This window comes from Plebeiibacterium sediminum (genome assembly GCF_026013605.1).
GTDB classification, from domain to species: Bacteria; Bacteroidota; Bacteroidia; order Bacteroidales; family Marinilabiliaceae; genus Saccharicrinis; species Saccharicrinis sediminus.
On the sequence record NZ_JAPDPJ010000037.1, the window covers coordinates 1 to 57671 of the forward strand.

At 32.6% G+C, this 57671-nt stretch carries 40 protein-coding genes (1 of these 40 running past the window's edge); 33 read left to right on the top strand and 7 right to left on the bottom strand.

The genetic code is table 11. From position 1 onward, the window contains the following. Positions 1–328 precede the first annotated feature (328 nt). The 3 genes from OM075_RS15080 (at position 329) to OM075_RS15090 (ending at position 5225) form a co-directional block, all read left to right on the top strand. Positions 329–1201, top strand: a complete 873-nt coding sequence (locus tag OM075_RS15080; RefSeq protein WP_301191363.1) for a hypothetical protein — start codon at positions 329–331, stop codon at positions 1199–1201. A 358-nt stretch (positions 1202–1559) separates the two neighbouring features. Then, the gene (locus tag OM075_RS15085) at positions 1560–2681 is read left to right on the top strand and encodes a Fic family protein (protein WP_301191364.1); all 1122 of its coding nucleotides are present in this window, start codon (positions 1560–1562) and stop codon (positions 2679–2681) included. Positions 2682–3224: 543 nt separating this feature from the next. Next, on the top strand, positions 3225–5225 hold the full coding sequence (locus OM075_RS15090; RefSeq protein WP_301191365.1) for a T9SS type A sorting domain-containing protein: 2001 nt from the start codon (positions 3225–3227) through the stop codon (positions 5223–5225). A 185-nt stretch (positions 5226–5410) separates the two neighbouring features. Here OM075_RS15090 and OM075_RS15095 read toward each other — a convergent pair whose 3' ends face one another. Next, complete coding sequence (locus OM075_RS15095; RefSeq protein ID WP_301191366.1) at positions 5411–7267, bottom strand: [Fe-Fe] hydrogenase large subunit C-terminal domain-containing protein; 1857 nt, start codon at positions 7265–7267, stop codon at positions 5411–5413. A 209-nt stretch (positions 7268–7476) separates the two neighbouring features. Between OM075_RS15095 and OM075_RS15100 the strand changes: the two genes are divergently transcribed. From OM075_RS15100 to tamL, 13 genes are all read left to right on the top strand, one after another. Then, complete coding sequence (locus OM075_RS15100; protein WP_301191367.1) at positions 7477–8193, top strand: LytR/AlgR family response regulator transcription factor; 717 nt, start codon at positions 7477–7479, stop codon at positions 8191–8193. Continuing rightward, positions 8190–10295 carry a histidine kinase gene (locus OM075_RS15105; protein ID WP_301191368.1) on the top strand — a complete coding sequence of 702 codons (2106 nt, stop codon included), beginning with the start codon at positions 8190–8192 and terminating at the stop codon, positions 10293–10295. The genes OM075_RS15100 and OM075_RS15105 overlap by 4 nt, the downstream gene beginning before the upstream one ends. A 233-nt stretch (positions 10296–10528) precedes the next feature. Then, complete coding sequence (locus tag OM075_RS15110; protein ID WP_301191369.1) at positions 10529–10735, top strand: hypothetical protein; 207 nt, start codon at positions 10529–10531, stop codon at positions 10733–10735. A gap of 274 nt (positions 10736–11009) precedes the next feature. Then, on the top strand, positions 11010–11852 hold the full coding sequence (locus OM075_RS15115; protein ID WP_301191370.1) for a helix-turn-helix domain-containing protein: 843 nt from the start codon (positions 11010–11012) through the stop codon (positions 11850–11852). 307 nt (positions 11853–12159) lie between these two features. After that, positions 12160–13311 (top strand): iron-containing alcohol dehydrogenase, encoded by a 1152-nt coding sequence (locus OM075_RS15120; RefSeq protein ID WP_301191371.1) that lies wholly within the window; start codon positions 12160–12162, stop codon positions 13309–13311. A 372-nt stretch (positions 13312–13683) separates the two neighbouring features. Further along, positions 13684–14535 (top strand): aldo/keto reductase, encoded by an 852-nt coding sequence (locus tag OM075_RS15125; RefSeq protein WP_301191372.1) that lies wholly within the window; start codon positions 13684–13686, stop codon positions 14533–14535. 522 nt (positions 14536–15057) lie between these two features. Then, positions 15058–17100 (top strand): PAS domain-containing sensor histidine kinase, encoded by a 2043-nt coding sequence (locus OM075_RS15130; RefSeq protein WP_301191373.1) that lies wholly within the window; start codon positions 15058–15060, stop codon positions 17098–17100. Between the two features lie 6 nt (positions 17101–17106). Continuing rightward, positions 17107–17739 carry a response regulator gene (locus OM075_RS15135; protein WP_301191374.1) on the top strand — a complete coding sequence of 211 codons (633 nt, stop codon included), beginning with the start codon at positions 17107–17109 and terminating at the stop codon, positions 17737–17739. 291 nt (positions 17740–18030) lie between these two features. Continuing rightward, positions 18031–18447, top strand: a complete 417-nt coding sequence (locus tag OM075_RS15140; protein ID WP_301191375.1) for a response regulator — start codon at positions 18031–18033, stop codon at positions 18445–18447. A gap of 24 nt (positions 18448–18471) precedes the next feature. Then, complete coding sequence (locus tag OM075_RS15145) at positions 18472–19560, top strand: hypothetical protein (protein WP_301191376.1); 1089 nt, start codon at positions 18472–18474, stop codon at positions 19558–19560. A 51-nt stretch (positions 19561–19611) separates the two neighbouring features. After that, positions 19612–20037 carry a type 2 periplasmic-binding domain-containing protein gene (locus OM075_RS15150; RefSeq protein WP_301191377.1) on the top strand — a complete coding sequence of 142 codons (426 nt, stop codon included), beginning with the start codon at positions 19612–19614 and terminating at the stop codon, positions 20035–20037. Positions 20038–20549: 512 nt separating this feature from the next. Next, positions 20550–24884, top strand: a complete 4335-nt coding sequence (locus OM075_RS15155) for a translocation/assembly module TamB (protein WP_301191378.1) — start codon at positions 20550–20552, stop codon at positions 24882–24884. Then, positions 24868–27177 (top strand): translocation and assembly module lipoprotein TamL, encoded by a 2310-nt coding sequence (gene tamL, locus OM075_RS15160; protein ID WP_301191379.1) that lies wholly within the window; start codon positions 24868–24870, stop codon positions 27175–27177. Before OM075_RS15155 ends, tamL begins: the two co-directional genes overlap by 17 nt. A gap of 7 nt (positions 27178–27184) precedes the next feature. Here the strand turns inward: tamL and OM075_RS15165 are convergent, their stop codons facing one another. Next, complete coding sequence (locus OM075_RS15165) at positions 27185–27580, bottom strand: hypothetical protein (protein ID WP_301191380.1); 396 nt, start codon at positions 27578–27580, stop codon at positions 27185–27187. Positions 27581–27914: 334 nt separating this feature from the next. Here OM075_RS15165 and OM075_RS15170 point away from each other — a divergent pair, with 334 nt between their 5' ends. The 5 genes from OM075_RS15170 to OM075_RS15190 all read left to right on the top strand — a co-directional run bounded on the left by OM075_RS15170 (position 27915) and on the right by OM075_RS15190 (position 35645). Next, positions 27915–28943 (top strand): hypothetical protein, encoded by a 1029-nt coding sequence (locus OM075_RS15170; protein WP_301191381.1) that lies wholly within the window; start codon positions 27915–27917, stop codon positions 28941–28943. A gap of 28 nt (positions 28944–28971) precedes the next feature. Next, a complete protein-coding gene (locus OM075_RS15175) occupies positions 28972–31278 on the top strand; it encodes a tetratricopeptide repeat protein (protein ID WP_301191382.1) in 2307 nt (768 codons plus the stop codon). A gap of 41 nt (positions 31279–31319) precedes the next feature. Then, a complete protein-coding gene (locus tag OM075_RS15180; RefSeq protein WP_301191383.1) occupies positions 31320–32069 on the top strand; it encodes a hypothetical protein in 750 nt (249 codons plus the stop codon). A gap of 636 nt (positions 32070–32705) precedes the next feature. Continuing rightward, complete coding sequence (locus OM075_RS26405) at positions 32706–33395, top strand: methyl-accepting chemotaxis protein (protein ID WP_435873478.1); 690 nt, start codon at positions 32706–32708, stop codon at positions 33393–33395. A gap of 273 nt (positions 33396–33668) precedes the next feature. Continuing rightward, positions 33669–35645, top strand: coding sequence for an alpha-L-arabinofuranosidase family protein (locus tag OM075_RS15190; protein ID WP_301191385.1), 1977 nt, complete (start codon positions 33669–33671; stop codon positions 35643–35645). 80 nt (positions 35646–35725) lie between these two features. On the opposite strand, the gene OM075_RS15195 is transcribed toward OM075_RS15190, so the two are convergent. The 3 genes from OM075_RS15195 to OM075_RS15205 all read right to left on the bottom strand — a co-directional run bounded on the left by OM075_RS15195 (position 35726) and on the right by OM075_RS15205 (position 39068). After that, positions 35726–37159 carry a sensor histidine kinase gene (locus tag OM075_RS15195; RefSeq protein ID WP_301191386.1) on the bottom strand — a complete coding sequence of 478 codons (1434 nt, stop codon included), beginning with the start codon at positions 37157–37159 and terminating at the stop codon, positions 35726–35728. Next, the gene (locus OM075_RS15200) at positions 37149–37979 is read right to left on the bottom strand and encodes an alpha/beta fold hydrolase (protein WP_301191387.1); all 831 of its coding nucleotides are present in this window, start codon (positions 37977–37979) and stop codon (positions 37149–37151) included. The genes OM075_RS15195 and OM075_RS15200 overlap by 11 nt, the downstream gene beginning before the upstream one ends. Before the next feature lie 117 nt (positions 37980–38096). Beyond that, positions 38097–39068, bottom strand: a complete 972-nt coding sequence (locus tag OM075_RS15205) for a M23 family metallopeptidase (RefSeq protein ID WP_301191388.1) — start codon at positions 39066–39068, stop codon at positions 38097–38099. Positions 39069–39202: 134 nt separating this feature from the next. On the opposite strand from OM075_RS15205, the gene alaS reads away from it, so the two are divergent. Both alaS and OM075_RS15215 read left to right on the top strand, forming a co-directional pair. Then, on the top strand, positions 39203–41833 hold the full coding sequence (alaS, locus tag OM075_RS15210; protein ID WP_301191389.1) for an alanine--tRNA ligase: 2631 nt from the start codon (positions 39203–39205) through the stop codon (positions 41831–41833). Positions 41834–42182: 349 nt separating this feature from the next. Then, entirely contained in the window at positions 42183–42830 is a 648-nt protein-coding gene (locus OM075_RS15215) for a redox-sensing transcriptional repressor Rex (RefSeq protein ID WP_301191390.1), read from the top strand. On the opposite strand, the gene OM075_RS15220 is transcribed toward OM075_RS15215, so the two are convergent. Then, positions 42820–44079, bottom strand: coding sequence for a sensor histidine kinase (locus OM075_RS15220; protein ID WP_301191391.1), 1260 nt, complete (start codon positions 44077–44079; stop codon positions 42820–42822). The two genes, OM075_RS15215 and OM075_RS15220, sit on opposite strands and share 11 nt — an antisense overlap. Positions 44080–44170: 91 nt before the next feature. Beyond that, on the bottom strand, positions 44171–45544 hold the full coding sequence (locus tag OM075_RS15225; RefSeq protein WP_301191392.1) for a sigma-54-dependent transcriptional regulator: 1374 nt from the start codon (positions 45542–45544) through the stop codon (positions 44171–44173). A gap of 407 nt (positions 45545–45951) precedes the next feature. Here OM075_RS15225 and OM075_RS15230 point away from each other — a divergent pair, with 407 nt between their 5' ends. The 10 genes from OM075_RS15230 to OM075_RS15275 all read left to right on the top strand — a co-directional run. Further along, positions 45952–46629 (top strand): ABC transporter ATP-binding protein, encoded by a 678-nt coding sequence (locus OM075_RS15230; protein WP_301191393.1) that lies wholly within the window; start codon positions 45952–45954, stop codon positions 46627–46629. 4 nt (positions 46630–46633) lie between these two features. Continuing rightward, positions 46634–49084, top strand: coding sequence for an ABC transporter permease (locus OM075_RS15235; RefSeq protein WP_301191394.1), 2451 nt, complete (start codon positions 46634–46636; stop codon positions 49082–49084). 216 nt (positions 49085–49300) lie between these two features. After that, entirely contained in the window at positions 49301–52288 is a 2988-nt protein-coding gene (gene secDF / locus OM075_RS15240; protein ID WP_301191395.1) for a protein translocase subunit SecDF, read from the top strand. Positions 52289–52385: 97 nt separating this feature from the next. Beyond that, positions 52386–52733 carry a twin-arginine translocase TatA/TatE family subunit gene (gene tatA, locus OM075_RS15245; protein ID WP_301191396.1) on the top strand — a complete coding sequence of 116 codons (348 nt, stop codon included), beginning with the start codon at positions 52386–52388 and terminating at the stop codon, positions 52731–52733. A gap of 32 nt (positions 52734–52765) precedes the next feature. After that, positions 52766–53701 (top strand): calcium/sodium antiporter, encoded by a 936-nt coding sequence (locus OM075_RS15250; protein ID WP_301191397.1) that lies wholly within the window; start codon positions 52766–52768, stop codon positions 53699–53701. A gap of 7 nt (positions 53702–53708) precedes the next feature. Continuing rightward, entirely contained in the window at positions 53709–54359 is a 651-nt protein-coding gene (locus OM075_RS15255; protein WP_301191398.1) for an ABC transporter ATP-binding protein, read from the top strand. A gap of 11 nt (positions 54360–54370) precedes the next feature. Further along, positions 54371–55132, top strand: coding sequence for a TIGR02757 family protein (locus OM075_RS15260; RefSeq protein WP_301191399.1), 762 nt, complete (start codon positions 54371–54373; stop codon positions 55130–55132). 2 nt (positions 55133–55134) lie between these two features. Next, positions 55135–55851, top strand: a complete 717-nt coding sequence (locus tag OM075_RS15265) for a tRNA1(Val) (adenine(37)-N6)-methyltransferase (RefSeq protein ID WP_301191400.1) — start codon at positions 55135–55137, stop codon at positions 55849–55851. 32 nt (positions 55852–55883) lie between these two features. Beyond that, positions 55884–57242 carry an MATE family efflux transporter gene (locus tag OM075_RS15270; protein WP_301191401.1) on the top strand — a complete coding sequence of 453 codons (1359 nt, stop codon included), beginning with the start codon at positions 55884–55886 and terminating at the stop codon, positions 57240–57242. 98 nt (positions 57243–57340) lie between these two features. Next, on the top strand, positions 57341–57671 hold the start of the coding sequence (locus OM075_RS15275; RefSeq protein WP_301191402.1) for a 2-phosphosulfolactate phosphatase. 395 nt of this gene lie beyond the right edge of the window; only the first 331 of its 726 coding nucleotides appear in the window; its start codon is at positions 57341–57343; the stop codon falls past the right edge of the window.

The following is a 57671-nucleotide window of genomic DNA, read 5'->3' on the forward strand; positions in this document are numbered from 1 at the left end:
GATTCTCTACTCATTACAATTGTATTTAAAAATTAATAATGGTAGAAGATGTAATTATCTTACGAATTTTGTTAGTTTTAGCCTAAGCTCCCGCTCTTGCGGGTTTAGTTCAACACGCTAGTATAAAGCATATGGCATTCGTGATTTTCAAGAAAAATTGTTTGGTAATCGACCACCGCCAAATCTTTGATTTGGCTTTAGAAATGAAAAGATAAAAACAAATAAAAGATTTGGCTCAGCGGAGTTTTGGAGGTTTAGTTCGTTAAATTGCCATACGCTTCATCTAGCCAACGTTATAGGGCATTTGCGTTCACGACACAGATAGGCAATGAAATACAGATTTAGAAAAATAATTATTCCATACTTGATTATATCAATACTTTATTTCCTGATATTTTCAGTGATTTATTGGTTATTTGTGGTTAAACATCACCTGATTGATAATGACAATATAATTTTCGGCAGTGTTGTTCCTGCATTGACTTCAGGTTTGATTACTTATTTTGTCCTAAGGAAAAGATTAAAACTTCTACAAGTATCTGACAAATACTTACAATTTGTCTTGCTGATTGGGTGGCTTTTGATGACTGCTCCAGTGATATCTTATCAATATTATGTTTATTTCGAAAGTGGAAAATTAACGGAACTTGAAAACACATATGATATATTTGATACAGAACCATCTATGTTTTATTCAATAAAAAATTCAACACAACTTATGGATAAATCATTTATGTATGTTACAAAAGAACATCATGTGAAAGAGCCTGTGATTTGTGTAAATTCATATTTTATTTGCCCTTTAATAAACCCAGGTGATAGTTCTGATTTAAGAAATGTTTGGATTGGATTTAATATTGGAGAAAGATTTAGTGATAGAGTATTTGATGACAAACAAAAACAAGATAGATTAATAAGAAACTTTGCTGATTCGACAATTACTGTCTATAAAAATCATAATTTCAAGACCAATTATCTTAAAAGACTTTCAAGTACTGCAGAGATAGATGGATTCATTAATGCACTTGATAATGCTGGACTTTCGATTGATAAAGAAAAATTAGTCATTTTAAAAGAGCAAAACGGTGATTACGAAACAAGAACTGGCAAGAGTCTTTGGCTGACAAAGTTTTTTCTTTTAATATCTAATATAACATGGATTTTATTTACGATTTTTCCGAGAATGAAAAACGCCCTATAACACTTAGCCTCTAATGTAGGGTTGCTTGCATACCCAATGTAATTATCTTACGAATTTTGTTAGTTTTAACCTAAGCTCCCGCTTTGCAGGTTTAGTTCAACACGCGCTAATGCGTAATATGCCTGCCGCAGGCGCAACACAGGTACACTGCGCAAAGCCGAGTCGTTAGGCTTTATTGATGTAGAGCTGTCAAAAAAAAATATAAAATCTGAACATATGGTTGGTTTGTGTTCATTATGTATGTTTACTGTCTGTGTTTGTTCAAATTTCTTAAAAATATGAACATTGAAATGATTGCTTATCAATAATTGGACATATATTTGCATTGTGTCCAAAATTAAATAAAAATTGAACAGTTGTGGAAGCGTTAAAATTTGACAGACTAAATCCCTACAATAATTTACCATTATTACCGCCTAATAAGGATATTGAAAATAATCCAGTTATTTTAAAACGTTTAGTTTCCGCATCAAGAGCATTGGCGACAGTTAATGGAAATCTAAATAGATTACCAAATCCATTAATGTTAATTAATACTTTGGCTTTACAGGAAGCAAAAACTTCTTCAGAAATAGAAAATATCTTCACAACAGAAGATGAACTTTATAAAGCTATATCTAATACCAATAAGGAAGTTAATATTAATCCTGCAACAAAAGAAGTGTTGAAATATAGGGAAGCTCTTTGGGCCGGTTACAAAGAGCTCCAAATAAAGCAAAAGATAGATACTGAATTAATTAAACAGATTTTTAACCAGATAAAAGAAACAACATCTGGGTATCGTCCTCCTCAAGCTCAGGTTGTAATAAAAAGAGGAGAAAGCGAGTTTCGCTCAGGAGAAATAGTTTATACGCCACCAAGAGCAGAAGGATTGATTGAATCATTAATGGATAATCTAGTAGATTACTTAAATAATGATGATTTATATCCAGTAGACCCATTATTAAAAATGTGTGTAGCTCATTATCAGTTTGAAGCTATTCATCCATTTCAGGATGGGAATGGTCGAACAGGAAGAATCTTGAACCTTTTATATTTAATTAGTAAAGGATTGCTTAGTCAACCTGTTTTATATATGTCAAAATTCATAATTCTAAATAAGGAAGACTATTATTTCAAATTAGGAGCCATTACTCAACGCAGCTCCTGGGAATCATGGATTGAATTTATGTTAGAAGCAACAGAAAAGACTTCGATATTGACAAATACTCGAATTAATGAAATTTTATCACAAATGGATTCAACATTGGAGTATGCAAAAGGAAAAATAAAATGGTATAATAAAGAAGTGAATGAAGCAATATTTAGTCAGCCATATATAAAACCCAGTGTAATTGGAGAGATTATAGGAAAATCATCCAGGACAACATTGACTAAATATGTAAATGAACTAGTGAGCAATAATATTCTGAGACCTAAAAAAGATGGAGTTGAGGTATTTTACGTAAATGATGATTTAATAAGAATACTAGAAGGATAGAAAAAAACACTTAGCTTCTAATGTAGGGTTGCTTGCATACCCTACAGATTGGTGGGTTTGTTGAACTAAACAATATTCCAGTAAATAATCTGTAAAGTGTTAATAATGTGCGTTTTTTTTTAGATATGGCAATTGAAAATGAATTTAGACATATGAAACGAGCCATGAGAAATTTTTTCTCACACATGAAAATGATTGTTTTTTCGGCGAGTTCCATGTGGCAATTAAAAGAAAAAATAAACACATGAAACGAGCCATGATAAAAATTTCTCACACACGAGGATGAATAAATTGGCGACCTCCATGTGACTAAAAGAAACAAATATTACACAAATGAAAAAACTGAAAATCAACCAAATATGCTACAAGTATAAAATATTCCTCTTTTCTGCAAAAAAGTAATCCTTTTGTGTCTAATATTTAAAGTATTGTATCCATTATTATAAATTGATTTATAGAGGCGACTCTATTTTTATAAATGTAAAATCTAAAGAAAACATGAGATTCTAAATTTCAGTTTTTTAAACCTTAAAATTTACATTTATGAAAAAACATCTTACGCTTTTAGTGCTTGCACTATTTTGCCTCAATGTTTATTGGGTAAAAGCCCAATTACCATTAGTTTATGATTCAGAAAACTCCGGTGCTGATATTGTTAGAGATGCTACTACTTTACCATCTTTAGCTGATTGTCCGGTAGTTCAACCTTTACCGGATCCATTTGCATGGAGTGCTGATCCATTAGGGGTAAGTCCGGTTCGTTCTACAGATCCTAGCGATTGGGAAAAACATCGTCAGGAGTTATTAGACATGTTTCAATATTATGAAATAGGAAACAGACCAACTGTTGATATGTCTCAGATTGATGCAAGTTTTTCGGGCAATGTTCTGACTGTTAAAGTAACTGTAGGAGCAAATACACTCACTTTAACTTCTACGATTACTATACCAACAGGAGCAACAGGGCCTTATCCTATTTTAATAGGAATGAACAGCCAAACAGGTAGTCTTCCTGCATCAAATTTCTCGAGTCGTGGTATTGCAACGATGAACTTTGCACACGATCAGGTTGTAACTTATGCCGGATGGGGAGGTTCATATACAAATAATGATCCGTTTTTTAAGTTATATCCAGAGCAAAATATTGATAACACTGGTGAATATGCTGCCTGGTCATGGGGAATAAGCCGTTTAATTGATGGTTTGTATAAATTAAATGGTGTGGTTGGTAGTAATACGATTGATTTAGATCATATTGCAGTAACAGGTTGTTCATACGCAGGAAAGATGGCGCTGTTTGCCGGGGCATTTGATGAACGTATTGCTTTAACCATTGCTCAGGAATCAGGAGGTGGAGGAGCAACGTCCTGGCGTTATTCAGCAACGCAATCAGACGTGGAAGGGTTAGGAAATACGAATTATGATTGGTTTAAAAATAGCATGCGTGACTTTGCCGGACAAAATATATCAAAAATACCTACCGACCATCATTTATTGACAGGATTAGTAGCTCCACGAGCCCTTATGGTGACAGGAAATGCAGATTTTGGTTGGCTGTCAAATAAATCATGTTACGTAAACAGTAAGGCCACCAAATTAATATATGACGAATTGGGAATAAGTGATCGTTTTGCTTATGTTATTGATGGAGGACATGGACATTGTTCTTTTCCTACATCACAAAACACTCAACTTAACTATATGCTTGATAAGTTTATGAAAGGAAATGATCAATTATCAGAGACTTATGAAGTATTTCCTTCAACATACTCTTCAATAAATTATGAAAGATGGATGAATTGGTGGGGTACGGGTGATTCTACGTTTCCAGAAGATCCCAATGCAGTAGGTATTTGGATGGAAGCTGAGTGTGCCACCGTGGGTTCATTATGGAATATAAGAAGTGAGGAAGGTGCATCCAGTGGTCAATATGTTGAATATGATATAGATAATTACGATCCTCCATTGTACGGTGAACCTCAATTGCTCGATTTTGACTTTAATATTGAAGAAGCTAATACCTACAGAATTTTTGGAAGAGTGCACTGTCCTACTTATAACGATGATTCATTCTATAAAACAATTGATAATGGGAACTTTTCTTATGTAAATGGACTGGCAAATAGTGATTGGGGTTGGACATTATTTGAAATGGCTGATTTAACAGTTGGTGCTCATACTTTTACAATTGCCCCACGTGAAAATGGTGCAAAATTGGATAAAATACTAATTACAACAGGAATATATGCACCTGAAGATATTGGTGTAATAGGAAGTAACTGTGTTCCAACGGCAATTGGTGATATTGAAAAGCTTGATGGTGTAATAATTTCGCCCAATCCGGTACGAGATTTTTTAACAGTTTCACTTGAAGACCCTGCAGATAAGGTTACAATATATGATATGAATGGACAAATGATTTATAATTTGACTTCAATGGAATCTGAAGTTTTTGTTGATACATCAAGTTGGTGTTCTGGTATTTATTTTTTAGCTGTCAATGGACAAAAGAATAAAGTAGTTAAAAAGATTGTAAAGAGATAATAACTAAATTTGGTGTGAATTTTAGAATTTGGATTATTAATTGTGTGCTTCCTGCATTTATATGCAGGAAGTTTTTTTGCCTCAATTTTTAAAGATTACGCTATCTAATATTGAGTGTTGAAACATAGATCTCTAGCTAAAATCAATATAACAAAGTAGCAGACGTTGTTACGGAAAAATATTTTTTAGACTAGAATTTCTTTTTCATCAACATCTTTAAAAGAATTTTTTTTCAATGTTTGTGATTCATTGTTTGCAAAATCCATTGTTTTTTTATTCAATTCCTGAATGGCATCATTCATTTCATCTATTGCACCAGAAACTTTCAAATAGAGTTTTGAAGCCTGAGTAAATTTAGTAGTTGATTGATTTAGCTTTTTCTCTGTGTAGGTAAAATACTGCTTTATTTCGTTAGTGTTATCTTTTATTTTTACAGTTTCTTTTGTGGTGTTTTCTGCAAGTTTTAATACTTCATTGGCAACAACATTAAAACCTAATCCGGCTTTTCCTGCTCGTGTTGCTTCTATGGATGCATTTATAGCCAGCATATTTGTTCTGTCAGAAACTTTGTGTATGGTATTGGCAATTTTCTCAAACTTTTCAATGAGCTTTGTTTGTTGGGCTATGGTTGTTTCTAATTCACTAAACTCAGTTCGTAGATCTTTGAATATATCCAGCATCTGATTTATGGAAGAGAATTTTTTATGTAATTCAATAATAGTATTGCTTACTGATCTGGATAGATTGATAATAACAGAGCTCTTGTAATAATGGCAATTTTCTTTGCTGTTTAAACCGTTGAAAATAGCAGTGGCCATATCGTCACAATTTCCATAACCACAGGCAGAACAATTGTATATATCCTCATCCGAAAATTTATTCATCGTATTAAAAACTTCCCATTTTTCTTTTTCAACAGGGATAATAATATGATTGTTTGAGCTTTTGTTTTTATAAGTTCTGGCATATAAGCCTTCTTTCCAATAATCATCAATTGTCTTTTTTAGTGTTTTTTGTCCTTTGGCAGAATTGTATTTCTTAAGCGTTTCTTTTTTTCTGGTTTCAATCAGGTGCTCCACTTCTTCAAGGTTTAAATGATTGGTAATGGTGCCGGGGCCACTATTGCATCCCTGTTCACAATTTAAGCAATCGATTAAAAGTGGCGCAATTCCGTTTTTAATGTTTTTGTAAAGACTGTCGAGATAAGGATAAACTAAATTCTGACCTTCTATTTTTCTTGTTTTATCAGCTATTTCCGGAACCTCTCTTTCTGCAGTTTTTAATAAGCCACCTGGTGAGGAAAATAATACAGCTCTTTCTGCCGGAGGGTTGTCAAAGTCTGTATCAGGAAATTGTTCCAATACAATACCATGTTCTTTAAAAATGTTGCTAAATGTTTTAAAAGTTACATTAAAGATGTTTTTACCGGTATCTTCAAATTCTCTGATTTTGGCCAGACATGGAGAAACTACGAGTACATGATGTTTTTTATATTTAGGATAGAATTCCTTTACCATTTTAATGGTATGAAGCATCGGACTATCAGCAGGTGCTAAATGAGGAATTAATTCGGGACGGTAAATTTCTATGTATGAAACTATGGCAGGACAAGGCTGAGCAATTATTGTTTTTTGCTCTTTTTTTAAAGCTTCAATATATGATTTCACGGTTAACTCAGCACCAAAACTTACATCAAAAACAGCCTCAATTCCAATGTGCTTTAACCACCCGTTAAATGATTTATAGGTTTCAGGAAAACTTGCTGCAATAGCTGGAGCAACAATCGCAATAAAAGGATTTCCTTCGTCAAGCGATTTTATAAAAGGATCCAGGTCGTCAAGAGGTTTTCTGGCATCGTGTTTACAGGCTTCAATACACTTACCACAACCAATACATAAATCCGGATTCACCGACATGTGATTTCCTTTATCAACATTGCAAAATTTAACAGGACACGCTGTAATACAGGCATGACAGTTTACACAGTTTTTTTCATCAACAAATATGATTTTTCGTAAAGAGGTAGTTGTAGCGTTTTTCATATTAGGGGGATGTGATTAGATGAATATGATGTTAAAAGGTTAATTTCCATTAAGATAATAAAAATATTTCTAGGTGTAAAAATTGAATTTATTAATACATGCTCATTTAACATAGGGTTAATAGAAAGAATTGAATTAGAATCATTAAAAGAATTGTTCAGATTTTGTTAATTTTCGGATTCTTAAACAGGGGAAATATTCGTATAACTATGACAGGTATAAATACTGTATTGATAGATGATGAGCAGGATGCACTTGATTCATTAGAGATTCTTTTGGGTGAGTATGAACAGGTTAATATCATTAAAAAAACCACTGATCCAATTGATATTTTTCCATTAATTCAAACTTCAAAAATTGATCTGGTATTTTTAGATATTCAAATGCCTACAGTTAACGGACTTGATTTAATGCAAAAAATAAAAGAATGTAGTCCAGGCTTAGCTGTTGTTTTTGTTAGTGCTCATGCAAATTTTGTGTCCGAAGCCATTAAACTAAATACATTTAGTTATTTACTAAAACCTGTTAGTAGAGAAGAGTTAAGACAAACGATAGAAAAGGTGCAGCAGTATTTGAATAGTTTAAAAATTACGCCACCCGGTAAAGTTTTAATTAATTCAAAAAATGAAACTATTTTCATCAATCCTGCGGAAGTAGTATTCTTTAAGGCTGATGGTAATTATACTTGCATATGTTTAAGTGATGGAACTGAATATGTGGCATCATATAATATGGGTGCAGTTATAGGGAAGTTTCCTAAAGATATGTTTGTAAGGGTTAATCGATCATTAATGGTAAATAAGGATCATATTGTTTCAATTAACCGTAAACTAAAAAAGTGTACCATTAGTTGTGGGAATAAACAAATGGAAGTAGATGTTTCAACAGTATTTTTGAGAGAAATTAATACGATCTTTCAATCATGAAAAGTCTTTTTCAAAAGGTTTATAAAATCAATTTTCTTGCAATAATATCCAGTCCATGGATACTTTCATTAATTCCTGCAGCTGTTATTATATTTCTTTTGCCGGAGATGTTTACTCCTTATCATTTAACATTGAAAAAAGCCGAAGATATTACTCAGAACAAAAGGCTGACATTTTTCGAAGATCTGGATCAAAATGGAATTAAAGAGAAAATTGATGTATTGGATTACCGGGGCAAGTTTGCCTGTTGTTTTATTTGGGGGAATAATAATTCGGTAAAACATCAATTTAATTTTTACGGAAAAATACCAGAACAGGAAAATCTTACCATGCCGGTGTTCTGTGATATAAATAAAGATGGCAATCGGGAAGTGTTTGTTTTTACCCAGAAGCAAGATTCTTTGTTTATAAATGCGGTTGATTTTTCATCGAAGCGCGTTATTTTAAATGGAAGATTTATTTCAAAGATAGGAATGGTTCCCGGGGTCAAAGATTTTGTTTTACGTCCAATAATTAATCATGACTATAACGGTGATGGGATTCCTGAAATCTATTTTTTATTAAATGGCTGTTATTCTTTATATCCCCGAAAAATAATGGCTTATGATTATGTAAATGATACCCTGATTTCAACCATTAATACTGGTAGCCAACATTTTGTCACTCCTGTTTTAACTCCTGATGATAGTTTAATACTTATAAGTACAACCCCTGCAACCAATAATTGTCCTGATGATTTTGTTTATTCTTATCCGGATACATGTGCCCGTATTTTTACATTTAACGACAAGTTGGAATTAGTATCTAAACCAATCGAATATAGTGGTTCTGGCTGTGTTGTTAGAGGTCCAATTGAGTTTAATAAGCATTTGCAATATGTTGTATTTAATGAAAATAACAGTAATACTAACTATATTGTAACTACAGATATTGAAGGTAAGATTATCAATAAAAAGACCGTTCAGCAAGAAGTTAATGGGGGCGGGCTTGTTAGTATAAGCTTAAATTCTAATCATCACTTTTTATTGCGTAATAAGGGAGAAGATCTGTTTCATATTTATGAATATAAACCCAAATTAACAGCATTTCAGCAAAGCTCTTTTACAGAAAAATTACCTAATTCCTCATTGATTCCTTTTGAATTAAGTAATGGGAAATTAGCCTATTTATCAAATGATTATAAAACCAATAAAGTCAATTTATATATTGAGCAAATAAACCATGAGCTTTCATTTGAATCAGATTTATATTTTAACTCATATAATTTATATGTACAAAGTAAAATCATTGAACAAGGAGAAATATTAAAAGTAACCGATCGTCATTTTTTGTATACCTATTTAATCACAACTAATAACTATTATTCCATTCGTTATATTCTTTGGGGTATCATTTATTTATTGAGTACAGGTTTTATATTATTGATTTTAAATCTTTATAAACGGCAGGTTAATAAAAGAAATAAGTTGCTTCAAGAAATAGTTTCGCTGCAGCTAAAATTGGTAACAGCTCAGTTAGATCCACACTTTGCCTTTAATGCACTAAACCTGGTTTCTGCTAAAATTCTTAAAGGTGATAAATATGAAGCTTATGATTTAATGACTTGCTTTTCGAGTATGATGCGTTCTGCCATGTCGTTTTCTGAAGTGGTTAGTTGGAGTCTGGAAAAAGAAATGCAGTTTGTTACTGACTATTTAAAATTAATGAAGGTTCGATTTAAGGATCTTTTTGATTATACTATTGATTATGATAAGGCAATAGATTTGGGGAAGGTTGATATTTCACGCTTGTTAATACAAAACAGTGTTGAAAATGCCATAAAACACGCTTTTAAAAATATTTCATACAAAGGTTTGGTGAGTATTGTAATCATTCAAAAGCTGGATACGATTACTGTAACAGTAACTGACAATGGAATAGGCAGGGAAAAAGCCATGCAAAATGAAGTCGCAAATAATAGAAGTGGTGGTAATGGTATTAAGTGGACACGCAAACAAGTTGAAATTTATAATAAACTATTTAAAACACATATCGATTTTCAAATTGAAGATAAGCTACCTTCCGGAACTCAAATAATCATTTCTATTCCCTATAAAAAATAGTCCTACTCCATATTTCAATCATTTTATTTAAGGTTTTGTTAATCGCTTTATTTAATAAACAGGCCACTTTATTGAAGAAATCATCTACCTGGTTTAATAAAACAACAATATCTTTTTTACACTATAAATAGCTTATATTTTTGGCATTATAAATTGTCAATTTGTGAGGTGGTTTTTTATCTAAATGAACTATTTTATGGTGATAAATTTTAAGCGAATACAGTTTCGTATAAATGTTAGTTTGTGGTGTTCATAATAAGGCTGAAACAATTACAGAAGAAGAACTGAGCCAAGAGAATGAATTCTCTCACATGAAGATGATTTTAACAACAGCAGTTGAAGATAAAGATGTACAAAGCATTTCCATTTGTCCAAACCCAACCTCTGTAAAAGTAAGGATGATGGAGCAGCGAATAGTAGAATTGAAATTTATTCCATAACCGGAAGTAAAGTGTTAAAAGCACTGCATTCAAAAAAATATCTAAACCGACTAAAGGAGCATATATAGTTAAAGTGGGGACGTATATGAAAAGGTTAATTGTTTAAAAGCGACAGTTAATTGAAAATTTGGAAAGCCATAAGCAATTTGTTTATGGCTTTTCTTTTTATGAATTATGAGCACTATTGAAAAATAGAACGATTAGAAATGTATTCTGTTTTTATATTTGCAATTAAATTATGCCAACGTAATTTATTTTGCCAAAAACATAAAGGATGCAGATAGAAAATATACCTGAAATATATCAACAGGAAAATAGTCAGAATAAAGACCTGTTTATTTACGATTATAAAATGACTGAGGATGTTGTAAAAAGTAAAGTTCAGCTGAGTATGAATATGTTTAGCTTTTTACAAGTGGGCAAAAAGCAGGTTCATTTTGCGGATGCAACAGCTATGGTGAGTAAAGATCAGTCCTTATTAATCCGTCAGGGAAACTGGTTGTGGACTGAATTACTGGATAATGACGATATCTATTTCTGTAAACTTTTTTTCTTTTCGGAACAAATTCTACTGGATTACTTAAAAAAATACGAATTAAAAGAACCTGAAGCAAAAGAAGAAACTTCATTTTTTATTATAGAAAATGATGAATACATAACGTCGTTTCTGAGCACTCTATCTAATATTAGTCAAATCCCGGATAAATTTTCGTCTCAAATGTTGAGTATTAAGTTTGAGGAGATTTTAACCTACTTATTAACCAAGTATGGAGCGGATTTTGAAAAGTATTTGTACTCCCTTATTTCAAAGGAAATCTCTCCCTTTAAAAAAACTGTGGAAAGCAATGCCTACTCCAACCTTAAACTTGAGGAGTTTGCATTTTTATGTAATATGAGTCTATCTTCTTTTAAACGACGATTTTTAAGGGAGTTTGGAGAGTCGCCAGGCAAGTGGCTTCAGGATAAACGCTTGCAAAGAGCGCACGATATCTTACAGGAAGGAGACTTAACAGCATCTGATATTTACTTGGATTTTGGTTATGGAAACCTGTCAAATTTTAGTGCAGCCTTCAAAAATAAGTTTGGAATAAATCCAACAGAACTTCAAAAGTCTTAAGTTATTATCATCAGTCTATTCTGTATTGTTGATATATAATTACTTAGGGTTTAGTATTCAAATGTGTGCGTTGAAATCAGACCATATTTATTCTTAAAATAATACTGTTTTTATATCTTTTTATTCTAAAGTTCTGAATATGAGAATATAGATACATTGTTGTACAAGTGGTTTTGGTGGTATAATTAAGGTTGATCTTTTTTCATAAGTGAATGAACCTTTTTAGTAACAACCATCTTCGCCTGTTGCTATACTTTTGCCATTGTAAAATTTGAATAGTCAATCAACAAATTAAAATTAAAAGTAAATGGCAAAGTTTATCGTTCCGAAAGAAATATTTCACGGATTAGGTAGTTTGGAGAATTTGAAAGAAATTAAAGGTAAAAAAGCAGTAGTTGTTACTGGTGGTAGTTCTGTAAAGAAAAACGGATCATTAGGAAACACTATTGCTTACCTTAAAGAGGCAAATATTGAATCGGCTGTTTTCGAAGGTGTAGAAGCTGATCCTTCTATTGAAACAGTTTTACGAGGAGCTGAATTTTTTAAGCAAGAACAACCAGATGTAATCATTGGTTTAGGTGGATGTTCTGCTATTGATGCAGCAAAAGCTATGTGGGTATATTACGAATATCCTGATTCAAAACTTGAAGATTTAGCTGCACCTTTTGCTGTAAAACCATTGCGTAATAAAGCTGTTTTTGTTGCAATTCCTTCTACTAGTGGTACTGGTACTGAGGTTACAGGATTATCAGTAATTACAGACAGGGAGAAAGGAACAAAGTACCCAATTGTTTCTCATGAATTAACTCCTGATATCGCAATTATTGATGGTGATTTATGTAAATCAATGCCTAAAAACGTAACTGCAAATACTGGTTTAGATGCTTTAAGTCATGGAGTAGAGGCTTATGTTTCAAATATTGCAGATAGATATAATGATGCTTTAGCTAAGGATGCCATTAGCTTAGTATTTAAAAATCTTCCTACAGTAGTTGAAAATCCTGATAATACAGAAGTTCGTCAGGCAATGCACGATGCTTCTTGTATGGCAGGTATGGCTTTTACAAATGTGTGGTTAGGTATTGTTCACTCAATGTCTCACCAAGTAGGTGGTACTTTCGGAGTTCCCCACGGTTGTGCCAACGCTATTTTAATGCCAAATGTTATCAGATATAATGCTTCAGCAACAGATAAATACAACGATCTTGCTGCATTATTTGGTAAAAAAACAGCGGAGGATTTTGCAACAGAAGTAGAAAAATTAAGAACTCAGGTTGGTGTTGCTCCTTCTTTTAAAGAAGCTGGTGTAGATGAAAAAGCATGGGAAGAAAAATTAGATACTATGGTTGAAAATGCATTAAATGACCCATGTACATTATTTAACCCTAAAAAACCAACCGCTAGTGAAATCAAAGCTATTTATAGAGCTTGTTTCAATGGTGTAGCATACGCAGAATAGTTTGTATATTAACCTGAGAGTCTATTTAATTTATTGATGTAATATCATTAAATATTTGAAAAGTTAAAGTTTCAGATTTTAAATAAAAATACTTGTAAAGTGTTGTATTCTTCCTGAAGAAAATGAAAAATAACGGGGGGTTATTTTGAATGATTTTCAGTTAGGATGCACTCTTTGCAGAGTTCTAAAATCAATAAAGTATATTGAAATCAGGTTTAAAGTTTATTAGATTTATGGAGGCTGTTTCTTTTAATGGAAGCAGCCTCTTTTATTTTAATATGGATCCATTTGATAAAACAAAAGCTCAAGTCAAATTATTAATGGTACTATTAAATAATTTCTTATTTTAAGATCTAAAGTAAATTAGCACTTATGAATACAATTACACTTAATGATAAAAATATTATCCCAATTTTGGGATTTGGAACATATAAAGCTACCGAAACCGAAGGTGTTAAATCGGTTAAAACAGCAATAGCAAGTGGTTATCGCTTAATTGATACGGCTGCAAAATACGAAAATGAAGAAGCTGTTGGTAAAGGTATAAAAGCATCGGGTATTGATAGGGCAGAATTGTTTGTTACAACCAAAGTTTGGCGCGAGGATATGGGTTACGAGCAAACCATAAGAGCTTTAAATGAATCGCTTAAAAAGTTGCAGTTAGATTATATTGATTTATACCTGATTCACTGGCCTGCCAACGAGTTAAATTATAGTAATTGGCAAAAAACAAATGCCGAAGTATGGCGTGCAATGGAAGACCTGCAGGCAGAAGGGAAAATAAAATCTATTGGTGTCAGTAATTTTTGGACTGAACATCTTGATGCTTTATTACAAACAGCTAAAGTTGTACCTGCTGTAAATCAGATCGAGTTTCATCCGGGTTATTGGCAACCTGAACTAACTCAATATTGCAAAGACCATGGTATTGTTATCGAAGCCTGGTCTCCACTAGCAAGAGGGAAAATCTTTGGAAGCGATGTGTTGAACAATATAGCTCAAAAGCATAATAAATCAATTTCGCAGGTTGCTATCCGTTGGATCATTCAACATGGAGCAGTTGTTATTCCTAAGTCAACCACTGTAGCACGAATCCAGGAAAATATGGATGTGTTTGGTTTTGAACTATCTGAGGATGAAATGAAAACAATCGATGATTTACCGGAGATGGGCTTTAGTGGTGAATTGCCAAATATATGGCCGGATAGGGTTAAGGTAGACTAAAGTTTTGACCATAAATGGATGTTACATATTTTCACCTTCATAACACGATTAATCAGTAAGATCAGAAGGTGTAAAATATGTATTGGTTGATATCGCTAAGGACTTAACTTTAATCTTTAATTTCAGGAGCAGATTCTTCAATAATCTCTGCCAGTAAGTTCTTTATTTCAAGAATATCCTTATTGAATCTATTAATGGTGTTATTGCTTATGGCAAAATAGCACACTTTAATTCAACTTTTTTTATAAAATTGTTTTTACGATTGTCGATTATGTGGTTTCTCATTAGATATAAAGTTGTCTTCTAAATGTTCTTTGTGTGTCAATAATGTATTAAGTTTTCTTTTATAGAAGGGCTTTTTGTATCATTTTACAAAAAATAGCGTATACTTGCCAATTATCATTTTTTATCTCCAATCATTCTACTCCTCATATTGTGAGTGCGCAAATTTGTTCAAGCAAATACTTGTACTAATATGCCATGCTGTTATAATAATAAACCCTTAAGAACTGTAATTAATTAATGTCTAATTCATCAGTCAGTCTAAGTGCAGAAAAGCATTATTTATTTAATAAAAAACTAACAGAAATAACCCTGTTGGCAATGAGTATCTTTGTGTTGCCATTTTTAATCTATGTTAATTTCTTTAGTCATATGCAGGATGTATACAGTCCTGCTATTGTAAAATCGAATTTTATACTGTTATGCATTGTCACATTAGTTTTGGTATTAATTAAATTTATTAGCTACACATTTAAAAGAATAATAATACTTGGATTAATTTTTTATATAGCAGGAACCGGATTCATGCTGGGTAGTATAGAATTATTATCCATAACATTAGTTGTTTTAAATACCTATACTATTCTAACATCTACCTTAAAAAAATCCATAACCATAATGGCATATTCGGTATTAGTATTAATATTGATGCCATATCTGTTACATCATGAAATTCTAACCTTTTATTACGAAGCTGCAGCGTATCATTCTGATTATAGAATTTTGGTCATTAGGATATTTGAAGCCTTAATAGGTTTAGGTTTTGTGTCTTCATTGATTTATGCTGTCAATCAGAACAATAAAAGTATTATTGAACAACTGGAAAAAGAAGTAAATGAATCAAACCTTTTAAATAAAAGTTTGGTGCGTGAAGTTGCCGAAAGAAAAAAGGCTCAGATGCAGGCTAATGAATATGCTGCTAATTTTATTTCATTATATGATAACAGTTACGATGGTTTTATGATTCTGTCAAAAGACAATATTATCAAAGATGTAAATCAAGCCTTATTAGATATTACTGGTTATGATCGTAATGAGATGATTGGTAAAGATGGAATATTTTTCCTTTCAAGGGAATCGCGAGAGATAATTGAGCGAATAAATGATGGGGATCAGGAAAAAGGTATTTTTAATTTACTGATAGATGCTTTTGATAAATATGGCAAACGACAAGTATTACTAACGCAAAGGGTTGTTATTAATTTTGAAGATAGTGTTAGTTTTTTAGTGGTTTTAAAGGATGTTACAAAACAAACCTTAGCACAAGATGAGTTACAAAAACGAGAACTATTATACAGAACATTATTTGAGCAAATAAATGATTCAATTCTAATCATTAATGGAGCCCAAATAATAGATTATAATTCTGTAGCTAAAAGTCTGTATTCTGATATAGAAAAGAATATATTAGATAATGTTCCATATGTAAATTTAGAAAAGGGAGTTATTGAATTTGATGAATCTTTAGATCTTCATTTAACAATACAAGATGCTATAGAAAGAAAAGTGGATACTTTTGAGTGGATGCATAAGCTACCTAATGGAAAACCTCCTGTTTTTACGCTGGTAAATATTTTACCATTAAAAGAATTGGGTGTTAATCATTATATGATTGTAGAACGGGATATTACAGACCGAAAACGTAATCAAAATCTTGTATTAAACTCAATTATTCAAACGGAAGAGAATGAACGCAAACGAATATCATCGGATTTACATGATGGTATCGGTCCTATTCTAACTACCATTAAATTATATACGCAGGCTCTTTTAGATGCACCAACAGAAGAAAAGCAGAACGTTATAAAAGATAAATTAATAAATATTGTTGAGGAGGCTGTAAGTAGTATTTCTGATATTTCATTTAATATTAGTCCGCATATTTTGGTAAATTATGGAATTGTAGCCGCAGTAGAGTCCTTTATCAAGAAATTTAATATTACCGAAAAACTGCATATTGAGTTTAAACACAATAATGTACAACGTATAGTTGAAAACAAAGAAATTACGATTTACCGATTATTTACTGAATTGATCAATAATACACTGAAACATGCCAATGCTACAAAGGTTGGTTTTACCATAGAAGAAAAAGAAAATTTTATAGAATTACTATATAGTGATGATGGTAAAGGATTCGATCCTGAACTTGTCACTTCAAACTCATTAGGAATGGGATTGGGGAATTTAAAGAGTAGAGTTCAGGCCTTTGATGGTCAGTTTCTTTTACGTAGTGCAGAAGGCGAAGGAATGGAAGTACATATTAAAATGCCTAAAGATTAAAACAAGATGATAAATATAGCGATAGTTGATGACCATGAAATGTTCAGGGAAGGTCTGGTTCTTGTTCTAAGTCAGGTTGATGAAATAAATGTTGTTGGAAATTTTAATTCCGGTGATTCATTTCTGAAGGCTTTGGAAGAATTGGATATAGATATTGTTTTAATGGATATTAAAATGGAAGGGTTAAATGGGATTGAAACCACTCAAAGAGCAAAGTCTGTAAAACCCGATTTAAAAGTAATAGCTGTTACCATGTTTGTTGAAGATTCGTATTATATGCAAATGATTAATGCCGGGGCTCATGGTTTTGTATTAAAAAAAGCAGGTAAGTATGAGTTAGTCCAAGCCATACACGAAGTAAACAATGGGGGTAATTATTTTTCGCAGGAAATATTGCAAAAGATGGCTTTTAAAGCAATATCAGGTAAAGATGAAAAGGAAAACCAGTTATCAACCCGTGAGGTTGAGGTTTTGCAATTGATATGTAAGGGATTATCAACAAAAGAAATTTCAGAAGCTCTTTTTATCAGTCAGAAAACAGTAGAAGTTCATCGTTCAAATATACTTCGTAAGTCAGATCAAAAAAACATAGCACAATTGGTAATATGGGCAATAAAAAACAACTATACTACCATATAATTTTGAATTAAATAAATACGTTTTAATGATATCTAAACCATAATTCAGCTTAGAAAGTTGTTTTATGGTTTCTTTATTTATATCCGGATTGCTCAAAATCATCTTCTATAAAGATATATTCACATTTTATACAGAATAAAAGTTTCTTCATATCAATAGTTTACATGTATTCAAACTTTACTAAGGGAAAACCCTTAGTCTAATTAAGTACTTTACTACTTTTAATTACATGTTATTCCCATTTCCAAGTCTTTTAAAAGTGCGCAAATTTGCATTGTTAAAAAATTAATAATGATCAAGGGGATAAAAATAAGCATCGTTCATGACAATAGAATCTTTCGTGAGGGATTGCGTTTTTTTATTGAAGACCAAACAGACTGGTGTATTCTTCATGAAACCGGATCTGGAGCAGAGTTCATGAAATTACAAATAAATGAATTTCCGGATGTGGTTCTTATGGATATCAATAAGCCTGATAAGGAAGGTTTTAACCTTGCAACTGATTTTTTTTCAAAATATGCCCAATACAATATTAAAGTAATTGGACTGACTATGTATGCTAACGATTCACATATTAAATCGTGTAAGGAAGCTGGAATAAGTGGTTGTTTATTAAAGAAAGATATTTATAAACACCTGCCGGAAGCAGTAGAAGAAGTGATCAATAATAAGTTCTACTTCACTAGCTGTATCCAAACCAAGAGATAGTGATTAGGATATATATTTATAGGAATGAGGAATAGTGTTAAGTTTATTGGAAGTTTAATGATGTTGCTTATAGTAGTGACAACGTTAAAGGCTCAGGAGGGATGGGAGCCACAAAAGCGAATCACCGGCTACATATCATCAGAAGTTGATGTGTTTAGCGAGTTGGAAGGATATGATAACAGTTATGGATTATCATTATCTGAAGCAGGAATTTTAGCAAGTTATCAGCCAAAAGAAAATTTAGTTTTTAAAGCTGTATTTGTGTATCGACCTGATTTTTCTTTTAATCAGATGTTAAATGAAGCAAATGTACAGTATAAGGTTTCTGATTTGGTAAATTTTAAAGTAGGGCGTTTTTTAACTCCGCTTAGCCCAATGAATACTTATTATTATGCACCGGTAAATACAAGTGCAACGTTACCTATGCTAATTTCAAATCATGAGTTTTTTCCTTTAAATATGGATGCTCTCTCCATTGCAGGACGTACAGGGTTTAATTTTAAATTAAGCTACGAAGCGTTTGTAGGAGGTTATAGAAATACTACATGGATGAGGACCGGAGCTGTAGGATTCTTTGGCGATGAAGTGGCATACTATAAAAAGAAACTCAATAGTGAATATACCATTGATGAATCTTTTAATAATTCATCCAATGTTGCTGTAGGTGGTAATGTACATTTATCTTATAAGGATTATGTAACTGTAGGTGTAAATGTTTTTAAGCCACGAAATGAAAATATGGCCATTTTTGTTCCAGCTTATAATTTAACAAGAAAACTAAAAAAGGAGCTTGTTGCTTATGGTGTGGATTTTAAGTTAAGTTTAAATAACACCAGCGTTATAGGAGAAGTTTGGAATACTGATTTTTCAATGAATGGGACATCCGTCGACTTAAATGGTGCCTTTGTACAACTTAGTCAGGAAATAGGTAAAGTAACACCATTTGTTCGTTACGAGGATCAAACAACTAATGATATATCTTTTAAAAGATATACAGGAGGAATGATGTTTAAGCCAACTTTTGAAACCACTGTTAAATTAGAGTATTTGCATTACGACCATAAAGTAGAAAATGTTGATGGTGCTGTGCTTTCTTTAATTTATTCGTTTTAAGAAACAGAGGAGATTTTAAAGTAAAAGTTTATCGTTGAAAAATGAAGTAAGATGAAGAAGTTAATCATATTAATGCTTGTTGTACTTGCAATTTGTACTGCAGAAGCAACAGCTCAATCATATAGAATTATAGTTAATGAGTCAAACACTGTTAGTTCAATTAGTCAAAAAGAACTGGCTATGGTGTTCTTAAAAAAGCGTAAAAAATGGGATGATGGTACTAACATTATGCCTGTTGACCAAAAGGCAAATGCTAAGGTAAGAGAAACCTTTTCAATGGAAGTGTTTAAGAAAAAAGTAGCAGCGATAAGAAGCTACTGGCAAAAAGCCATGTTTTCAGGAATGGCTGCCGGACCAGATGAAAAGAATTCCGACTTAGATGTGATTGAATATGTCAAACACAATAAAGGAGCCATTGGATATATTTCATCAACTGCACCATTGAATGGTGTAAAAGTAATATCAGTGAAAGAATAGGTAGTAGGTTATACTAATTAAATATAGTGTCAAATGAATTGATTTACCCAATCAACATTTTATTGGTACTAAAAACAAACACAAAAGAGTCTTTGAAAGAAGATATTTTATTTCTGTGGTAGAAAATAAGTATTGTGTTATTTAGTGGTGGATCTCATCAGTGCTTTGCAAATACGGGGGTAAAGTACAGGTTGGGGTCCACCTTTTTTTTAGAAAAATTAAAGTGAAGTCCATTGGAGTTGTTATCAACGCTAATGGACTTTGTTTTTTATAACCTATCGTAATTTGAGTTTGTATTCAAATATTCATAATGTAATGGATGCAGATAAGTAGGATGCTATTTATTTTTTGAATTTATACGAGGATTATTTGAACTAGAGAGCTTGTTTTAATGTTATCCATATACAAAACAATTATTTAATGGTATTTTTATTTATGTCAGCTCAACATTTTGCAAATAGGCTTATATTGGTAAAATATTTGTATAACAAATCAGAAACAATAATAAACATATGAAGAAAAAGATTTTAAAAATAGTAAAGAAGGTTCTGCTTGCTCTACTGTTTTTAATGTTATTCATATTATTGATTCTGCAGCTGCCTTTTATTCAAAATACAATAAAAAATAAGGTGTTGGTTTTGGTAAACCAGCAACTCGAAGTACCTCTTTCTGTTGAAAAAATAAAGATTTCATTTTTCGATTATATCAAGGTAAAAAAGGCCTTATGGGGAATACCTGAACAAGACACGTTGATGTACATTAAGGAGTTATCCGTTGATGTGCATTTTATCGATTTACTAAAAAATAAAATCCATATTGAAGAGTTGCACCTGGATGGCCTGAAAGGAAATATTTTCAAAGAATTGGGCGATGGTGCACTTAATATTACCAAGGCAATAAAAATCAACTCCGATACACTTAGTGTGGATACAACAAAGAGTTCCAGTTCTGTGGATATTGCGCTGGATAGATTGTTACTGACTAACATTAAAATGCTTTACCACGATGAGGTAGATAGTAGTAAAATGGTAGCAAAACTCAAGTTGTTAGACTTGAAAATAGACAGCATTGATATTCAAAAAAATAGCTATAATGTGCGTTCTATTAAGCTTGATGGAGTAAGTTTTAAGCAGGATGTTTATAAAACACATGATGAGATTGAGGATTCATTAGATTCAGATACTACAACTACAGAATTAGATTATCAAATATCAATAAAGGATGTCGTTGAAGTCAGTAATTTAAATCTGTATTTGAAAGATCAGCGTACCCAAAAAGACTTTAAATTAGAAAATACATCATTCGTTATCAAACCGGAATGGATTCATTTATCGGAACAAAATATAAAGCTTAAACAGTTTAATATATTGCGAACAGATGTTTCTCTTTTAACTTCAGAAACTACAGAAACAGCAGAAGTAAAATCCGGAGAAAGTAAACCGTTTTCATTCGAAGACATAGGATGGAATATTGAGTTGTTGGACTTTAAGTTGAATCGAGGTTCTTTCCATGCTGCAAATATGGACTCTGCGGGTAAAGCATTGGGAACTCCTTTGTTTTTGGATAGTTTGCAGTTGCAGCTTAAGCATTTAATATTGGATAAAACTCATCTCGAAGCATCTGTACCATCAGTTCAGATGCGATATAACAAAAAAGTGCATTTGCAGCACTTATCAACACATTTGTGGTTAGACGAAAGAAAGGCTCAGATCAGACAACTGAAATTTGAGACAGTAAAGAGTATGGCAAAGATGGATGCTGGTGTGTATTATGATTCTTTTCAACAGTTAAGTGACCATCCGGAAAAGGCTCAGCTAAGTATTCTATTAGATACCCGATTGAATAGTGCTGATATATCAGAGATTACTCAACAGTCATTGAATTTAGAGAAAGATGTTGTTTTAAACCTTAATACAGAAATTAAAGGAAGCTTATCAAAACTTGAATTAAAAAACTTGCAAGGAAGTATAAACCATTCATTTTTGTTGGATGTAAAAGGTGAGTTGAGTCATTTAAATGATATGGACAGGCTAAAGGCAAATGTGCAATTGAATAAATTACAGTTGAGCACACCAGAGCTAATTTCATATTTACCAGATTCCATTCTTCCTGGTTCTGTTCATTATCCCGATTCTATTTTGTTAAAAGGTAGCTTTAAGGGATCAAAGGCAAAATTGGCAGCAGATCTTCAATTACAAAGTTCAGTGGGTAACCTGGAAGCTTTATTAAATGTTAATTTGGACTCTATACCAAATACTGAATTTTATGATGCCAAATTAAATGTAGATCAGTTGAATTTGGGATATATTTTACAGAAAGAAGATACATTGCAAACGCTCTCAATGACTGGTTCAATCTCCGGATCAACAAAGGATTTTAAAAATCCGGAATTGACAATGAATCTTTATCTTTTGCAATTAGGTTTATTGCATTATACCTATAAAGACGGATTGATAAACGGAAACTATTCGCAAAAATATTTTAAAGGAAATGTTGAAATTAACGATGAAAATCTGGCTTTAAAATTTAATGGTGAACTTGATATAGAAGATTCTATTCCATTTATAAATGCCGATTTGCGTTTAAGAAATGCCAACTTAAAAACACTTCGTTTAATGAGTGATTCCAGCTCAGTAAAAGGAAATATAAATATTTCTGTTGAAGGTGGAGAATGGAATAAATTAAAGGGAAATATAGCATTGAATCATTTTCAATATCAAACATTGGATCAAAAGTATGCTTTGGATAGTTTAAATATTGATTTAAAGCAAATGACAGATTCCTCTTTGTATCATTTAGCGATACATCAAATTTATAGTCAGGATACCTTACTGTTAAAGAGCATTGATGTCCAGGCATTTCTGAAGGGAAATAAGGCTTTGCTTAATTATGAATTAGCTGGAGAGGACAGAGATAAATTAAAATCAAAGAAAGTTATACTTCAGGGAAATGGTGCGTTTCAATTGCAAAATGATACCATGTTGCTAAATACTGATTTACTATGGTATCAGCAGTTGTTGCAAGATCCGTTGAAACTGAATTTAGATGTTTCACAAATCAAAACAGAAGAATTTAATACTTATAGTATTAAAGCTTTGGGAGATCAAATTAATTTAAACGGCTATGCCAAAATATTTGATGCATCTGTCTCTGATGAAATAGAGGCCGCGGTTAATATTGATTCTCTTGATTTTAGTTTAATAGAACCATTAACCCACCAATATTTAAATACTTTTGAAGGTCATTTATCCGGTGAGGTGGGTATCACAGGGAATAAAAGTAATCCGGAAATAGACGGATATCTTTTGCTTAAGAACACAAAGTTAAATCCATCCGTTGTAAATACTGATTTCAATATTGAGGAAGGTAAAATAACACTCAATAATAGTTTAATTACTTTCAATCGTCTTAAAATTACAGATAAAGATAACGATGAGGCTTATTTAGATGGAACTGTAAATTTTGCTGAATTATCAGACCCTGTATTTGATTTAAGGTTGAATGCCAATCAGTTTTTACTTTTGAATAAAACTGAAAGTTCGCAAGGGAATTATTTTGGAAAGGTAGTTGCCGATTTAAATGCCAGAGTATCCGGAAATACTGAAAGTCCTGATATTATTTTAACTACAGCATTTAATCACAAATCAGATTTAACATACGTGGTTACTTCTTCAGAACCTAAAGCTGCCAGTCAGGATGATGTAGTGGTTTTTATAAAAGATAGCACAACAATGGCCCAACAGGATTCCATAGATCAGGATCTAATGGCTGTAAATATGAAAGGAATAAATATTGCAACCAATATTAGTGTTTCTGATCAGATGGATGTGACTTTGGTTATTGATCCGGCATCCAATGAGAGGTTAAATATTGTTGGGAATGGAGATTTGAGTTTGGCTATAGATCCGTCCGGTAATCAAACTTTGACAGGACAATACCGGATAAAGAAAGGATTTTACACACTTCGTCTTTATGATGTGATAAAAAGAGATTTTGAAATAAAGGAGGGCAGTTCATTAACCTGGTATGGAGATGTGATGAATGCGAATGCAAATATTTCAGCCATTTATAAAGTTCGAACAAATGCACTTTCGTTAATGGGTGTAACTCAAAGTCAGTTAAGCGATACGGAGTATTCTGCCTATAATACAACAATAAATGTTGAGGTGGTTATGAATCTATCTGGGAATCTTTTGTCGCCGGATATTGATTTTGATATTAATCTTACCGATAAAAATGTAAATAGTAATATTGAGTCTGCTATAACTCAGTTGGGTAATGATGAATCGGAATTGAATAAACAGGTATTCTCCCTGTTGATTTTGAATCGTTTTTCCAGTAACAGGGCATCTGCCTCTACAACGGTTTCGTACGAAATAGAAAATACTGCCCGACAGAGTTTAAGTAAGTTGTTATCTCAACAGTTAAATCGTTTTTCTAATCAGTACTTAAAAGGTGTGGATGTTTCTTTTGATATCGATTCCTATAATCAGGTGGTGGAAAATCAGGTAAATACTCGTACCGATGTAAGTGTGGATGTTTCCCAAAACTTGTTTAATGAACGATTGAAATTAACAGTAGGAGGTAATGTAGCTGTAGAAGAAAATAAACAACAAGGCAGGGCTTCGTCCAGTGATTTAACCGGAGATTTTGAAGTGGAATATAAAATAAGTAAAGACGGAACTTATCGTGTAAAAGCTTTTAATAAAACAGAGTACGAAGATGAACTAAACGGGGATGTTACAAAAACAGGCCTTTCCTTTATGTTTATTAAAGATTTTACCCGATTTAGCGATTTATTTAAAAACCGTAAAAAGAAAAATCAGGAGAATGATAAGAAGGAATAATATATATGGCTTTTTATGGTTGGCATTGCTTTTTTTGAGTTCCTGCAGTACAACAAGAAAACTTGGTGAGAATCAGTTTTTGTACAAGGGTGATAAAATTGTAATTGAGCCTTCAAATGATTTGGAAGAAACACCAAATATTGAAGCTATAGATCAGTATGTGATTCCGGAACCCAACAGAAAGTTCTTAAAATTGGTTCCGATTAAATTATGGTTTTATAATTTGGCAGGAGATAGCGTTCCATCAAAAGGATTCCGAAACTGGATGAAAAACAAATTGGGAGAACCGCCGGTAATACATAAATCGTATTATGTAGAAACATCTAAAAAAGAGATCAGTAGTGCGTTAAATAATCAGGGATTTTTTAATCACAGCATTCAGGAAGAATTAAAGAAGCGAGGAAAGAAGGTTAAAATTTTGTATAAAATTAGTGTTGAAGATCCTTTTTTAGTGGATACGCTAATTTACCCTGAAGTTGCAGATAGTCTGACTTTATATTTGTCTAGAGCAAGAGCAAAGAGTATTATCAAATCAGGGCAAATTTATAATTTAGATGTTTTAAAAGCTGAACGTAACAGGTTAGTTACCTATTTGAAAAATAATGGATTTTACTTTGCTTCCCCTAACTATTTGTTGTTTAAAGCAGATACATTAAGCACAGAAAGAAATCATATGGACCTGGTTTTAGATGCAAAATCAGCAATGCCAAATGATGCCAGATATCAGTATCGAATAAATAATGTTTTGGTGTATCACGATTTTGTCAGTTCAAAAAGCGAACCCTATGATACAATACAACAGGGTGATTTAAAGCATATATTTATAAAGGAGCCAGTTGTTAAACCTAAAGTAATTTCAAGGTCAGTATTTTTTAAAAAAGGTCATTTGTACAATGAAAATGACTACAGATTAACACTTCAGAAATTGACGAATCTTAATGTTTTTAAGTTTGTTAATATCAAAATAGATAAGGATACATCCTCGGTAAATCAAAAGCTTTTAAATGTAAGTATCTTTTTAAATAGTGCTTTGCCAAAATCTCTTAGTGCAGAAGTTGAGGCTGTTTCGAAATCGAACGATTATGTGGGACCGGGATTGACTTTAAGTTATCTGGAGCGTAACTTATATCAGAGTGCCAGCTCACTTCAGTTTAATGTATCGTCAAATTACGAAACTCAGTTTAACCAGTCCAAAAGGAATATCAATTCTTTTGAGGTGGGTACTGATGTTGAAGTTACCATTCCTAAATTACTGATTCCGTTTGTCAATAGTGATCGTCTTGGAAGTAAGAAGTTCAGACCAGAAACAAGTATTACAGCAGGATATAGTTATTCAGGAATGACGGATATTTTTAATTTGCACAGTCTGGATTTATCATTTGGATATAATTGGCAAGAAACAAAGACTAAAACTCATGAGCTGGATTTGGTTTCATTAAATTATACGCATATCAATACAAAATCCGATTGGGCTGATATTTATGATTATATTGATGAAAGTCTTCAGGAGCAATTTATTCTAGGATTAAAATACACGTTTACATTCAATGATCAGCACCTGAAAAGTAAATTTATAAATACTTATTTCAGTGCATCATCCGAATTTGCTGGTAATACTTTATCACTGCTTCATTCGGCATTTAATTTTGGAAAAGACTATGAGGATCGTCCTTCTGAAATTTTTGGTACAGCCTATTCTCAATATGCCAAGTTTGATGGTGACTTACGGTTGTATCATTCGTTTTCAAGAAAGAGTAAGATCGTTGGTCGTGTTGCAGCAGGAGTGGCAATACCTTATGGCAACTCGGAATATATGCCTTATAATAAGCAGTTTTATACCGGAGGTGCCAGTAGTTTAAGAGCTTTTCCATCCAGATCAGTAGGTCCGGGTTCTTATGTTGCTCCAGAGAGTCTTCAAAATACCATTGGACTTGAACAGGCAGGAGATATAAAGCTGGAAGCAAATCTGGAATACAGATTTGATCTGATTAGTTATTTGAAAGGAGCTATGTTTGTTGATGCCGGTAATGTATGGTTGCTTCACAAAAATGAAGAACTTGAGGGTGGCGAATTTTCATTTTCAAATTTTACCGATCAAATTGCAGTAGGAACAGGTTTGGGACTTCGTTTGGATGCATCTTTTTTTGTGCTTCGATTAGATGTTGCTTTCCCTATTCGAAATCCATATCCAATCAATGGTAAAAACTGGGTTTTAGATCAAGTTGATTTTGGAAGTTCCCGTTGGCGGAAAGATAATCTGGTGTTTAATATTGCTTTTGGATATCCATTTTAAGATTTATCTAATGCATATTCCCAGCTAACTTTTCACCGGCTTTTGCGCCACTCAAAGCTAAAAAGAATGCAATTCCTCCACCAATTAATACTTTGGTTAAACTAAAGTGTAAAAACGAAAAAGGAGTAAATAAAGTTAACAGAAGCATTACTGCAACCGATAGAAAAGCACCTGCGGCAGGTTCATAAATTCTGATTCCAGGCGAAATTAACCCAATAATAAAACCACCAATAAAATAGCTAATCAGGTTAAGTAACCCTTGTAGCATAAAGCGCAGATGAATAGACATATATCTGCCTACTACATAATGCCCAATTATACCACCCAATATAATTTCAGAAATAATAAAAATAGCAAAACTAATAAACATCCATTGTTTTGAAAATGGCTGATTTTGATTCATTTTTTGATGTTTTTAATTATAATGGTGTTACCCAATTATTCTAAAGGCAAAGAAAGTAAAATTGAAATGAATTGGCATAATTTGTTTTATATTTGATTCGATTTAAAACAGAACTTTATTTCAAAAATAGCATCATTGTGTTTTGAAAATTCTTCCCCCGAATTTAAGAATATTGTCTGAGCAGATGTTTTATAAGCAGTATAAAATATCATACCATTGATGTGTGCAAATGAATATAAATATGAAATGAACATATATGATATTCAACTTTACACACAAAAGAATGAATAAATTGATGAGTTTGATATGCCAATTAAAAGCAAATTTAGAGTATATGAAGCAATTGAAAAGTAAGAGTCAAATGGTAATAGGTTTTGCGTGGCTATTTATTTATACAACTATGCTCATGTCATGTACTTCATCTGCACCTGAAAAAGTGAGTTTTTACCATTGGAAATCAAAAGCTAAAGATGTTTTTACAAAAGACGGTTTAAAACCTCAGTCGATTCATAAAATTTACATGCATTATTTTGATGTGGATCAGTTAAATACATTAAACCATTGGGAAGATGGGATTTATCCAGTTTATCCATTGACATATGTAGATGAGGTTTATAAAAGTTGTGATATCGTTCCTGTAGTTTTTATTGTGAACAAGGTTTTAAAAGATACAGATGCAAAAAAGTTGGCTAAGAAAATTCAGAAATTAGTAGATGAAATTAGTCTGCACCACTTTGGAAAAATAATTCATTCACTTCAGATAGACTGTGATTGGAGCAGTTCAACGCGCTATAAGTATTTTGAGTTGCTGAATCTTTTAAAGAAAGATTATCAGCTTAGCTGTACCATTCGTTTACATCAGGTAAAATATCAATCAAAAACAGGTTTGCCACCTGTAGATAAAGGTGTGTTAATGTTGTATAATGTTGGCGATTTATCTGATTTTTCAGCGAACTCAATTTTAACAGAAGGTATTGTTTCTCAGTATGTAAATGAAGATACAGATTATCCAATTCCATTAGATTTGGCTTTGCCTTTGTTTTCGCAAACGGTGCTGAAAAATAAGAATGGTGAAATAAAACTAATAAAAGGAACAGATATTCAGTTGTTTAATCAGGATCAAAATCATTTTAAAAGAGAGAGTGGTCATGTTTATTCTGTGGTCAGAGATACTTTGTATAAAGGGTTTTATTTATCCGTTGAAGATCAAATAAAACTGGAAATGAGTGATGCAGATGTCGTGAAAAAGTCATATCAAATTATTAAAAACAGTAAGATAAATATTGATGAAGTAATATTCTATCATCTTGATATGGCATTAATTCAGCAAAATGCATTTAATGATATTATTAAAAACCTTTAATCAAGCATATTATAAAATAATCACTTAAATGAAATCAATTTTATTTGTAATATTATTAGCTATAAGTTCGCTATCAACAATTAGGGCATGTGGTTGGGATCCATATTATAGTTACAGTTATCATTTGTTCAATCAGCATTATATTCAACAAAAAGGTTACGATGCCTTTTTAAAAGATGAACTCATGGGTAGTTGGTCGTATGAACATTCAAAACCTGTTATTTCTAAAAATGTAGCGTTATGGAAAGAGCTTTTGCCAACATGGAATTCAGAAGATATAACCAAGGCTTTAACAGATGATGCTACATTAATCTTTGAGCAATTATGGTCGGGTAAAAAGAATGGACACAAAAAAGCAGTTTATGATTATATGGTTTATGCAAGAGCATGCAGTGATCATCATCAGAGCCGTAAGCAAAGATCCTGGTCGTATAGTGATATGGTAGATGTCGAAGTTGTTGATTTAAGTGAATTGATCGCTGAGGGTGTTGAGCAATTTAATGCTTCTGGCAATCCGCAATTGAAATTACGTTATGCCTATCAGATAATTCGTAATTATCATTATTCAAAACGATACCAGGAGGCGGTGCAGTTTTACAACAAGTTTGTGAAAGACCAATTTGCCAAATCTGAAATATACTATTATGTGCAGGATCAGGTAGCAGGATGTTATTATTCATTAGAGGATTATGAGAAAGCAGCTTATCTTTTTTTACAGGTATTTAGCAATAGTTATGATAGAAAAGTTTCATCTTATACCAGTTATAAATTTTGTACGGATAGAGGAGCTGAAGGCAAGGAATACTTTTCTGGTTCTGACGACAGGGCAACTTATCTGACATTAAAATCAATCAGAAGTTATTCTGATCAGGTGAATTACCTGCAAGAAATGGCCGAGGTTGCTCCTCATGACGAAAAGCTTGAATTGTTGTTCGTTAGAGAACTTTATAATATTGAAGATGATGTTTTACCCCGAAGAATAGGACTAAAGGATGAAAAATTACTTTGCTCTGATCCGGAAAATTACCATTGGGATGAAATAAATGCACTTGAGCAAATTAGTGCTCAACAAGAGACGGTTAGTAAAGCTGAACGAAAAGATTTTTGGTTGTTATGCAGCTCGTATTTAAAATTTTTAAAAGGAGATGTAGATGCTGCAAAAATCAAACTCAATGAAATAACATTGATTACCAATTATAGAGCAATGACTGAGGAATTGAAAGTTATATATCAGGTTTTTTCATGGAGTAGTTTAGGTTCAAATCAGGAGTCTTTTCTAACAAAAATACTTGCCGATAGTAATTTGAATAATAATGTGCAACAACTTATTGAAGATTATGCTGGCCATTTATTGTTTCATCAGGGAAAATTAGCTCAGTCATTTCTTGTTCACCATAGTATTTTAGAAATAGAAAATATGGGATCTTTACCTCTGCTGAATAATCTAAAGGCTTTTCTGGAACAGCCAGATAAATCATCTTTTGAGAAATATTTGCTAGAACAAAATGTAAAAGATCAAACTGCATTAATGAATCCTCTTGAATATATCAATTATCATTTGGGTATGTATTATTTAAACCAGGGAGATGCCCGGGAGGCCTTAATTCATTTTAACTCCAGTAGGGATTATAAAACTTCTAATGGAATAGGTATGGTTGTACCGGCAAAAGTTTTTAGTAATAATATTAGAGAAGGATTTGATTGTCCTGATGATTTAATGGAGGATTCCGTGTATCTGGCCTCTATGTTTTCATTTATTGAACCTGAGTTGACTAAGAAACAACTGGCGTTTACTTTAATTAAACTGGATTCCTTACGTAACGATGAAAAGAGTTGGAAAAGGAAACTAGCCAATTATTTGTTAGGAAATTATTATTTCAATGTATCAAATACCGGATATTATAGGGGAGTTTTACAAGATAAATCTAATTGTTGTAATTCATATTATTTTGGGGTTACAGATGAAAGTATTATTAAACGAGATAAACAACTTGAGGAAAGGTCAGGATACAACTTATGCAATGTGAGTTATGGCAAAAAAACGTATAATCCTTTGGCTGACAAAGCTTATAGATTTTACAGAAATACCATTGAGTTATCAACAGATAAAGAACTAAATGCTCGTTGTTTATATATGATGGCAAAATGTGAATTGAACCATCTTTATAATCATAAAACTAACTTTGCATATTGGTATTATGATGGTGCTTTGAAAGATGAAATACTTGATTATAAAAAGAGTTTTAAAGAACTAAAGGAGCAATATCAGGATACTCGTTTTTTTGATAGAATTATAAAAGAATGTAGTTTCTTTAGGTATTATTGTTCGCAATAATTAAATCTGCAGTTGAAAAAAATCACAATAAACCAGAATTCATGAAGAAAATCAAAATTAAAATTGCTCAATTGGGATATATTCCATTTCCGATAAGTCATAAAAGAATCACTAAATGGAAATCTGATCTTTTTGATATTGATACCACAGTTGATCAATATACATTTCAAATGGATTCTGATATTGAATTTTCAGGATATTCTGATCACACCTTGGAAAAAGAATTGCCTGTACAAACTAATTTTGATTTTTTGATCACCATTACAAATGTTCCTCTTCAGGATGATTTTTACGCCAGGCGCTTAAGTCATAATCGCATTGTTATTTCATTGAGAGAGGTTTCTGATATACTTAGAAAAGAGAATATTAATTTCGAAAATTATATCATCCGAAATATTTACAGGTATTTGTTTGTGTACCTAATGTACGGAAACCGGATTCCTTTGATGAGTGAAAAAACCAATTTCACTCATGATGATACCCGAGGATGTATTTTTGATTTTAATAGTAATAAGTCTGAATTAATATATTCTTTGGATAAACCTCATATTTGTCCTGAATGCAAGAATAAGATGAATGGAAAAGCTCATGAAAAAGTACCTGAATATATCGTTGTAAAGGCAGAAAAGGAGATAAAAAAGATTAAGAAAGATGTTTATATCAAGTTGATGGATTTTGTTAAGCAAAATCCATTACTGTCTATTATTATTACTTTCCTTACCGGTATATTTATGAGTCTGCTATCTTCTTTTTTGTATGATATACTGAAGATTTATCTATTAAAATTTTAAAAAATAAATTCACTGATTTTATTTTAACATATATTATAAGTTTTCTGCAATAAATTTTGGAACAAGATTTAGTTCTTTGCGTATCCCTCCAGATTATTACACCTATTAAGTAATGGTTTACCTTATTGCATATTCAGTATTTCTTTGAGATAATGAATAATGCATTGTGCCGTTTTGTGTGAAATAAAATACGAACTAAGGAAAAATTAAGAAATGAGTGAATTAACTTTGGAAATAGTAAAAACCCTTGTAACCATACCTGTTGCAACCGTAATTTTAAGATTGATATTTAAAAAATCGATCATGTTTCAATTCAGTTTAATTACTGTTTTGTTTACCATATTTGTAGCGTTAACTAAAACGTTGGAGTTTATGCTTGGCGGAGCATTAAGTTTTATTGTTACTCCATTAAATGTAATTGTCGGAACCTTTGTTTTTATATATATTAATAAAGTACTCCGAACTCCATTAGAAAGTGCTATTGATAAACTAAAGAATTTATCAGAGGGTAGTTTAGATATTGAAATTGAATCGTCAGATAAAAAACATGAGTTGGGAGTTTTAACCAATTCAATAGCCAACTTAGTTACCAAACTAAGAACCATAATAGTTACATTATCTGAAGATGCTAATACAATGGCAGAAGCCAGTAATAAAGTAAGTGTAACAGCAGGTCAGTTATCTGAAGCTACAAGTATTCAGGCCAGTTCTTTGGAAGAAGTTTCTGTTACATTGGAAGAAATTACTTCAAATATTGAGAATAATAGTCAAAATGCAAATTCAACAAAATTAACTTCTCAGGATGCGAATAAGCAGATTCATTTGGTTTCAGAATTGGGAGATCAAACCTTTAAAGTATCAAAGGAAATTAGTGATAAGATTTCATTTGTAAATGATATTGCACGACAAACAAATATTCTGGCTTTAAATGCCTCGGTGGAGGCTGCTCGCGCAGGTAGTATGGGTAAAGGTTTTGCTGTAGTGGCGCAGGAAGTTCGAAAGTTAGCTGAAAATAGTGCCACCGCTGCCACTGAGATTATTGCCTTATCCTATTCATCGCATAAATTGGTTGAAGATACAGGAAATTTATTAGTAGAAACAGTACCCATAATTGAAAAAACATCAACTCTGGTTGATGAAATCACAGCGGCTAGTTTTGAACAAAAAACAGGCGTGGAACAAATTAATAATGCCATTCAACAGTTAAATAGTGTCACACAACGCAATTCTCAATCAAGTGAAAATCTTGCTGAAAGTGCTCATGATTTATCACAAAAAGCAGCACAATTAAAGAAAAGCATAGAGTTTTTTCAATACACAAAGTAAATAGAACAAAGAAACCTTATTGAGGATGTAGTAATAGTATCAGACTATTGTTGCATCCTTTTTTTATTTAGTAATGGTCAAATGCTGATGACGCAAAGAGGATTATTGTTGATATTGAGGGTACAATTCTGTAATACTATAAACACCATTTGATATAATTCATCCCATTGTTGTAATTTCATGTTGCCTGAGAAAATCGATATAATCAGTAATCGAAAAAATCAGTTATAGAAAGTAAAATCTATATAATAAACCTTATTAAATATAAGAGACGTGAAACACAATGTTAAAATCACAATGGGGATTTTGTTGTTTTTTATGGCAACAACTTTAAAAATCTACAGTCAACCGATTCAAATCGACGTTGACAAACCTACCACAAAGATCCAACCTACAATGTGGGGTATCTTTTTTGAAGACATCAACTTTGCAGCGGATGGTGGATTGTATGCCGAATTAGTAAAAAACCGTTCGTTTGAATTTGCAAAGCCTCAGATGGGGTGGGAAGTTGAAAAAACGAATCCGGATTCTTTTCATTTTATCATTACAAACAGAGGCACTGAAAATCCTCAGAACCCACGTTATGCAAGCGTTAAGTTAAATGATAATAAATCAAGTTTATCGCTGATTAATGAAGGCTTTAGAGGTATGGGAGTGAAAATGAGCAATACTTACCATTTCTCAATTTTAGCATCGCTTACTAAAGGATCAGATATTGCATTAAACGTTTCATTGTTAGATTCCAATGGTGAAGATATAGGATCTACAACAGTTGATATACAAGGAGAGGAATGGAAAAAATATGAAGTTAGTTTTGTTTGTTCAAAAACAGATCCTAAAGCAAAATTAAAACTGTTTTTTGAAGGAAAAGGGATGGTAAGTTTTGATATGGTTTCCTTGTTTCCTAATGATACATGGAAAAACCGAAAAGGTGGTTTAAGAGCCGATTTAGTTCAAAAGCTGGCTGATTTAAATCCGGGATTCTTCCGTTTCCCAGGTGGTTGTATTGTTGAAGGTAGCGATTTGGATAATCGTTATCAATGGAAAAAAACAGTTGGAAATGTTGAAGACAGAACTATGATTGTAAACAGGTGGAATACTCAGTTTGATCATCGTCCTGCTCCAGATTATTTTCAGTCATTTGGTTTAGGTTTTTACGAATATTTTCTATTGTCGGAGGATATTGGAGCAGAACCACTACCTATCTTAAATTGCGGAATGGCCTGTCAGTTTAATACAGCTGAAGTTGTTCCTGTTGATGAACTGGAACCTTATGTGCAGGATGCTTTGGATTTAATTGAATTTGCCAATGGTTCAACAGATACCAAGTGGGGTAAGTTAAGAGCTGAAATGGGACATCCGGAACCTTTTAATATGAAGTATATTGGTGTGGGTAACGAACAATGGGGGCCTCAGTATTTTGAGCGTTATGCCATCTTTGAAAAAGCAATCATGGAAAAATATCCGGAGATTAGCATTATTTCAACAACAGGTCCTTTCCCTGATGATCCCTTCTTTAAATATGCACAGGATGAATTGCAAAAATACAAGGCTCCTATCGTTGATGAGCATTACTACAGGGCTCCACAATGGTTCTTTGATAATGCAACAAGGTATGATAACTACGATAGAAATTCGTACAAAATATTTGCAGGTGAATATGCAGCGCAAAGTGTTGAGGTATGTAGTCCGGATAATACGAATAACTGGCAATGTGCTTTATCTGAAGCTGCTTTTATGACAGGATTAGAGCGTAATGCAGATGTGGTATATATGTGTTCTTATGCTCCGCTTTTTGCGCATGTTGAAGGATGGCAATGGCGTCCTGATTTAATCTGGTTTGATAACCTGAACTCATTGGCTACACCTAACTATTATGTGCAACAACTCTTTGGAGTTAATAGTGGTACAGATCTTCTTTCTACAAAATTAGAAAATAAAGATGTTATTGGTCAGGAAGGTTTATTTGCTTCCTCTGTTTGGGATGCAGATTCTAAAGAAGTTATTATTAAAGTGGTTAATAATAATAAGGAAGCAAAAAGTACTACCCTTGTACTTAATTCTGCAAAAAGATTTTCATCAAAAGCTGAAATGACTGTTATAGGAAGCACGGATCTTGATGTTGTAAATACATTGGAGAATCCTAAAAATATAGTTCCGGTAACTAAAGAAATTAAAGTGTCAGGAAAACAAATAATAATTGATTTAGATCCATATTCGTTTTCTGTAATAAGAGTTAAGCAGAAGTAAGGAAGAATTTATTTATTTGGATTTTGTTAGGCCGGCTTCTTATTTTTTAAGGAGCTGGTCTTTTTATTTCAGGGTGGATGCTATTTACTGGTGTTTTGGCTTACATCAATAAAAAACATGAAAACAGAGCCTCTACCTGGTTTGGAATCAACAGAAATATGACCACCTAACATTTCAACCAGATTTCGGGTAATAGTGAGACCCAGGCCACTGCCCATGATGGGTTTATTTACATGACTGATCACTCTGGTAAAACGATTGAATATTAAATCGTGCTGTTCTTTTTCAATACCAATCCCTTCATCACTAACCTCAAAATAGTATTTATCACCTTTGTTGTAATAATGCAGTTTTATAGAACCTTTTAAAGAGAATTTAATCGCATTGCTAATTAAATTAAGTAATATTTGTTTCAATCGTAATTCATCGGTAAAAATCAAGGAGTCTTTTGATTCGCCTTTGTTGGAAATTGAAAACGTGATGTTTTCCTTTTTGTATTGTTTGAAAATATGTTGGGTTAGAATAGTTATGTCAGCAAAAATTTTATTGAGGTTGCATTGTTTCTTTTTTATAGTCAATTGGTTGGCTTCAATTTTTGAGAAATCAAGTAGGTCGTTAATCAGAGTGAGCAATGATAATGAGTTTGAATATATAAGATTGGTGTAATCGTTGATTTCTTTATCACTGCATTTACTGCTGGATAATATCTCACTAAAGCCAACTATTGCATTCATTGGAGTACGTATTTCATGACTCATATTGGCAAGGAAAGCAGATTTTAGTTTGTCAGATTCCTGAGCTTTATCTACAGCTTCACGTAGCTTTAATTCTACTGCATGCCTAACATTAATTTCTTCAATGAGTTTTTCGTTAATATCTGATAACTCTTTAGTTCTTTGTTCAACTTTATATTCCAGATTTTGATTTAAATATTCAATCTTTTTTAGGTAAGAGAGTTTGTCAATTTTATCCAAAATTATTCTGATACCTTGTTGAATAAGAATGACATTATCTTGCAGTAACTCTTTATTATCGCTCAAAAAGATAAAAATCCCATTTTTTATCCATTGACTTTCAAAAGAAACAATTAGAATTTGAGTGTCTTGAGTAATTTGAACAGGAAATTTCCAGGAGCTGTCAAAAACACATTCACTTAATAAATTATTATAAAATTGTTGTGTTTTAAGTTTTTCTTCAATGCATTCATTAAGAATAAGTGTGTAAGTTTTTTCTTCATTATTCTCGCCAATATAATAATCAGAAATCAACCTGTACCCATCAATAGATTTAGCGTAGCAACAACACAGAGAAAGATTTAATAATATGGATATTTTTTCAAGAAGTTCATCAATTAATTTTTCTTCGTCATCAATAGTTGAAATAGCATTACTTAGCAGATTTAGCAATATAATTTCCTCAGCCCTATTGGCTAATAAGTTATTTTCTTCTTCCAGCTGAGCAATATACTCTTGAAGTAGTTTTATTTGATTTATATTTTTATCATCATCTTTCATTCAACTGAATAAAGCTTAAAATTTCATTAATAATAAACTGAGGTTCATCTTCCTGAGCAAAATGACCTGCGGTTTGTATTATTTTCGAATCGCAATTTTTTAGATTGTTTACCAGTTCCTGAGTGATAGCTGAACTTAAATATACATCTGCGGCCCCACGAATAATTAAAAAAGGAACATTGATCTGATGAAGTTGTTCTGAAATACCTGTTAAATCTTCGTTATTCAACGAATGTGCAAAATGAAGAAATGCTTTTCTTCCTTCCTTTGTTTGGATTCCTGCTTTAAATAATTCCAACAATTCATTTGTGAAGGAATTTGAATGATACAGTCCTCTTTTTACAATAAGTTTTAATGACCACGCATCCAGTGTAGCTGCAGCAAGTTGTCGGATAATTGGTGTTCTCATGGCAATTATAGGTTGAACTGGCCAGAATTTATAAGCTACCGTATTGATTAAAGTGGTTGAGATGATTCTTTGCGGTTGTGTTACACTCATTATTTGTGCAATTCCGCCACCAACATCATGACTAACAATATTAAAACTATCAATATTTAGTTTATCCATCAGCATAAACATAAAACGTGCATGGTTAGCTAAACTAAAGGAGATGTCAGTCCGTAAGTCAGATTGTCCGCAGCCAAATAAATCAACTAAAATTACCTTGTTAGTTTTAATAAATGCCGGAGCTATTTTACGCCATATAAACGAGTATGTCGAAATTCCGTGTATAAAAAGGATTGGAACACCTACTCCGGCTTCGTAATAAACCAGATGATGATTTTCAAGTTCAATGTTTTTCTGTATAAGACTTTTCATATTCATTCATTTTAATGCTGAATGATGCTTAACTTAAATATATGAAAAAAAACAATGCCTTTCCAGTTGTATATTGATATAATATAGGTGTTTACAGTGGTGTAAATATATTATATATTAGTCAAATGTTTGGTTTGAATTAGATGAAATCCTAATCATTTCTTCATATTCCTCAGCAGATAAGTCGTTGAAATAATAGTGAGATGGATTTACCTTTTTATTTTTCACATGAACTTCATAATGTAAGTGAGGAGCTGTTGATGTTCCGGTGTTTCCCACAAAACCAATTATATCTCCGCGTTTTACTTTTTGTCCTAATTTTACATTAAATGCATCCATGTGAGCATAGAGTGTTATAAAGCCAAAGCCATGATCAATCTCTACACGATTACCATAACCTGTTTTTTCTCGGGTAATCTTGCTTACTGTTCCATCACCTGTTGCATAAATGTCTGTACCGGTAGTCGCTGTAAAGTCCATTCCAGAATGAAAACGACGTGTTTTGTAAATTGGATGAATACGATATCCCCAGCCACTCGCAGTTCGCTTTAAATCCTTATTTGATATGGGCATAATAGCCGGAGTACATTTCAATAAGTCCTCATTTCGTTTGGCTAACTCTATGATTTCATCAAATGATTTAGATTGTACATAGGCTTGCTTAACAATAACATCTAATTTCTTTGCCGTTGAAATAACCAACTTCGAATTATCTAAATCTTCTAGTGGTTCATATCTGTTCACACCTCCAAATCCAGCTTTACGAATAGAATTTGGAATAGAGTCAGCCTGAAAGATTACTCTGTAAATATTTTCATCACGAAGTTGAATATCATCTAAAACTTTAGAAGTCTCATCCAGTCGTTTACTCAATATTTCAAATTGGGTTGTCAGCCTTGCATTTTCCCTGATAAGTCGTTTTTCCTTAGGGCTGTCAATAAAATATGTATAAGCAAAAAAGTACACCAATCCCAGTAGTGCTCCAAAAAAGAAATGAAAAAAAACTCTGGATAAATAGTACTTAAAACCTGTTTCTATTTTGTCATAACTTAGTGTATCTGGGTTGTATCTAAATTTAACTTTTGACATATACGAAATAAGTTTTAATTCTTTTAATAGGATTTTTACCTGTTAAACGCTGCAAAATTAGTTAAATAATCTACCTTTGCAACTTCCAAAGTTAGTGTATATTCGCAAAATAAAAACGATAATATTTAATAAATATGAATGCTTCTGAGGTAAGAAAAAGCTTTTGTGAGTTTTTTGAGTCAAAACAGCACCAAATTGTATCGTCAGCACCAATGGTGGTAAAAAACGATCCAACCCTTATGTTTACTAATGCTGGTATGAACCAGTTTAAAGATATATTTTTAGGTAATAGCAAACCTTCTTCCCCAAGAGTAGCCAACTCGCAAAAATGTCTGCGTGTTTCGGGTAAACATAACGATTTAGAAGAAGTAGGTCATGATACCTATCACCACACCATGTTTGAAATGTTGGGAAACTGGTCATTTGGTGATTACTTTAAAAAAGAAGCTATTAGCTGGGCCTGGGAGTATTTAACTGATGTGTTGAAGTTAGATAAATCACGATTGTATGCTACAGTTTTTGAAGGCGATGAGGAAATGGAGCTGGAAAAAGATATGGAAGCATTTAACTTTTGGAAAGAATTTCTTCCTGAAGACAGAATTATCAACGGAAACAGAAAAGATAATTTCTGGGAAATGGGAGATATGGGTCCTTGTGGTCCTTGTTCTGAAATTCATATTGATTTAAGATCTGAAGATGAAATTGCAAAAGTTGGTGGTGCAGAACTTGTAAACCAGGATCACCCGGAAGTAATTGAAATCTGGAACCTTGTATTTATTCAGTATAATCGTAAAGCCAACGGTGATTTAGAGTTTCTTCCACAAAAACATGTGGATACAGGAATGGGATTTGAGCGCTTGTGTATGGCTTTGCAAGGAAAAAAATCCAATTACGATACAGATGTTTTTACTCCAATCATTGGAGAAATTGCAAAAGTTACAGAATCTAAATATGGCGAGAGTAAAGAAAAAGATATTGCAATGCGTGTTATTGCCGATCATATTCGTACTATTTCTTTCTCTATTACTGATGGACAGTTGCCATCAAATAACAAAGCAGGTTATGTAATTCGTCGTATTTTACGTAGAGCTGTTCGTTATGGTTATACATTCTTAGATCAGCGTAGTTCTTTTATGTATAAATTATTACCAGCTCTTATCCAATCAATGGGTGATCATTATCCAGAACTTGAAGCACAAAAAGAACTGATTACAAAAGTGATTAAAGAAGAAGAAGAGTCTTTTTTAAGAACGCTTGCAACAGGGATTACAATGCTGGATAAGATTGTAAAAACTACAAAAGAGGGTAATTACAAAGTAGTTGAAGGTAAAGTTGCTTTTGAGTTATATGATACTTATGGATTTCCTTTAGACTTAACGGAGTTGATTCTAAAAGAAAACGATCTTGTGGTGAATCGAAAGGAGTTTGAAAAGGAAATGGAAGCTCAGAAAGAAAGAGCAAGAAGTGCAACTGCTGTTGAAACTGAAGACTGGGTAACATTATTGCAAGATGATGTGGAGGAGTTTATTGGTTACGATTATATGGAAAGTGAAATCACAATTACCAAATATCGTAAGATTACTGCTAAAAATAAAACACTATATCAATTAGTATTTAATATTACACCATTTTATGCAGAGAGTGGTGGTCAGGTTGGAGATACCGGGTATATTGATAATGGAATGGAAAAAATTGAAATTATCGATACCAAAAAGGAAAATAACCTGATTGTTCATATAGCTAAAAAGCTTCCTACAAATATTAAGTGTGAGTTTAAAGCCTATGTAAATCAAAGTCGTCGTCAAAATACAGCGAATAACCATACAGGAACACACTTATTGCACCAGGCTTTAAGAGAAGTTTTAGGTACACATGTAGAGCAAAAAGGATCATTGGTGCATCCTGATTATTTACGTTTTGACTTTGCTCATTTCCAAAAAATGACCAGAGAAGAAATTGAAGCAGTTGAAAAAAATGTGAATAAAAGAATCAGAAACAATTTTGCTTTAGAAGAAATGAGAGAAGTTCCTGTAGCTAAAGCTCAGGATATGGGAGCAATGATGTTATTTGGCGAAAAATACGGAGATTTGGTGAGAGCTATCAAATTTGGTGATTCTATAGAGCTTTGTGGAGGAACACATGTTAAGCATACAGGTGAAATCGGATTCTTTAAAATAATCAGTGAGTCATCTATTTCAGCCGGTGTTAGAAGAATTGAAGCCGTTACAGGAGAAAAGGCCGAAGAGATGATTATGGCTCAGCATAACCTTATTTTAGGTATTCAGGATATGTTTAAAGCATCTGGCGATCTTCAAAAGAATATTGAATCGTTAATGATTGATAATAGCAAGCTTGGTAAAGAGTTGGATTCAATGAAGCAGAACTTTATCAATATTGAAAAACGTGATTTAATTGATAGTGCTTTTGAAGTAGGTGGTGTGCAAGTGATTGCTGCGAATGTTAATCCTATGTTGGGAGATAAGCTGAAAGATTTAGCATTCCAGATTAAAAAGGAAATGAATGAGTTTGTGGCAGTTCTTGGTGCTAATGTAAACGGTAAACCACAATTAAGTGTAATTGCTTCAGAAGAACTTGCAAAATCAGGGAAAATTAACGCAGTAGAAGTTATCAGAGATTGTGCTAAAGAAATTCAAGGTGGTGGAGGTGGTCAGCCATTTTTTGCTACTGCAGGTGGTAAAAATGCACAAGGTTTAGATAATGCGATTGAAAAAGCAAAAGCGTTTATTGAAGAAAAATTAGCTTAAAAAATACAATATTAATATAAGCGGAGCCTGTAAGATCTTTTTTCTTACAGGCTTTTTTTGTGGTTAGATGAAATGTAAATACACAGAGTGAGAATATTTTGGTATTAAAATTGAGCATTGTTTTTGGGGAGGAAATTGTGATTGATAGGTTTAAAGGCTGTTTTTCATATTTTAATAGAATGAATCGAAATTGAATAATAAAAGAACGTTATGTAGACAGGTTTTAAATGCTATTATTTTATTAAGGATTATTTTCTTTAATGGAAAACTTCTCTACTTTTGTGTTAAAGGGATAATATTTGTCGATTTTATACCCTCATTATTTATAGAATAGTACGAGCAACAAAATATGTCATCAGAAAATAAAAAAAAGGAGGGAATTGTTCCTGAACCATCTCTTCGTAGAATGCCTTGTTATTTAGCATATCTAAAATTGGCAAAGAGGAGAAATCAGGAATATGTGTCTTCAACGCATATAGCAAGGGATATGGGTGTGGATCCAACGCAGGTTACAAAGGATTTATCGTATACCAGTATTGTTGGAAAAACACGTGTAGGTTACGAAGTGAATACCTTAATTGATGTTCTTGAAGATTTTCTTGGTTTTAGAAAGCTGGATAAGGCGTATTTATTTGGTGCAGGAAGTTTGGGAAATGCTTTATTGCACGACCATGGTTTAGATCAGTATGGATTAAAAATTGTTGCTGCTTTCGACATTGATCCAAAGGTAGTAGGCAGAACTATAGAAGGAGTGCCTATTTTACATGTATCAGAGTTTGAAAAAATGAAAGATAAAAATGTTGAAGTGGGCATATTAACGGTACCTGCAGAATTTGCTCAGGACGTAGCACAGCAAATGGCAAGAGGTGGTATTAAAGGTATCTGGAACTTTACCCCAATCCGAATTCGTTTAGCTGAAGACTGTGTTGTTCAGGATACCTCGTTATATGCACATTTAGCTGTAATGTTTAATCGAATGAGTAATATTAAAAAGTAAGCGTAAACTTTGTTTCGTGATCTGGTTCTGAATAGGCATTAATTGTACCTCCATGCAATCTTAGTATTTGGCGCGATAAACTTAAACCAATTCCTGAACCCTGTGGTTTTGTTGTAAAAAATGGAATAAATATCCTTTCCAGTACATTGGGTAGAATCCCAGGACCATTATCAACCACTTGTATTATTGTTTTTCCTCTGCTATTCATATTTGATAAGAGCTGGATTTTTGCATTTTCTCTCCCTTCAACTGCATGTATAGCATTTTTGATCAGATTAATAATTACTTGTTCTATTAATTGCTCGTCAGCGGATAATTCTAAAGTTTCGGGTTCAATTCTTACCTCGCAATCAATGTTTTTAGCCTTAAGTTCTTCTTCAAATAAATGTTTAATATTGTCAAACAGATGACTGATTTTAAATATTGAGAAATTAGGATTTGGTATTTTAGTCAAATCTCTGTAAGTATTCACAAAGTGTAATAATCCGTCAGTTCGTTTGTGTATTGTTTTTAATGCACTTTCTACCTCTTCCAGTGATTCAATATCATCTTCAGTAGCACCTGAATCTTTAAGATTTTCACACAAATCTTTAATGATAAGAGTGACAGTAGACGATAAAGATGAAATGGGGGTAATGGAATTCATAATTTCATGAGTAAGCACCCTAATTAGCTTTTGCCACGATTCCATTTCTTTCTCCTCCAGTTCTTGTTGAATGTTTTTTATAGAAACAAGGGTGATCTTTCGGTTATGTATGGTAAATTCTGTGGCATAAATAATTAATTGTAACAGGTTATCTTTTTCCTGTACTTTAATTAATGTATTCTCTCCATGGCCAATTTTAAATAGTTTTTCAACCATTTCAGGACTAAAACTTCTAAGTGCTTCAATGTTTGTTAAGTTTCTTACCTGAAATAGTTTTTTTGTAGCATTATTAATCAACTCAACTTTACCATCCTTCTGAAAAGCTATTAAAGCAATTCCGATATGTTGAATGACCGTTTGTAAATAATAATAATTCTCCTCTTTTTCGGCTCTAACCTCCTGAAAATCCTTAATTACTTCATTAAAAGAGTTTTTTAATTTTTCAAAAGAGGAACCTTCTCCTTCTACCTGAAATGTTCTTGTAAAATCTGAATAGCGTATTGATTCAAGGAAATTATTCAGAACACGGTTTGTTCTGTCGATATAATGAAAAAAAGCAAAAACCTGAATGCCAATGGCGCCCCCAATTAAAAAGAGCGTCATTGTTAAACTGGTGTTGTAGAATAAATAGAAAAAAAGAAAGATTGTACCTGTTAACAATACAGTTCTTATAATGAAATTGACTCTGAAGTTTTTATAAACCATATTTTTCCATTCTCCTGTATAATGAGGTTCTTGTTAATCCCAAATCACTTGATGCTTTTGAGATGTTTCCTCTATTCATTCTTAATACCTTTTCAATTATTGTTTTTTCAACCTGTTCCAGATTGTAAGTTTCCAATTCAATTCCATCAGAAGAGGATCTTTGTGGAGATAGTTGAAGGTCATCATGAGACAAAGTAGGTGTGTCTCCTAAAATTACAGCTCTTTCCAATACGTGCTGAAACTCTCTGACATTTCCAGGCCAGTGATAATGAGATAATTTATTTAAGGCACTTTTAGATAAAGAGGCTGGTTTCTTATATTTCTTCGAAAATATTTTTAAGAAATGATCTGCTAAAACAGGAAGGTCTTCAGGTCTTTCTCTTAATGGAGGTAGTTCTATTTCTACCGTGTTAAGTCGGTATAATAAATCCATTCTGAAATCATCTTTTTCAGCCATATCTCTCAAAGGCATATTTGTGGCACTAATTAGTCTGATATCAATAGGTTTTGGTTTATTCGCACCTACTCTGGTTACTTCTCTTCGCTCAAGTACTGTTAATAATTTTGCCTGGAAGGGAAGAGATAAGTTACCTATTTCATCAAGGAAAATTGTTCCTTTATTGGCCAGTTCAAATCTCCCCGGGCGATCTGCCTTAGCATCAGTAAAGGCACCTTTTACATGTCCAAATAATTCACTTTCAAATAAGGTTTCGCTTAATGCACCTAAATCTACACTAATAAAACCTTCGTCTTGTCTAAGTGAGTTTCTGTGTAAAGCTCTTGCCACAAGCTCTTTTCCTGTTCCGTTTTCACCAAGTATTAACACGTTGGCATCTGTTTTTGCAACTTTTTTAATCGTATTAAAAACTTGATGCATTCCAGGAGAAACACCAATGAAGTCAGCAAATGGCTGATCCATGATTGTATTTATCTCATGTTGTTTTTCCTTTAATTCATGAACTTCATCTCTTGATTTTCTAAGCTTGACTGCAGAAGAAATCGTTGCCAGAATCTTTTCATTTTGCCAGGGCTTAAGTATAAAATCAGTGGCACCTGCCTTAATTGCTTTTACTGATTTTTCAACATCGCCATATGCAGTTATAAACAATACTACGGCAGATGGATCTATATCAAGGATTTGTTGTAAATACTGAAAACCTTCCTGTCCGCTAATCGCATCCTTTGAAAAGTTCATATCCAGTAAAATAACATCGAAATGATCATCTTTTAAGATTGCAGGAATCTTTGTGGGGTCATTTTCTGTTTTAATATATTCAACATGAGGTTTGAGCAATAACTTAAGTGCAAACAATATGTCCTCATTATCATCAATAGCTAATATTCTACCACTTTTATTTTCCATAGGGAAAGAGTTTTATTTCTTAAATATAATATATTCAACATAAAAAGGTGTTCTATTATGAACACTATATTGTGGCAATGCGCAATTCAAAAAAAATGCCGAATGTGTAATGTGTTTGATTATAAAGGCTTAAGGTGGCTGGCATAATAAATGATATAAAATTTAGTGTTGTTAAACTTATGTTGATTAGTGAAATTACTTTGATTATTATGCAATAGCCATTAATACAGATAGATAGGTGGCTGGTAGGTTTTAAATTAGATTGACAGGAACAGTAATTAATGATTAAATAGTTAAATATATTTATAATATTAATGTACGTTTGCGGACACTATCTGTTGCAAAACCGTACAGTTTGACAACAAAAGGGGAATTGAGTAGTAAATACAAAAATAGTTATTTGGAGAATGATTCAAGCAGTTGACATATCGAAAGAATACCGAACTGGTAACGTAATGCATCAGGCATTAAGTAATATTAATCTTAATGTAGAAAGAGGAGATTATGTTACTTTTTATGGTCCATCGGGAAGTGGAAAGAGTTCTCTTGTAAATATTTTGGGCTTATTGGATTATCCATCTTCTGGAGAGTTAATTTTTGATGGCCAATCGGTTGTAAATATGAATGAAAGGCAGCGATTAATGTATCGTAGAGGCAGGATTGGATATTTATTTAGTAGTTCACGTTTAGTAGAAGAGCTGACTGTATATGAAAATATTGAACTACCATTGGTTTATCAAAAAATAAAAAAAACAGACCGAAAGCAAAGGGTTTTAAAGATTATTAGTGAATTAAATCTGACACACAGGAAAAATTATTTTCCAAAGGATTTAACCGGAGTTGAAAAACAAAAAGTAGCAATAGCAAGGGCTATTATTATAGAACCACTAGTTATTATTGCAGATGAACCAACCGGTAAACTGAATTCAGCTGAAGGTGTTGAAATTTTGGATATTCTTAATCGAATAAATGAAAATGGCACTACAATAATGGTATTTACCCATTCTGAAAGTGTAGCCGCCAAAGGACAAAAGATTGTGCAGGTGTTTGATGGACATTTGGTTAGAGAAAAAATGTTGAAGTAGGTAGATGAGAGTTCTTAAAGACATAAAAATAGCCATACGCTCCTTGTTTCGTTTTAGATCAGATGCGATTATAAACGTTATTGGACTTTCTATTGGTATTACAATTAGTATTATAGTTCTTCTTTATGTTAGAAATGAGATCAATTATGATCAACATTTTTCTAATAGTAAGAATATTTATAGAGTTTATACAGAAGGTGTTATTGGAGATAATTATTTTAAAAGTGCAGTTACACCAAATCCTTTGTCAGATTATTTATTAAATAATTTTGATGAAGTTACACAGTCAGTAAAAATAGTACGGGGAATAAATAAATTGGTAAGTTATCAGGATAAGAAATTTAATGAAGACAACTTCTATTATGCTGATACATCATTCTTCAATATTTTTGACATTCCACTGTTAAAAGGTGATCGATCCTCTTTGTTGAAATCAGATGAGGATGTAGTGATTACAAGACGCATAGCTAACAAGTATTTTGGTAATGAGGAACCAATTGGTAAGCAAATTAAGTTGGACAACGGACTTGAATTTGTAGTAAAAGGAGTTTGTGATGATTTTCCTGACAATACACATTTTCATTGTGATTTTATAGCTTCCCACAAATCAATAGATAAATTATATAAAGGTAAGACTGAACAGGAAATCAATGAGCTTAAAAGTTATTGGTTACAATTAGATAGGTACACATATATTGTTACAGCGGATACTACTGGATTAACTCAAAAAATTGCAGATCAACTGGCAGTTGTGATTCAAAATCAGGTATCTAAATATCAAAACCTTGAAGAAGGTAATGTTTCTGGAGGAATTAAATCTATTGGATTTAAACTTCAGGCTATTGAGGATATACATTTAAAGTCTAATCTTGAAAATGAACTGGAGTCAAATTCAAAGCGAATATATGTTGTGTTGTTTATGACCTTAGCGCTTTTTGTTTTGGTTGTTACCTCAATAAATTTTATGAATCTAACAACAGCTAGGGCATCCAAGCGCGTGTTGGAAATTGGAGTTCGGAAATTGGCAGGTGAGGGAAGACATGATTTGTTTATTCAGTTTATAATTGAGGCAGTTACGTATAGCTTTATAGCCTTGTTTTTAGGGTTGGTATTGTCAGAGTTATTGCTGCCAGGATTTAATAGATTATTTAATCTTGAATTAAGAATTAATAATTTAGAAAGCCGTATTGATTTCCTTTATGTTACCTCTTTAACTTTATTGGTTGGGCTTATTTCAGGTTTATACCCTGCAATTTCATTTTCCAGATACAGAGAGGTTGTTATATTTAAAAAAGGGCTTTTACTGGGCAAAAAAAGTATGGTGATCAGAGGTGCTTTGGCCGCTGGACAGGTTGTTGTGGCAACCTTTTTAGTTATTCTTACGCTGGGCATGTTTTGGAATCTCAAATATCTTGAACGTAAAGATTTGGGTTTTAACAGTCATAATGTTATGGTTGTTGAAAGAGGGCATGCATTAGGGAGTGATTTTTCATCTGTCAAGAAGCAATTAAAATCTATGCATGGCATAACGGATGTTTCGGCATGTAAATATATTGTAGGTAAGGAGGTTCCTTTGCAATCATTTAAATATATGAGTCGAGGTGGCGAAAAGATGATATTGTTGTCGTATAATTTTGTTGAAAAAGACTTTTTAAAAACCTTGCAGGTAAACTTTAGTGCCGGTGATATGTGGGACGCAACAAATGAAAAAATGTCTCGTGATATTGTTATTACAGCAGCAACAAAACAGGCATTAAATATGCCAAAACCTTTAGGTAAGAAAATAAACTTTGTTGATGCAGGAAAGTGGGATTATGGTTTTTCAATTGTTGGTGTTTCAAAAGATTTTCATTTTGAACCGATACAATATCCAATACGGCCATTGGTGTTAATGGAACTTCCCAAAGGTACTGCCTATGAAAATCTGATCATCAGAATTTCTGATAAGGCTTCATTGGATGAAATGGTTCGTGAAATTTCATCTTTTTGGAAAGCCAATACAAATGGGGAACCTTTCGAATATAAGATGCTGGATGATATTTTAAATGAAAATTTAAAAGAAGAACATACAGTATTTAAGATGGTATTTTTATTTGCCATTCTTTCCCTTTTTGTGGCCTGGTTAGGCATTAGAGCATTTTCTACTTATGTTACGGAGATGAAAATGAGTGAATTTCAAATAAAGAAAATTATTGGAGCTACTCATGTTCAGATATTATATGAACTGTTTGTTGAAGTTGGTCAGTTCATTCTAACAGGTATTATTATTGCAATCCCAATTTCATTTTTCGTACTTCAATTATGGTTAAATGGATTTGCCTACTATAGCAGATTGCCATGGTTTGTAATGGTTGCAATAGGTTTAGTGATATTTGGACTAGCATTTATTATTGTTTTATTACATTCTATAAAAACTTTAAAGTCAACACATGGCGAAAATGCCGTTGAAGTATAGTTGTGTTTTAATGTGTTGATATATAGTAGTTTGTTGTAATGTGTGAAATTAATTTCTTCGATTAAGCTAATTTCGTAGTTATCTTATCTTTAAATACCAAATGGCATTTTACATTTGGATGAGAATCAACTGTGGTTATTCTAAAAAAAAACAATATATTTGCGCAATTCAAGAAAATCAAATTTAATTGACAAATTAATAAAATCATAAGTACAGATGCAAAACAAAGGAGCGATCAGAGTTTTTGCCATCCTACTAGCTTTAGTAAGTTTATATCAGTTGATATTTACTTATCAAACCAGACAGGAAGAGAATAAGGCAAAAGAAATAGCAAATGGAGATCCGCAAGTTGAAATAAATTATTTGGATTCGGTTGCAAACGAGCCGATATATAATTTCTTCGGAAGAAAATACACTTACAAAGAGTGTAAAGAGAAGGAAATCAACTTTGGTCTTGACCTTAAAGGTGGTATGAACCTTATTCTTGAGGTAAAAGTTGCTGATATTTTAAAAGCTTTATCTAATTACAATACAGATAATACCTTTAACGAAGCATTACAAATTGCAGAACAAAAAGAAAAATCTTCATCAGAGGATTTTATTACTTTATTTTATAAAGCTTTTTCTGAGTTAGATTCAGAAGCTCGTTTAGCTGCAATTTTTAATACTGTAGAGTTAAAAGGAAAAATCGATTATAACACTTCTAACGAAGAAGTTTTAAAAGTAATTAGAGCTGAATCGCAAAGTGCAATTGATAATGCCTTTAATATTCTACGTACTCGTATCGACCGTTTTGGTGTAACTCAGCCAAATATACAAAAGTTAGAAAAAGCTGGTCGTGTACTTGTTGAACTTCCTGGTATTAAAGATCCTCAAAGGGTTCGTAAGTTACTTCAGGGAACTGCAAGTCTTGAATTTTGGGAAACTTATGAAATTACAGAGTTAGTTAGCAACTTAATAGCTGCTAATAGCAAAGTAATTGAAATTGAAAAAGCAAAAGAAGAGTTAAATAAAACTGAAGAAGGAACACAAGCTGCTGCAGCTTTAGAAACTGCTGCAGAAAAAGATGGTGCAGAAGGTCTTTTAAGTGCAATTGAATCAGATAGCACTAAAGTAGATTCTTTAGCAATGCAGTCTCAAAAATCACTATTCTCAGTTTTACAACCATCACAACGTCAAAGAGGTCCATTAGTAGGATATGCTTTAGTACAGGATACTTCAAAAGTAAATGCTTATTTACAAATGGATCAAATCCGTGCATTATTTCCTAAGAATGTTAGATTCTTATGGGGTGTAAAACCACTTCCTCAGAGAGAGTTGGAAGATGGAACTCAAAGTAAGCAAGAAATATATGAGTTAGTTGCTATTAAAGTTACTACTCACGATGGACGTGCTCCTCTTGAGGGAGATGTTATTACAAATGCCAGCAAATCGGTTACACCTCAAGGTGGCTATGAAGTGAGCATGAGAATGAATGCAGAGGGTTCTAATGTTTGGGCTCGTTTAACAAAAGCTAATATTGGTAAAAGTATTGCTGTTGTTTTGGATGGTTATGTATATAGTTATCCAAATGTTAATTCAGAAATTCCAAATGGTAGCAGTTCTATCTCAGGAGACTTTGATGCAAAAGAGGCTGAGGATTTAGCAAACATTCTTAAGTCAGGTAAATTACCTGCACCAGCAAGAATTGTTGAAGATACAGTTGTTGGACCTTCATTAGGTCAGGAAGCAGTAAATTCTGGTTTGTCATCATTTGCATGGGCTTTCTTAGTAGTACTTGCTTATATGATTTTCTATTATGGATTTAAAGCAGGAGCTGTATCAGATATTGCATTATTAGCAAACATGTTCTTTATTCTTGGTGTGTTAGCATCGTTTGGTGCTGTATTAACACTTCCAGGTATTGCCGGTATTGTATTAACAATTGGTATGTCGGTGGATGCGAACGTACTTATTTACGAACGTATCCGTGAGGAATTAGGATCTGGAAAAGGAGTTAAGTTAGCAGTTACAGATGGTTATAAAAATGCTTTCTCAGCAATTATTGACTCGAACGTAACAACTTTCCTTACAGGTTTAATTTTATTTATGTTTGGTACAGGACCAATTAAAGGTTTTGCTACAACATTAATGATTGGTATTGCTACTTCATTTTTCTCAGCAATCTTTATTACAAGATTGATTTTTGAAAGAATGCTAAATAAAGATACAGACATCAAATTTGGTAACTCTCTTACTTTAGGTTTTATGAAAAATACTAAAGTTAAGTTTTTAGAGAAGAGAAACTTATTCTATATCATTTCGGGTGTTGTTATTTTATTTGGAATTGGTTCATTAGCTACTCAAGGTTTAAAGTCAGGTATTGACTTTTCTGGAGGTAGAACTTATGTAGTACGTTTTCAGGAAGATGTTTCTGCAACTGATATACAAAAATCTCTTGCTGATGAATTCGAAGGTGCTCATGTTGAGGTGAAGACTTTTGGTGGTGATAACCAGGTAAGGGTTGCTACTAACTACATGGTTGATGAATCAGGAGAAGATGTAGATAATGTTATTGAGCACAAGCTTTATAACGGATTGAAATCTTATGTAGCGAGTGACGCTAGTTTTGATGATTTTGTGAATGATTATAGAATGAGTTCTCAAAAAGTAGGACCAACTATTGCTACAGATATAAAAACTAAAGCATATTATTCAATTGCTTTCTCCTTATTGGTAATTTTCTTATACATCTTAATTCGTTTCCGTAATTGGGAGTATGGTTTAGGTGCCTTGATGGCATTAGTACATGATGTTTTAGTTGTATTAGGTATATTCTCATTATTGTATAAAGTAGTACCATTTAGTCTTGAAATTGATCAGGCCTTTATTGCCGCTATCTTAACAGTAATTGGTTACTCAATCAATGATACAGTGGTTGTATTTGACCGTATCAGGGAGTACTTAGGATTACATCCTAAAAGAGATAGAAATGCAGTTGTTGATTCAGCATTGAACTCAACGATCAGTCGTACAGTAAATACATCATTAACAACATTTGTTGTATTACTTGTTATCTTCTTATTCGGAGGTGAAACTATTCAAGGTTTTGTATTTGCATTGTTAATAGGTGTAGTAGTAGGTACATACTCATCATTATTTATTGCAACTCCAATTGCATTTACAGTAATTGACACAAGAGCAAAAAGAAAAGCTAAGAAATAAGCTTTTTCTATAAAGATAAATGGACACCCTTTAAACCTTTGTGTTTAAAGGGTGTTTTGTTTTTATTATCTTTGGATGATTAAGTTAATATTGAGTTATGAATTTTTTATTTTTAGGTATGGGAGGTTGGGAGATTATCCTTGTTTTTTTAGCTGTTTTGCTTCTGTTTGGAGCAGATAAAATTCCTGATTTTGCACGTACCCTAGGTAAGGGTATCAACGAATTTCGTAAAGCAACGGATGAAATAAAAAAGGAATTTAGAGAAGGTACCGAGGATTTTAGAAAGGATTTGGAATATAGTAAACGTAATTTGGAAGCTCATGTAAAAGAGGTAGGGCGTTCTTTTGATCAAGATAATAGTAATAAAAGTGCTAATTTATCAGACAATAAAGTCGAAACACATAAAGCTCAAAAAGAAGAAAATAACTCACAAATTAATTCTTAAATTGAATTACATCCAAAAGAAAATATATTTATATGGGATTTTTAATGTTAATAGCAGGGTTTATCCTGCTTTTTTTTAGTGGCGATTGGTTGGTGAAGTCAAGTGTTCAATTGGCACGTTATTTAAAGGTTTCTACTTTAGTTGTGGGGATTACTGTGGTAGCTTTTGGAACTTCAGCTCCTGAATTGATAGTGAGTTTAAATGCAGTTTTTGATGGTGTGCCCGATATTTCCGTGGGTAATGTTGTTGGGTCAAATATTGCCAATATTGCATTAGTTTTAGGTACTGTTTCTGTAATTCTGCCCATTAAAGTCAGAAAGAAATCGGTACTGTTTGACTGGTCGGTAATGATGGGCGCTTCCTTGTTGTTCTATATCTTATCTTTAAATTATCAATTACAGTTTATAGAAGGACTTATATTTATTTGTCTATTAATATTTTATCTAGGCTTTTCTGTTATAAACTCCAGAAAACAAATGGGGCGTACAGGTGAGGTTGTTGAAGCACCTTCAATGAAATTATATAAAGCCTTAGGGTTATTGGTTATAGCTGCAGCAGGACTTTATTATGGATCAGAGTTGTTGGTTAAAGGAGCAATTGATATTGCAACTGGATTTAATATAAGTGAGAGGGTAATTGGAATATCAGTGGTTGCATTTGGTACAAGTGTTCCTGAATTAGCTACCTCGGTTATAGCTGCAATTAAAAAGGAAACAGATATATCGATAGGCAATATTATAGGTTCAAATATTTTTAATCTTTTGGGAATTTTAGGAATTACTTCTTCGCTAAAAACAATAAATATTTCCCAAGATTTGATTTCTGTTGATATGTTATGGATGATGGCAATATCTGTTTTGTTATTACTTGCCATTTTACCAATTAAAAAAGGTCATATCACAAGGTTTAAAGGAGCCATACTTGTGGCTGTATATTTGTTATATATGATTTTATTGTTTACTAAATAAATAAGTAATGATATCTGCTCAAGGAATAGAAAAACAATTCGGAGATCTTAAAGTTTTAAAAGGAGTTGATCTCACTGTAAAGCAAGGTGAGGTGGTTTCTATTGTAGGACCTAGTGGTGCAGGTAAAACAACTTTATTACAAATTTTAGGGACATTAGATAAACCTAATTCAGGTAGTGTTTTTATTAATGATACAGAAATACAGTCATTAAGGGAAAAGGAATTAGCTCGTTTTAGAAATGAAAATATAGGCTTTGTTTTTCAGTTTCATCAACTGTTGCCAGAATTCACAGCTGTGGAAAATATTATTTTACCAGCCTTAATTGCTGGTAAAAATAAATCTAAAAGCGAAAAGAAAGCCAGGGAGATCTTGAATTTTCTTAATCTCAAAGATCGTGAACATCATAAGCCTGCTGAGCTAAGTGGTGGTGAAAAACAACGTATTGCAATTGCAAGAGCATTGATTAATGATCCTGATGTTGTTTTTGCGGATGAACCAACAGGGAGTCTTGATTCTAAAAATCAAGAAGAGTTACAGAAATTATTCTTCTCACTAAGAGATGAATTTAATCAAACATTTGTTATTGTTACACATGATTTGCATTTAGCCCATTTGAGTGATCGTGAGATAAAAATGAAAGATGGTATTGTAATATAAGTGAGGTGTGAATGAATTTAAGTGAAGTTAAGGAGTTTCTGGATGAAAAGGTGTTGCAATATAATGCGCCTTTTTTCATCGAATCAGATCCTATTTCAATTCCTAAAAAGTTTTCTTTAAAACAAGATATAGAAATTGCTGGATTTATTGCTGCAACATTGGCTTGGGGGCAACGCAAAGCCATTATGAAAAGTGCAGAACAAATTTTAGAGTGGATGGATTATGAACCATATCACTTTATAATGAATGGTGAATGGCCTGACCTCGGAACAACATCAGTATATCGTACTTTTAATGGAGAGGATTTAATCTATTTTTTTAATTCACTCAGAAATATATACATGAATCACGGAGGATTAGAAGATGTTTTTACTAAAGGATATCATTCAACTCAAACGGTGAAGGGTGCGCTTAGTTATTTTCGAGGAGTTTTTACTTCTGTTGGAGAGTGTGGAAGAACCGGAAAGCATGTTGCTAATGTTGATAAAGGTTCTTCATCAAAGAGGCTAAATATGTATTTGAGATGGATGGTGAGAAAAGATAAAATGGGAGTTGATTTTGGTTTGTGGGAGAAGATTAAAATGAGTGACTTAATGCTTCCGCTTGATGTTCACACCGGGAATGTAGGTCGAAAATTAGGTATATTAGAACGTAAACAAAGTGATTGGAAATCTGTTGAAGAAATTACATCAGTGTTAAAGTCTTTTGATACTGAAGATCCAATCAAATATGATTATGCTTTATTTGGTTTAGGTGTGTTTGAGAAATTTTAAAGATGGCAAATTCTTATTTCAAATTTAAGCAATTTACGGTTGAGCAAGGTCTGGCTGCAATGAAAGTTGGTACAGATGGTGTACTACTTGGAGCATGGTGCAATTGCATGAAGGCAAAAACAATTTTGGATGTTGGAACAGGTACTGGATTAATAGCATTAATGTGTGCTCAACGAAATCAAAAAGCTACAATCGATGCTGTCGAAATCGAAAAACAAGCTTATTCTCAAGCTTTACTAAATGTGAATAATTCGCTTTGGGAGCAAAGGATAAAAGTTATTAATGATAGTTTTCAGAATTATATCAAACAGGTTAATGATAAATATGATCTGATTGTTAGTAATCCGCCTTTTTTTAATGACTCTTTAAAAAACGATTGCCATAAAAAATCTCTGGCCCGTCATACAGATACTTTAAGTTTTGAGGAACTGATATTGGGAGTGATCACACTTTTAGATGAAGAAGGAATTTTTTCAGTAGTACTTCCTTCTGATCTAAAAACAGAATTTACCCTAATTGCTGAACAAAATGGTTTATTTTTAAACAGAATTCTTCATGTAAAACCAACACCTTCAAAAGCAGAGAAGCGAATATTGCTTGAATTTGGAAAGAATCCCATAGAATTGGAAGAAAATACTATGATATTGGAAGAATTTGGTCGACATGGGTATTCTGAATATTACAAGGAACTAACAAAGGATTTCTATTTAAAATTTTAATTGGCTCACCTATTTTATAAATCATTATTTCGATGAAGAGGTTTTTCAGAAAATCATACTATCAAAAATATAAGCCTCATTATATTCCTAATATCAAATTAGCTCTTCCAGTTGTTTTTTCTCAGGCAGGTCAAATGATTGTTGGTTTGGCTGATACTATAATGGTTGGCCAGATTGGAGCATCGCAATTAGCTGCAGTTTCGTTTGCTAACGGTATTTTTATATTAGGCTTGGTTTTTTCTATCGGTCTGGCTTATGGATTAACACCTCTTGTAGGTAAATCTTTTGGTGCTGGAGATAGGGCGAAATGTGCAGATTGGTTAAAGCAAGGACTTGTTGCTAATTTGGTTTTCGCCTTTGTTCTGATGTTATTGATGTTTGTTGTTGGGTATTTAATGAATTTCATGGGTCAGGAAGAGGAGGTGATACTTCATGCAAAAACATATTATAATATACTTCTAGTTTCAATACTGCCTTTTTGTGTATTTATGGTGTTTAAGCAATTTGCCGAAGGTGTTGCAAATACCCGAATTGCAATGGTCGTAACGCTCATTGCGAATATTTTAAATATTATACTCAACTATATTTTAATCTTTGGTAAACTAGGTTTTCCTGAATTAGGGATAGATGGTGCCGGATATGCTACGCTTATTTCAAGAATATTTATGGCAGCTGTTTTTATTTGGGCATTTATTCGATTATCCTTTTTTAAAGAATACAAAAAAGTCTTTTCATCTGTAAAGGTTCATATATCAGAAGTAATAAAAGTTCTAAAAGTTGGTTTTCCAATAGGAACTCAAATGATAAATGAAGTTTTTACATTTAGTATGGGAACAATTATGATGGGGTGGATTAGTAAAAATGCACTGGCAGCTCATCAAATTGTTTTGTCAATGGCCAGTTTAACCTATATGATGTCTGTTGGTTTATCCTCCGCGGCCACAATAAAAGTGAGTAATTATTTTGGAGCAAAAGATTTTATAAATCTAAAGTTTTCTGCATTTGCCATAATTCATAAAGTAATCATCTTTATGGTTTTTAATGGAATAATGTTTGTGTTGCTTCGTAATATACTTCCAAAATGGTTTGTTGATAATAGTGATGTTGTACATATTGCATCTCAATTAATGATTATTGCTGGTGTTTTTCAAATATTTGATGGCCTGCAGGTAACCTGGCTTGGAATTTTGCGAGGGCTTCAGGATGTAAAGGCGCCTTCTGTTATTGCATTTATTTCCTGGATTCTAATTGCATTACCAATAAGTTATGTTTGTGCATTTGTTTTTGATATGGGTGCTATTGGAATATGGACAGGATATTTGTCTGGACTAATAATAGGAAGTGTATTGCTACAAATTAGATTTGTGAAATTATATTCAAGATATAAGTAATAGATAAAAAACAAGTAGGCTTTAATCTTAAAAATATCACAACAAAAAAAGATTAAAGTCTATTTTGAGTTTTATCTGAAATAGGAAAAAGCAAAATTATGAAAGTAGATATAATATCGTCGGCAAGAGAAATATTTCCGGATAGGGTTGAAGGGAAAGTAGTTGTTGTAATAGATATTTTGCGAGCAACATCGGTTATGGTCACAGCTTTTGCCAACGGAGCAAAATCTGTGGTGCCTGTAATGACACCAGAGGAGGCTTTTGAGATAAAAGAGCAATTATCAGCAGATCAGGTTGTGTTAGGTGGCGAGCGTGAAGCAATGCCTATCGCGGGTTTTGATTATGGAAACTCACCTCTTTCCTATGTTCCTGAAGTTATAAAGAATAAGAGTCTGGTAATTACAACAACAAATGGAACGAGAGCTATAT

Excerpts from the sequence above, each read along its gene's own strand:
- OM075_RS15145 (WP_301191376.1), top strand. The coding sequence starts at position 18,472 with ATGAGGAATAGTGTTAAGTTTATTGGAAGTTTAATGATGTTGCTTATA.
- OM075_RS15155 (WP_301191378.1), top strand. The coding sequence starts at position 20,550 with ATGAAGAAAAAGATTTTAAAAATAGTAAAGAAGGTTCTGCTTGCTCTA.
- OM075_RS15225 (WP_301191392.1), bottom strand. The coding sequence starts at position 45,544 with ATGGAAAATAAAAGTGGTAGAATATTAGCTATTGATGATAATGAGGAC.
- OM075_RS15260 (WP_301191399.1), top strand. The coding sequence starts at position 54,371 with ATGAATTTAAGTGAAGTTAAGGAGTTTCTGGATGAAAAGGTGTTGCAA.
- tamL (WP_301191379.1), top strand. The coding sequence starts at position 24,868 with ATGATAAGAAGGAATAATATATATGGCTTTTTATGGTTGGCATTGCTT.
- OM075_RS15255 (WP_301191398.1), top strand. The coding sequence starts at position 53,709 with ATGATATCTGCTCAAGGAATAGAAAAACAATTCGGAGATCTTAAAGTT.
- OM075_RS15165 (WP_301191380.1), bottom strand. The coding sequence starts at position 27,580 with ATGAATCAAAATCAGCCATTTTCAAAACAATGGATGTTTATTAGTTTT.
- OM075_RS15125 (WP_301191372.1), top strand. The coding sequence starts at position 13,684 with ATGAATACAATTACACTTAATGATAAAAATATTATCCCAATTTTGGGA.
- OM075_RS26405 (WP_435873478.1), top strand. The coding sequence starts at position 32,706 with ATGGCAGAAGCCAGTAATAAAGTAAGTGTAACAGCAGGTCAGTTATCT.
- OM075_RS15130 (WP_301191373.1), top strand. The coding sequence starts at position 15,058 with ATGTCTAATTCATCAGTCAGTCTAAGTGCAGAAAAGCATTATTTATTT.
- OM075_RS15270 (WP_301191401.1), top strand. The coding sequence starts at position 55,884 with ATGAAGAGGTTTTTCAGAAAATCATACTATCAAAAATATAAGCCTCAT.
- OM075_RS15235 (WP_301191394.1), top strand. The coding sequence starts at position 46,634 with ATGAGAGTTCTTAAAGACATAAAAATAGCCATACGCTCCTTGTTTCGT.
- OM075_RS15110 (WP_301191369.1), top strand. The coding sequence starts at position 10,529 with ATGTTAGTTTGTGGTGTTCATAATAAGGCTGAAACAATTACAGAAGAA.
- OM075_RS15090 (WP_301191365.1), top strand. The coding sequence starts at position 3,225 with ATGAAAAAACATCTTACGCTTTTAGTGCTTGCACTATTTTGCCTCAAT.
- OM075_RS15175 (WP_301191382.1), top strand. The coding sequence starts at position 28,972 with ATGAAATCAATTTTATTTGTAATATTATTAGCTATAAGTTCGCTATCA.
- OM075_RS15220 (WP_301191391.1), bottom strand. The coding sequence starts at position 44,079 with ATGACGCTCTTTTTAATTGGGGGCGCCATTGGCATTCAGGTTTTTGCT.
- secDF (WP_301191395.1), top strand. The coding sequence starts at position 49,301 with ATGCAAAACAAAGGAGCGATCAGAGTTTTTGCCATCCTACTAGCTTTA.
- OM075_RS15100 (WP_301191367.1), top strand. The coding sequence starts at position 7,477 with ATGACAGGTATAAATACTGTATTGATAGATGATGAGCAGGATGCACTT.
- OM075_RS15095 (WP_301191366.1), bottom strand. The coding sequence starts at position 7,267 with ATGAAAAACGCTACAACTACCTCTTTACGAAAAATCATATTTGTTGAT.
- alaS (WP_301191389.1), top strand. The coding sequence starts at position 39,203 with ATGAATGCTTCTGAGGTAAGAAAAAGCTTTTGTGAGTTTTTTGAGTCA.
- OM075_RS15200 (WP_301191387.1), bottom strand. The coding sequence starts at position 37,979 with ATGAAAAGTCTTATACAGAAAAACATTGAACTTGAAAATCATCATCTG.
- OM075_RS15140 (WP_301191375.1), top strand. The coding sequence starts at position 18,031 with ATGATCAAGGGGATAAAAATAAGCATCGTTCATGACAATAGAATCTTT.
- OM075_RS15250 (WP_301191397.1), top strand. The coding sequence starts at position 52,766 with ATGGGATTTTTAATGTTAATAGCAGGGTTTATCCTGCTTTTTTTTAGT.
- OM075_RS15215 (WP_301191390.1), top strand. The coding sequence starts at position 42,183 with ATGTCATCAGAAAATAAAAAAAAGGAGGGAATTGTTCCTGAACCATCT.
- OM075_RS15230 (WP_301191393.1), top strand. The coding sequence starts at position 45,952 with ATGATTCAAGCAGTTGACATATCGAAAGAATACCGAACTGGTAACGTA.
- OM075_RS15080 (WP_301191363.1), top strand. The coding sequence starts at position 329 with ATGAAATACAGATTTAGAAAAATAATTATTCCATACTTGATTATATCA.
- OM075_RS15120 (WP_301191371.1), top strand. The coding sequence starts at position 12,160 with ATGGCAAAGTTTATCGTTCCGAAAGAAATATTTCACGGATTAGGTAGT.
- OM075_RS15170 (WP_301191381.1), top strand. The coding sequence starts at position 27,915 with ATGAAGCAATTGAAAAGTAAGAGTCAAATGGTAATAGGTTTTGCGTGG.
- OM075_RS15265 (WP_301191400.1), top strand. The coding sequence starts at position 55,135 with ATGGCAAATTCTTATTTCAAATTTAAGCAATTTACGGTTGAGCAAGGT.
- OM075_RS15180 (WP_301191383.1), top strand. The coding sequence starts at position 31,320 with ATGAAGAAAATCAAAATTAAAATTGCTCAATTGGGATATATTCCATTT.
- OM075_RS15150 (WP_301191377.1), top strand. The coding sequence starts at position 19,612 with ATGAAGAAGTTAATCATATTAATGCTTGTTGTACTTGCAATTTGTACT.
- OM075_RS15135 (WP_301191374.1), top strand. The coding sequence starts at position 17,107 with ATGATAAATATAGCGATAGTTGATGACCATGAAATGTTCAGGGAAGGT.
- OM075_RS15115 (WP_301191370.1), top strand. The coding sequence starts at position 11,010 with ATGCAGATAGAAAATATACCTGAAATATATCAACAGGAAAATAGTCAG.
- tatA (WP_301191396.1), top strand. The coding sequence starts at position 52,386 with ATGAATTTTTTATTTTTAGGTATGGGAGGTTGGGAGATTATCCTTGTT.
- OM075_RS15195 (WP_301191386.1), bottom strand. The coding sequence starts at position 37,159 with ATGAAAGATGATGATAAAAATATAAATCAAATAAAACTACTTCAAGAG.
- OM075_RS15205 (WP_301191388.1), bottom strand. The coding sequence starts at position 39,068 with ATGTCAAAAGTTAAATTTAGATACAACCCAGATACACTAAGTTATGAC.
- OM075_RS15105 (WP_301191368.1), top strand. The coding sequence starts at position 8,190 with ATGAAAAGTCTTTTTCAAAAGGTTTATAAAATCAATTTTCTTGCAATA.